51 protein-coding genes and 1 pseudogene are annotated in these 54,035 nt (G+C 73.5%); 27 read left to right on the forward strand and 25 right to left on the reverse strand.

Features of this window, described 5'->3' with window-relative positions:
- Positions 1–133: 133 nt before the first annotated feature.
- Positions 134–1,042: a GNAT family N-acetyltransferase gene (locus tag AB0947_RS38535; protein ID WP_366755049.1), complete on the reverse strand. Its 909-nt coding sequence runs from the start codon at positions 1,040–1,042 to the stop codon at positions 134–136.
- Between the two features lie 261 nt (positions 1,043–1,303).
- On the opposite strand from AB0947_RS38535, the gene AB0947_RS38540 reads away from it, so the two are divergent.
- Positions 1,304–2,410: a PP2C family protein-serine/threonine phosphatase gene (locus AB0947_RS38540; protein WP_366755050.1), complete on the forward strand. Its 1,107-nt coding sequence runs from the start codon at positions 1,304–1,306 to the stop codon at positions 2,408–2,410.
- Positions 2,411–2,428: 18 nt separating this feature from the next.
- On the opposite strand, the gene AB0947_RS38545 is transcribed toward AB0947_RS38540, so the two are convergent.
- Positions 2,429–2,869: an Lrp/AsnC family transcriptional regulator gene (locus AB0947_RS38545; protein WP_171160272.1), complete on the reverse strand. Its 441-nt coding sequence runs from the start codon at positions 2,867–2,869 to the stop codon at positions 2,429–2,431.
- A 27-nt stretch (positions 2,870–2,896) separates the two neighbouring features.
- Positions 2,897–4,246: a transaminase gene (locus AB0947_RS38550; protein WP_366755051.1), complete on the reverse strand. Its 1,350-nt coding sequence runs from the start codon at positions 4,244–4,246 to the stop codon at positions 2,897–2,899.
- Positions 4,247–4,587: 341 nt separating this feature from the next.
- On the opposite strand from AB0947_RS38550, the gene AB0947_RS38555 reads away from it, so the two are divergent.
- Positions 4,588–5,061 (forward strand): hypothetical protein, encoded by a 474-nt coding sequence (locus AB0947_RS38555; protein ID WP_366755052.1) that lies wholly within the window; start codon positions 4,588–4,590, stop codon positions 5,059–5,061.
- Positions 5,062–5,065: 4 nt separating this feature from the next.
- Here the strand turns inward: AB0947_RS38555 and AB0947_RS38560 are convergent, their stop codons facing one another.
- The 3 genes from AB0947_RS38560 to AB0947_RS38570 form a co-directional block, all read right to left on the reverse strand.
- Positions 5,066–5,275 carry a hypothetical protein gene (locus tag AB0947_RS38560; protein ID WP_366755053.1) on the reverse strand — a complete coding sequence of 70 codons (210 nt, stop codon included), beginning with the start codon at positions 5,273–5,275 and terminating at the stop codon, positions 5,066–5,068.
- A gap of 1,617 nt (positions 5,276–6,892) precedes the next feature.
- Positions 6,893–8,503 carry an MFS transporter gene (locus tag AB0947_RS38565; protein WP_366755054.1) on the reverse strand — a complete coding sequence of 537 codons (1,611 nt, stop codon included), beginning with the start codon at positions 8,501–8,503 and terminating at the stop codon, positions 6,893–6,895.
- 146 nt (positions 8,504–8,649) lie between these two features.
- Complete coding sequence (locus AB0947_RS38570) at positions 8,650–9,132, reverse strand: MarR family winged helix-turn-helix transcriptional regulator (protein WP_366755055.1); 483 nt, start codon at positions 9,130–9,132, stop codon at positions 8,650–8,652.
- Positions 9,133–9,226: 94 nt separating this feature from the next.
- Here AB0947_RS38570 and AB0947_RS38575 point away from each other — a divergent pair, with 94 nt between their 5' ends.
- The 3 genes from AB0947_RS38575 to AB0947_RS38585 all read left to right on the forward strand — a co-directional run bounded on the left by AB0947_RS38575 (position 9,227) and on the right by AB0947_RS38585 (position 12,332).
- The gene (locus AB0947_RS38575; RefSeq protein ID WP_366755056.1) at positions 9,227–9,847 is read left to right on the forward strand and encodes an L-threonylcarbamoyladenylate synthase; all 621 of its coding nucleotides are present in this window, start codon (positions 9,227–9,229) and stop codon (positions 9,845–9,847) included.
- Between the two features lie 344 nt (positions 9,848–10,191).
- A complete protein-coding gene (locus AB0947_RS38580; protein ID WP_366755057.1) occupies positions 10,192–10,947 on the forward strand; it encodes a dienelactone hydrolase family protein in 756 nt (251 codons plus the stop codon).
- 170 nt (positions 10,948–11,117) lie between these two features.
- Positions 11,118–12,332: a glycoside hydrolase family 64 protein gene (locus tag AB0947_RS38585; protein WP_366755058.1), complete on the forward strand. Its 1,215-nt coding sequence runs from the start codon at positions 11,118–11,120 to the stop codon at positions 12,330–12,332.
- Positions 12,333–12,391: 59 nt separating this feature from the next.
- Here the strand turns inward: AB0947_RS38585 and AB0947_RS38590 are convergent, their stop codons facing one another.
- Positions 12,392–14,794, reverse strand: coding sequence for a M4 family metallopeptidase (locus AB0947_RS38590; RefSeq protein ID WP_366755059.1), 2,403 nt, complete (start codon positions 14,792–14,794; stop codon positions 12,392–12,394).
- A 155-nt stretch (positions 14,795–14,949) separates the two neighbouring features.
- On the opposite strand from AB0947_RS38590, the gene AB0947_RS38595 reads away from it, so the two are divergent.
- The 3 genes from AB0947_RS38595 (at position 14,950) to AB0947_RS38605 (ending at position 18,033) form a co-directional block, all read left to right on the forward strand.
- Positions 14,950–15,096, forward strand: coding sequence for a hypothetical protein (locus AB0947_RS38595; RefSeq protein WP_366755060.1), 147 nt, complete (start codon positions 14,950–14,952; stop codon positions 15,094–15,096).
- A gap of 309 nt (positions 15,097–15,405) precedes the next feature.
- Positions 15,406–16,917 carry a metallophosphoesterase gene (locus tag AB0947_RS38600; protein WP_366755061.1) on the forward strand — a complete coding sequence of 504 codons (1,512 nt, stop codon included), beginning with the start codon at positions 15,406–15,408 and terminating at the stop codon, positions 16,915–16,917.
- 87 nt (positions 16,918–17,004) lie between these two features.
- Positions 17,005–18,033 carry an LLM class flavin-dependent oxidoreductase gene (locus AB0947_RS38605; protein ID WP_366755062.1) on the forward strand — a complete coding sequence of 343 codons (1,029 nt, stop codon included), beginning with the start codon at positions 17,005–17,007 and terminating at the stop codon, positions 18,031–18,033.
- A gap of 165 nt (positions 18,034–18,198) precedes the next feature.
- On the opposite strand, the gene AB0947_RS38610 is transcribed toward AB0947_RS38605, so the two are convergent.
- Entirely contained in the window at positions 18,199–19,173 is a 975-nt protein-coding gene (locus AB0947_RS38610; RefSeq protein ID WP_366755063.1) for a TauD/TfdA family dioxygenase, read from the reverse strand.
- Positions 19,174–19,200: 27 nt separating this feature from the next.
- Positions 19,201–20,781: a GH32 C-terminal domain-containing protein gene (locus AB0947_RS38615; RefSeq protein WP_366755064.1), complete on the reverse strand. Its 1,581-nt coding sequence runs from the start codon at positions 20,779–20,781 to the stop codon at positions 19,201–19,203.
- Positions 20,782–20,935: 154 nt separating this feature from the next.
- On the opposite strand from AB0947_RS38615, the gene AB0947_RS38620 reads away from it, so the two are divergent.
- From AB0947_RS38620 to AB0947_RS38635, 4 genes are read left to right on the forward strand one after another with little or no spacing between them, the layout of a single operon-like run.
- Complete coding sequence (locus AB0947_RS38620) at positions 20,936–22,345, forward strand: extracellular solute-binding protein (RefSeq protein ID WP_366755065.1); 1,410 nt, start codon at positions 20,936–20,938, stop codon at positions 22,343–22,345.
- The gene (locus AB0947_RS38625; RefSeq protein WP_366755066.1) at positions 22,342–23,292 is read left to right on the forward strand and encodes a sugar ABC transporter permease; all 951 of its coding nucleotides are present in this window, start codon (positions 22,342–22,344) and stop codon (positions 23,290–23,292) included. The genes AB0947_RS38620 and AB0947_RS38625 overlap by 4 nt, the downstream gene beginning before the upstream one ends.
- Positions 23,293–23,306: 14 nt before the next feature.
- Positions 23,307–24,161 (forward strand): carbohydrate ABC transporter permease, encoded by an 855-nt coding sequence (locus AB0947_RS38630; protein WP_366755067.1) that lies wholly within the window; start codon positions 23,307–23,309, stop codon positions 24,159–24,161.
- Complete coding sequence (locus AB0947_RS38635; protein WP_366755068.1) at positions 24,158–25,555, forward strand: glycoside hydrolase family 32 protein; 1,398 nt, start codon at positions 24,158–24,160, stop codon at positions 25,553–25,555. Before AB0947_RS38630 ends, AB0947_RS38635 begins: the two co-directional genes overlap by 4 nt.
- Here the strand turns inward: AB0947_RS38635 and AB0947_RS38640 are convergent.
- A pseudogene (locus tag AB0947_RS38640) lies at positions 25,518–25,719 on the reverse strand (substrate-binding domain-containing protein); the annotation flags it as partial. The gene AB0947_RS38635 and the pseudogene AB0947_RS38640 sit on opposite strands and share 38 nt — an antisense overlap.
- Before the next feature lie 36 nt (positions 25,720–25,755).
- A complete protein-coding gene (locus AB0947_RS38645) occupies positions 25,756–26,820 on the reverse strand; it encodes a LacI family DNA-binding transcriptional regulator (protein ID WP_366755095.1) in 1,065 nt (354 codons plus the stop codon).
- Between the two features lie 102 nt (positions 26,821–26,922).
- Here AB0947_RS38645 and AB0947_RS38650 point away from each other — a divergent pair, with 102 nt between their 5' ends.
- A complete protein-coding gene (locus tag AB0947_RS38650) occupies positions 26,923–27,753 on the forward strand; it encodes an aldo/keto reductase (RefSeq protein ID WP_366755069.1) in 831 nt (276 codons plus the stop codon).
- Between the two features lie 19 nt (positions 27,754–27,772).
- Here the strand turns inward: AB0947_RS38650 and AB0947_RS38655 are convergent, their stop codons facing one another.
- The gene (locus tag AB0947_RS38655) at positions 27,773–28,651 is read right to left on the reverse strand and encodes a helix-turn-helix transcriptional regulator (protein ID WP_366755070.1); all 879 of its coding nucleotides are present in this window, start codon (positions 28,649–28,651) and stop codon (positions 27,773–27,775) included.
- Positions 28,652–28,801: 150 nt separating this feature from the next.
- Here AB0947_RS38655 and AB0947_RS38660 point away from each other — a divergent pair, with 150 nt between their 5' ends.
- The 3 genes from AB0947_RS38660 (at position 28,802) to AB0947_RS38670 (ending at position 30,921) form a co-directional block, all read left to right on the forward strand.
- Positions 28,802–29,665 (forward strand): oxidoreductase, encoded by an 864-nt coding sequence (locus AB0947_RS38660; RefSeq protein ID WP_366755071.1) that lies wholly within the window; start codon positions 28,802–28,804, stop codon positions 29,663–29,665.
- A 69-nt stretch (positions 29,666–29,734) separates the two neighbouring features.
- Complete coding sequence (locus AB0947_RS38665) at positions 29,735–30,343, forward strand: DNA polymerase ligase N-terminal domain-containing protein (protein WP_366755072.1); 609 nt, start codon at positions 29,735–29,737, stop codon at positions 30,341–30,343.
- A gap of 143 nt (positions 30,344–30,486) precedes the next feature.
- Positions 30,487–30,921, forward strand: a complete 435-nt coding sequence (locus AB0947_RS38670; protein ID WP_366755073.1) for a cupin domain-containing protein — start codon at positions 30,487–30,489, stop codon at positions 30,919–30,921.
- Here AB0947_RS38670 and AB0947_RS38675 read toward each other — a convergent pair whose 3' ends face one another.
- The 4 genes from AB0947_RS38675 to AB0947_RS38690 form a co-directional block, all read right to left on the reverse strand.
- A complete protein-coding gene (locus AB0947_RS38675) occupies positions 30,922–33,252 on the reverse strand; it encodes a SpoIIE family protein phosphatase (RefSeq protein WP_366755074.1) in 2,331 nt (776 codons plus the stop codon). It lies immediately after the preceding gene.
- 71 nt (positions 33,253–33,323) lie between these two features.
- Entirely contained in the window at positions 33,324–33,791 is a 468-nt protein-coding gene (locus tag AB0947_RS38680) for a peroxiredoxin (RefSeq protein ID WP_366755075.1), read from the reverse strand.
- Positions 33,788–34,168 carry a hypothetical protein gene (locus AB0947_RS38685; protein ID WP_366755076.1) on the reverse strand — a complete coding sequence of 127 codons (381 nt, stop codon included), beginning with the start codon at positions 34,166–34,168 and terminating at the stop codon, positions 33,788–33,790. Before AB0947_RS38685 ends, AB0947_RS38680 begins: the two co-directional genes overlap by 4 nt.
- Positions 34,169–34,360: 192 nt before the next feature.
- Positions 34,361–34,543, reverse strand: a complete 183-nt coding sequence (locus AB0947_RS38690; RefSeq protein WP_366755077.1) for a hypothetical protein — start codon at positions 34,541–34,543, stop codon at positions 34,361–34,363.
- A gap of 166 nt (positions 34,544–34,709) precedes the next feature.
- Between AB0947_RS38690 and AB0947_RS38695 the strand changes: the two genes are divergently transcribed.
- Both AB0947_RS38695 and AB0947_RS38700 read left to right on the forward strand, forming a co-directional pair.
- Positions 34,710–35,468, forward strand: coding sequence for an IclR family transcriptional regulator (locus AB0947_RS38695; RefSeq protein WP_366755078.1), 759 nt, complete (start codon positions 34,710–34,712; stop codon positions 35,466–35,468).
- Positions 35,469–35,695: 227 nt separating this feature from the next.
- Positions 35,696–36,757, forward strand: a complete 1,062-nt coding sequence (locus AB0947_RS38700) for a PP2C family protein-serine/threonine phosphatase (protein WP_366755096.1) — start codon at positions 35,696–35,698, stop codon at positions 36,755–36,757.
- Here the strand turns inward: AB0947_RS38700 and AB0947_RS38705 are convergent.
- Positions 36,732–37,154: an ATP-binding protein gene (locus AB0947_RS38705; protein ID WP_366755079.1), complete on the reverse strand. Its 423-nt coding sequence runs from the start codon at positions 37,152–37,154 to the stop codon at positions 36,732–36,734. The two genes, AB0947_RS38700 and AB0947_RS38705, sit on opposite strands and share 26 nt — an antisense overlap.
- Before the next feature lie 183 nt (positions 37,155–37,337).
- Between AB0947_RS38705 and AB0947_RS38710 the strand changes: the two genes are divergently transcribed.
- Together AB0947_RS38710 and glpK are read left to right on the forward strand one after the other, a co-directional pair.
- Positions 37,338–38,105 carry an IclR family transcriptional regulator gene (locus AB0947_RS38710; RefSeq protein WP_366755080.1) on the forward strand — a complete coding sequence of 256 codons (768 nt, stop codon included), beginning with the start codon at positions 37,338–37,340 and terminating at the stop codon, positions 38,103–38,105.
- A 44-nt stretch (positions 38,106–38,149) separates the two neighbouring features.
- On the forward strand, positions 38,150–39,664 hold the full coding sequence (gene glpK / locus AB0947_RS38715; RefSeq protein ID WP_366755081.1) for a glycerol kinase GlpK: 1,515 nt from the start codon (positions 38,150–38,152) through the stop codon (positions 39,662–39,664).
- A gap of 32 nt (positions 39,665–39,696) precedes the next feature.
- Here the strand turns inward: glpK and AB0947_RS38720 are convergent, their stop codons facing one another.
- Positions 39,697–40,362, reverse strand: coding sequence for a TetR family transcriptional regulator (locus AB0947_RS38720; protein ID WP_366755082.1), 666 nt, complete (start codon positions 40,360–40,362; stop codon positions 39,697–39,699).
- Between the two features lie 239 nt (positions 40,363–40,601).
- Here AB0947_RS38720 and AB0947_RS38725 point away from each other — a divergent pair, with 239 nt between their 5' ends.
- The 3 genes from AB0947_RS38725 (at position 40,602) to hemC (ending at position 44,654) form a co-directional block, all read left to right on the forward strand.
- Positions 40,602–42,071, forward strand: coding sequence for an MFS transporter (locus tag AB0947_RS38725; RefSeq protein WP_366755083.1), 1,470 nt, complete (start codon positions 40,602–40,604; stop codon positions 42,069–42,071).
- Positions 42,072–42,712: 641 nt separating this feature from the next.
- A complete protein-coding gene (locus AB0947_RS38730) occupies positions 42,713–43,693 on the forward strand; it encodes an ATP-dependent DNA ligase (protein WP_366755097.1) in 981 nt (326 codons plus the stop codon).
- Between the two features lie 25 nt (positions 43,694–43,718).
- Positions 43,719–44,654 carry a hydroxymethylbilane synthase gene (gene hemC, locus AB0947_RS38735; protein WP_366755084.1) on the forward strand — a complete coding sequence of 312 codons (936 nt, stop codon included), beginning with the start codon at positions 43,719–43,721 and terminating at the stop codon, positions 44,652–44,654.
- Between the two features lie 30 nt (positions 44,655–44,684).
- Here hemC and AB0947_RS38740 read toward each other — a convergent pair whose 3' ends face one another.
- From AB0947_RS38740 to AB0947_RS38755, 4 genes are all read right to left on the reverse strand, one after another.
- Complete coding sequence (locus tag AB0947_RS38740; RefSeq protein ID WP_366755085.1) at positions 44,685–45,209, reverse strand: hypothetical protein; 525 nt, start codon at positions 45,207–45,209, stop codon at positions 44,685–44,687.
- A gap of 190 nt (positions 45,210–45,399) precedes the next feature.
- On the reverse strand, positions 45,400–46,260 hold the full coding sequence (locus tag AB0947_RS38745) for an ABC transporter permease (protein WP_366755086.1): 861 nt from the start codon (positions 46,258–46,260) through the stop codon (positions 45,400–45,402).
- Positions 46,220–47,215, reverse strand: coding sequence for an ATP-binding cassette domain-containing protein (locus AB0947_RS38750; protein ID WP_366755087.1), 996 nt, complete (start codon positions 47,213–47,215; stop codon positions 46,220–46,222). Before AB0947_RS38750 ends, AB0947_RS38745 begins: the two co-directional genes overlap by 41 nt.
- On the reverse strand, positions 47,212–47,667 hold the full coding sequence (locus AB0947_RS38755) for a MarR family transcriptional regulator (RefSeq protein WP_366755088.1): 456 nt from the start codon (positions 47,665–47,667) through the stop codon (positions 47,212–47,214). The genes AB0947_RS38750 and AB0947_RS38755 overlap by 4 nt, the downstream gene beginning before the upstream one ends.
- Before the next feature lie 250 nt (positions 47,668–47,917).
- On the opposite strand from AB0947_RS38755, the gene AB0947_RS38760 reads away from it, so the two are divergent.
- Positions 47,918–48,715, forward strand: coding sequence for an RNA polymerase sigma factor SigF (locus AB0947_RS38760; protein ID WP_366755089.1), 798 nt, complete (start codon positions 47,918–47,920; stop codon positions 48,713–48,715).
- Between the two features lie 46 nt (positions 48,716–48,761).
- On the opposite strand, the gene AB0947_RS38765 is transcribed toward AB0947_RS38760, so the two are convergent.
- Positions 48,762–49,076, reverse strand: coding sequence for an ANTAR domain-containing protein (locus tag AB0947_RS38765; protein WP_366755090.1), 315 nt, complete (start codon positions 49,074–49,076; stop codon positions 48,762–48,764).
- A 128-nt stretch (positions 49,077–49,204) separates the two neighbouring features.
- On the opposite strand from AB0947_RS38765, the gene AB0947_RS38770 reads away from it, so the two are divergent.
- Positions 49,205–50,014 (forward strand): VOC family protein, encoded by an 810-nt coding sequence (locus tag AB0947_RS38770; RefSeq protein WP_366755091.1) that lies wholly within the window; start codon positions 49,205–49,207, stop codon positions 50,012–50,014.
- A 67-nt stretch (positions 50,015–50,081) separates the two neighbouring features.
- Here the strand turns inward: AB0947_RS38770 and glgX are convergent, their stop codons facing one another.
- Complete coding sequence (glgX, locus tag AB0947_RS38775; protein ID WP_366755092.1) at positions 50,082–52,229, reverse strand: glycogen debranching protein GlgX; 2,148 nt, start codon at positions 52,227–52,229, stop codon at positions 50,082–50,084.
- A complete protein-coding gene (locus tag AB0947_RS38780; protein WP_366755093.1) occupies positions 52,226–52,738 on the reverse strand; it encodes a pep a2 in 513 nt (170 codons plus the stop codon). Before AB0947_RS38780 ends, glgX begins: the two co-directional genes overlap by 4 nt.
- Before the next feature lie 304 nt (positions 52,739–53,042).
- Here AB0947_RS38780 and AB0947_RS38785 point away from each other — a divergent pair, with 304 nt between their 5' ends.
- Together AB0947_RS38785 and AB0947_RS38790 are read left to right on the forward strand one after the other, a co-directional pair.
- On the forward strand, positions 53,043–53,342 hold the full coding sequence (locus AB0947_RS38785; protein WP_030641557.1) for a DUF5133 domain-containing protein: 300 nt from the start codon (positions 53,043–53,045) through the stop codon (positions 53,340–53,342).
- A gap of 109 nt (positions 53,343–53,451) precedes the next feature.
- On the forward strand, positions 53,452–54,035 hold a 584-nt coding region (locus AB0947_RS38790; RefSeq protein WP_366755094.1), incomplete at its 3' end, for a maltotransferase domain-containing protein.

Genomic DNA, 54,035 nt, shown 5'->3' on the forward strand with positions numbered 1-54,035 from the left:
CTGCGGACCGTGCCGATGCCGCCTGTGCCCTTGATGAGGGTTTGGGTACGGGCGAGGGGCCCCGCCGCCCCGGGGGGGGGGGGCGGGGCCGGCCCCCGCCCCCGGCGCCGCGGGTCACCGCGCGCTCAGCGCGTCACCCGGCCGCCGCCTCGTGGTCGGTCCAGTAGTTGACGCGTTCCCGTACGACGGGATAGCCGGCCTTGGTGAAGTGCGCGGCCATCGGGACGTTGCCCTGGTCGGTGGCGGCCGCGATGAACTCGGCGCCCTGTCCGACCAGGAAGTGGGTGCACTCGGCGAGCAGGTCGTAGGCGTAGCCGTGGCCCCGGTGCTCCGGTACGACGCCGACGAAGGCGACGCACGGCCCGCCGGGGTTGCGCGCCGGGATGTGGATGCCGACCGGGTCGCCCTCCGGGGTGCGCGCGATCTGCCACCACTCGCGCGGTGACGGGAACCAGCGCAGGATCTCCAGGTCCTCCCGCGCCGCCTGGTCCACGCCTCCCTGCTCGATGGCCCGGCGGGCGTGGGCGTCGAGCGTGCCGGAGGCGATGCGGCGCAGCAGGCCGAGGAACACGTCGTCGTCCGGTTCGGCGGTGAACAGCAGCCGGCCGGGCCGCTCGGGCAGTCCCCGGTCCGGGGTCCAGCGGTACAGGAAGCGCTGCACCAGGGGGGTGTAGCCGGCCTGGCGGGCGGCATCCTCCCGGACGGCCACCGCGTCCCGGCGCAGCGGGTCGTCGCGCCAGCCGGTGGGCAGGTCGAGTTCGAGTTCGGGTGTCTGCCAGGGTGCCGTCCGCAGCAGCTCGGCGCCCGCCTCCTCCTCGCCCTCGGCGACGTCGAACCAGTTGATCACGAGCGGCTCGGGGTCCTCGGGGCGGCCCCACCAGGCGGCGCGCGCCACGGTGCGGCCGTCACGCAGGGCGATGCGCTGCCAGTCGGGGCGGTAGCGGGTGTCGCGGTGCTTGTCGCTCAGCGCGAGCGGGTCGGGCATGGTGCGGAAAAGGTGCGCGCTGCTCTCGTCGAGCGTGCGTATGACCAGGTCGGTCAAGGAATCCTCCGGGATGCGTACGGTGTGCGCGCTCCCGGTCTGCTCAGACGTGACACGCCCGCGGCACGGGGAGGGGGGAGCGCTGGATGGTGGTGATCCACATGACACTCGCCTCCTTCGTCCGTCCGTCCCGGGCGTGGTGATCACAGGTTAGGGGTTCGGCCGACCGGGGTCCACCGTTTTCCCGAGGGCTGTTTCCGCACCGCGTCCGGCGGGTCTCCCGTGCCGCGCGGTACGCCGGGAGCGGCGTAACTTGGGGATGTGGATTCGGTGCGCGGCCGGTCGTCGCGCGGGGACCGGGAGGACCGCGGGTGGCTGCGGGGCGCGCCGCCGCCGTGGTGGATCCGGGTGCTGCCCGTGCTGCTGCTCGCGGCCGTCGGCTCGGCCACGATGGTCACGTCGCACGCGCGCGACCTCGGCTTCCTGCTGGGCGCCATCCCGCCGCTTGCGGTCCTGTCCTACGGCCCGCTGATGACCGGTCTGCTCGGTGTGGGCGCGATCGTGGTGCTGAACCTCCCCGCCACCCATCTGAACCTCCCCGGCAACACGGACGTGCTCACCATCGCGTTCGTGGCCGCGCTGAGCGTGTTCGTGTCCTATGTGCGCAGCCACCGGGACGCCCAGCTCGACACCGAGCGGGCGATCGGCGAGGCGGTGCAGCGGGCCGTGCTGCCGCCGCTGCCGGACCGGGTCGGGCGGGTGGGGTGCGCGTCCTTCTACCGGGCCGCGCAGGACGGGACGCTGGTGGGCGGCGACTTCTTCGACGTGCGCGAGGGGCCGTACGGCGTGCGCGCGGTGATGGGTGACGTGCGGGGGCACGGGCTGGCGGCGGTCGCGACGGTGGTGTCGCTGCTCGGGGCCTTCCGGGAGGCCGCCCTGGACCAGCCGGACCTGGAGTCGGTGGCCGCCCGGCTGGACCGCCGGCTCGCGGTGGACTCGGCGGGCGTCCGGGACGGGGAGCTGTTCGCGACGGCCCTGCTGCTGGAGTTCGCGGCGGACACGGCCGCGGTCCGGCTGGTGGCCTGCGGTCATCCGGTGCCGGTACTGCTGCACGAGGGACAGGCCCGGGAGGTGACCGCCGCGCCCGGTCCGCCGCTCGGCATCGGGCTGATGGGGGTCGATCCGCCGAAGGAGACCACCGTGGCGCTCGGACCGGGCGACCGGCTGTTCCTGGCCTCCGACGGCGTGGGGGAGGCACGGGACGGCAACGGCGCCTTCTACCCGCTGCCGGAGCGGCTGGCCGCCCTGTCCGGCGTCCCGTCCGCCGAGCTGCCCGGCGCGGTGTGGGCGGACCTGGCCCGGCGGCGCTACGCGGTCCGCGACGACGTCACCATGCTGGTGCTGACGCCCGGGCCGTCCGCCGACTGACCCCGTCGTCCCCGCCGGTCAGCCCACGTCCCACAGGAAGCGGTGGGTGTGGATGCCGAAGTACGGGAAGGACCGGACCTCGCGGACCCCCTCGATGGGGCGCACCACGTCGTTGACGAAGTCGAGCAGCGCCTTCGGGCCGGGTGCGACCACCTCGGCGAAGAGGTCGAAGCCACCCGAGGTGAGCACCGAGTAGACGACCTCGGGGCGCTCGGCGAGGGTGTCGGCGACGGTCCGGGGGTCGCCGTCGACGCCGATGCCGAGCAGGGCCATGGCCTGTCCGCCCATGGCCATGGGGTCGGTGACGCCGACCACCTGGACCGCCTTGGAGTCCAGCAGCCGCTGGAGCCGCTGCCGGGCCGCCGACGCGGACAGCCCGACCTTGGGGCCGAGGTCGGCGTAGGCGATACGGCCGTCGGTCTGCAGCTCGCGCAGGATGGCCCGGTCGATCTCGTCCATGTCCTTCATCCCGTCCGGCTCCCCGCCTCAGCCGGCCAGTTCGGCGAGCGCGGCGGCGAACACCTCGGTGTGGGTGTCGACGTCCTGTTCGGTGGTGTCCGGGCACATCAGCGCCATGTTGTGGAACGGGGTCAGCAGGATGCCCCGGTTGGCGAGGTAGAGGTGCAGGTAGTCCTCCAGCTCCGGGTCGGAGGCCGCCGCGGACTCGGTGCCGGTGCGCGGGGCCGGGGAGGTGAAGCGGTACTCGGTACGGGCGCCCAGCCGGCTGACCGACCAGGGCAGCCGGTGGGCCTCGATGCCCGCCCGGACGCCCGCCTCGAAGCGCTCGGCGAGGCTCGCCATCCGGGCGAACGCCTCGTCGGTCAGCACGTGCTCCAGGGTGGCGCGGGTGGCCGCGACCGACAGCGCGTTGCCCGCGAGGGTGCCGCCGACGCCGCCCATGTCGACGAGATCGAGGTCGGTGCGGCCGAGCAGCCGGTCGGCGAGCTCGGCGGAGAGGCCGTAGGCGCCGGCCGGGATGCCGCCGCCGATCGCCTTGCCGATGGTGAGCAGGTCGGGCTCCAGGTCCCAGGCGGCCGTGCAGCCGCCGGGCCCGGCGGAGAAGGTGTGCGTCTCGTCGTTGATGAGCAGGGCGCCGTAGCGCCGGGTCAGCTCGCGGACGCCGGTGAGGTAGCCGGGTTCGGGCAGCACGATGCCGATGTTGGTGAGGGCGGGCTCCATCAGTACGGCGGCGACGTCGCCGTGCGCCAGCTCCCGCTCCAGCCCGGCGAGGTCGTTGAACTCGGCGACCCTGCTGGTCAGCGTCACGTCGCAGGGCGCGCCGACGTTGCCGGGGCGGGCGGTGCCGGTGCCGTCCGGGCCGGTGACGATCAGCGACTCGTCCACGCTGCCGTGGTAGCAGTAGCTGTTGACGAGGATCTTCGGCCGGCCGGTGACGGCACGGGCGAGCCGGATCGCCCAGCGGTTGGCGTCGGTGGCGGTGAGCGAGAAGCTCCAGCGGGCCAGGCCGAAGCGGCGGGTCAGTTCTGCCCCGACCCACTCGGCGTCCTCGGTGGGCAGCATGGCGGTGGCCCCGCCCAGTTCGGCGTACCGGCGGTGCATCGCCTCGGTGACGGGGGCGGGTGAGTGGCCGGCCATCGCGCCGGTGTCACCGAGGCAGAAGTCGATGTACGCGTGACCGTCGACGTCGGTGACCCGGGCGCCGCGCGCCCCCGCCAGGTAGCGCGGGAAGGCACCGGCGGTCTTGTTCATCCAGGTCATCGGCACCCGGCCGAAGAGGTGGTCGGCGCGCGCGTACGCCGCCCGGGAGCGCGGGTTGCGGCGTTCGGCCTCGGCGCTCTCGCGGGCCATAAGGGCGGGCAGACGCGTGCGGTCCATGGGACACCTCGACAGAGACGGGAAGGGAATGCCGTGAGCGTACGACGGAAACGATGCGTAGCTCAAGGTCTGACGCTCGAATCGATTGTCATCACACTCGAAACAAGCGTTCCGAGCGTGCTCCCTCCCTCGGACGAGTGACGCATCCCCGTGCTCCGACTGACGAACCAGCGCACGGAGTTCGAACGTCCCGCCTCAAACGCCAGGGCACGCCACCCCTTCCGCCACATAGAAATATCTACAACCATGCATATGCCGGGTTGGCGTGCGGACGCGCGAACTGCCCGGAAACGGCCGTTCCCTGCGCCCGGGCAGGCGAGCGAGGACACCCGGAGCAGTGCATGACGAACACGATGTGGACGCGGGGCGTGGAGTGGCTGGCGGCGGCGTCGGCCGACCCGCGCGCCTGCAAATGGAAATGGGACCACGGCGAGGGCGTCGCACTGCTGGAGGCGGGCCGTTTCTGGGACGTGCTGAGCGTCCCCGACCGGCTGGGACTGCTCGCCCTGGACCTGCTGTGGCGGCCCGGCCTGCCGGTGCCGGGCCCGACGCTGGTGGACACGACGGCGGGCAGGGTGGGGTTCTTCCTGCCGCCGGACCCGGCCGGCGGCTGGATCGGCGCCGGGCTGCGGTACGCGACCAGGGGCTCCTGGGTCACCGTGCCGCCGCCCTACCGGCCGGCGCGCTCCCTGGAGTGGCTCGTGCCGCCCGACGGCACCGGCACGCTGCACGCGCCCGGCGCCCTGGAGGAGGCGCTGCGACAGGCCAACGGCACGCTGGCGGTGCTCGCCCCGCTGTGCGCGCCGTACCGGTGACGGTTCACAGGTGCCTGGCCTCGCGCCGGGCGCCGCGGGTGCGGCCGGAGAGGGCGGCCCACAGCGCGTCCGGCTCGGCGGGGACGGTCCGCCCCTGCGCCCGCCACTCCGCGACGAGCCCGGCGTAGATCGGCTCCCCGGTACGGTCCATCTGGCGCAGCCGGCGGATCCGGTCCATGCGCTCCATCCGGTCCATCCAGTCCAAGCGGTCCATGCCGGGGCAACGCCCGGGACCCGCCACCGGTACGCCCCGGACCGCGCGCTCACCGGGTCGGGTGACTCCATCGCCCGAACGAGACGTTCCACCCGTCGGACAAGCATTACGTCGGGTCGGGAGCCTCCCGGGCTCGGGCCGGGGGGCGTGCCGGGCGCTCCTGTGCTGGGCCGGTCCGGGCTCCGACGTCCGCCCCGCGCACGGTCGCCTCCCACGTGCCGAGGCGGGAACGCTGTACGTGCCCCTCACGGCGGGACCCGCCCCGGCCGCCGTACCGGCCGCGTCCGTCGCCGTCCGGTACGGCCCGTCCGGCCCATCGATCCCGTCGGCCCCGGAGCCGGACCTCCGCACCCTCTCCCCCGCCGTGACGCGCCGGCTGGACGTGACCGTACGGTCAGTTCCCCGCGAGCCGAGGCCCCTGAGGCCCCGGAGGTCGACGGTCCGCGGGCCGGTGCCGGCGGGCATGGCTCCGCCGGCGGCCTGGGGGGGGTGGCCGCCGGCGGAGACGCCGCGCCCCGGGCGGGGGGAAGGCCCTGGGCGACTAAGAAGCCGGTTGCCCTGGAACCCGGGACGTACGCACACGAGTTCCGGCTCATTCCCAACGGGAACCGGAAACGGGGGGGACGGCTGGCGGTGCCGCCCGGCGCCGGTCCTCCGCGACCTGCGCGCTTACGGCCCACACGCCCGGCTCTTCGCCCCTGCGCTGCGCCCGAGGCGGGAGAGCCCCGGGCGGACAGCCGCCGCCGGGGCGGGTGGAGTGCCGACCGGGCCCATCGTGCCGGGCAGGCCGGCCGGCCAGGCCGACAGAACGACAAATCGGGGCCGCCAGTGGGTGCGGTCGGCCTGGCCGGCCGGTCGGGGGTTGGGCTGGTTGGGCTGGCCTGGCCGGTGGGCTCGTCTGGCTGGTCGGCCGGTCGGGCCCGGCGGGCCGGTCAGGGCGGTCGAGCCGGGCGGGCTGATCGGGCCGGGCGGACCGGTCGGGCTGGTCGAGCCGGTTGGGCCAGGCGGGTCAGTCAGGCCGGTCTAGCCGGTCTAGCCGGTCTAGCCAATCGATCCAATGAGCCGGTCGGACCAAGCGGATCAGGCGAGCCGGTCGCCTGGTCGGACCGGGCGAACCGGTCAGGCCCTGGTCGAGCCGGTCAGGCCAATCGAGCCAATGAGCCGGTCGGACCGGGCGGACCGGGCGGACCGGGCGAGCTGGTCGGCCGGTCAGACGGATCGGGCCGGTCGAGCCTGTCGGCCGGTCGGACTGATCGGGCCGGTCGAGCCTGTCGGCCGGTCGGACTGATCGGGCCGGGCGGACCGGGCAGACTGATCGGCTGCTCAAGCCGGTCGGGTCGGTCAGACCAGTCGAGCCAGTCGAGCCAATCGAGCCAATCGGACCGGTCAGGCCCGGCAGGCCGATCCGGCTGGTCGGGCCAGTCGGCCGAGCAGACCGGTCGGGCCCAGCGGACCGATCGGGCCCAGCGGACCGGTCAGGCCCAGCGGGCCGATCAGGGGCTGCGGGCCGATCAGGGGCTGCGGCGGCGGGGGCGCGTCCGCCGGGCAAGCGGTGCTCGTGAGCAGGCGCCGCGCGCCGTCGCGTTCGCGGCCCCTCGTCGCCGTACCGTCCGTCCCTCACTCCGCCTCGGCGGTCCTCCCGCGGCTCATCGCGGCCGCCGCCAGGAGTGCGCCCAGGACGCAGAGGGTGCCGGTGAGGGCCGCGGCGGTGTGCAGGCCGTTCAGGAAGGCCCGTGCGCTGGCCTCGGTCACGGCCGCCCGGAGGGGCTTCGGCATGGTGCCGGAGACGGGGGCGACCCCCATCGCCACCGCGTCCTTGGCCTCGGCCAGCTTCCCGGCCAGGGTCTGCGGCACGCCCGCGCCGGTCAGCTCGGTCCGCAGCGTGGTGCCGACGCGGGCGCTGATGACGGAGACCAGCACGGACGTGCCGAGGGCGCCGCCGATCTGCAGGGTGGTGGCCTGGAGTCCGCCGGCCACACCGCCGTCCCGTACGGGCGCGTTGCCGACGATCGCGTCGGAGGAGGCGGACAGCACCATGCCGACGCCGAGGCCGAGCGCGACGAACGGCGGCCACATGGTGGCGTACGGGGAGTCGCCGGACCAGCTGAGCATGGTGAAGCAGGCCGCCGCCTGGAGCACCATGCCGAGCGGCATGCAGAAGCGGGCGCCGAAGCGCCCGGTCAGGGCGGCGCCGAGCGGGGAGGCGACGAGCGAGGCGAGGCTCAGCGGCAGGGTGCGGACCCCTGCCTGGACGGGCGTCAGGCCACGCACGTTCTGCAGGTGGAGCATGACGAAGAAGATCACGCCCAGCATGACGAAGAAGTTCAGGGCGGTGATGACCGTGCCCACCGTCAGGTCGCGGCTGCGGAAGAGCCGCATCGGCAGCAGCGGGTGCTCGACACGCGTCTCGTGGCGGCCGAAGACGACGAGGAGGAGCAGGCCGGCGAGGATCGCGCCCCACGTCCCGGCGGACGCCCAGCCCCACGTCTCGCCCTTGACGACACCGAAGACGACGCTCAGCAGGCCGAGCGTGAGCAGGACGACCCCGGTGACGTCGAAGCGGTGGTGTCCGGTCGCGTTCCTCGACTGCGGAAGCACGAACGCGCTGAAGGCACAGGCGAGTACGCCGATGGGCAGGTTGATGTAGAACACCGACTCCCAGCTGACGTGCTCCACCAGCAGGCCGCCCACGATCGGGCCGAGCGCCGTGGAGACGGCGGAGACCATCGCCCAGATGCCCACCGCCATACCGAACCTGCGCGGCGGGAACACCGCCCGCAGCAGGCCGAGGGTGTTGGGCATGAGCAGGCCGCCGAAGACTCCCTGGAGCGCGCGGAAGGCGACGACCCCGGTGATGGAGCCGGACAGGCCGATGGCGACGGAGGAGAGCGCGAATCCGGCGACGCCGGCGAGGTAGAAGGTGCGCCGGCCGAACCGGTCGCCGAGCTTGCCGCCGAGGATCAGGGTGGCGGCGAGGGCGAGCAGGTAGGCGTTGGTCACCCACTGCAACTGGGCGGTGGACGCGTGCAGTTCGCGGCCGATCTCGGGGTTGGCGATCGCGACGACGGATCCGTCGAGCTGGACCATGAACAGGCCGAACGCGACCGCGCAGAGGGTGAGCCAGGGGTTGGCGCGCCGCCGGGCGGCGGCGGTGACCGGCGCCGTGGGCGATCCGGAGGAGGCCGGCGACGCGGGCACGGCGGAGTGATCCACGGAGGTGGACGGCATGGAGAAGCCTCGTCTGGTACGGGGATGCGGAAAGGGATGCGTGACGGAGGGGAACGCCCGCGCCGGCCCGCGCCCCCGGCCGGCGACGGCACGCACGGGCGCCGGCCGGACAGGGGGCTACAGCGGCCGGACAAGGGGGCTGCGGCTCAGTGGGCGGCGGAGCGGAGCCCGCGCGTCAGCGACTGCAGGGCGCCGAGGGCCGAGCCGAGGGCGTCCATCTCGCCCTCGGTCAGCGACAGCAGGGCCTCCGTGAGGTGGGAGACCTGCAGGGCGCGCACCTCACCGAGGCGCCGCCGGGCCACCGCCGTCGGATGCAGACGGACGACGCGCTTGTCGGCGCTGTCCTGCCGGCGCTCCAACAGCCCCTGCTCGGTCAGCTGGGAGACCAGCGCGCTGACGTTGTTGGGCTTCATCAGCAGGGCGTCGGCGGCCTCGCGGACCGTGGCGCCCTCGTGCTCGGCGACGTGGCGGAGCAGATTGAGGTGGCCCTCGGGCGGCTTGGGGAGGGCGTAGTCGCGGGCGACCAGCCGGTCCAGGGCCCGGTGCAGCGCGGGCAGGGCGTCGGCGAGCGCCGGGGCGACGCTGTCGACGTCCCGCTGGGGGGCGCTGGATCCGGGCGGGGAGGACACGACCGCAACGATAGGTATGAGGTCATACCCATGTCAAACAGGTATGAGATCATAGGTATCCGTCCGGCGCCCCGGGACGGCATAAGCTCAGCAGATGGCGAAGTACTTCGACGTGCACCCCGAGAACCCGCAGCCGCGCAGCATCGGCCAGGTCGCCGACGCGGTCCGTTCGGGGGCGCTCATCGCATACCCGACCGACTCCTGTTACGCGCTCGGCTGCCGGCTGGGCAGCCGGGACGGCACGGACCGGATCCGTTCCATCCGCCGGCTGGACCACCGGCACCACTTCACCCTGATGTGCCGGGACTTCGCGCAGCTCGGCCAGTTCGTCCGGGTCGACAACGACGTGTTCCGGGCCGTGAAGGCGTCGACACCGGGCAGCTACACGTTCATCCTGCCGGCCACCCGCGAGGTGCCGCGCATGCTTCAGCACCCGAAGAAGAAGACCGTGGGCGTGCGCATCCCCGACCATGTGGTCACCCAGGCGCTGCTGGCGGAGCTGGGTGAGCCGCTGCTGTCCAGCACGCTGCTGCTGCCGGACGAGGAGGAGCCGCTGACCCAGGGCTGGGAGATCAAGGACCGGCTCGACCACGTGGTGGACGCCGTGGTGGACTCCGGCGACTGCGGCACCGAACCGACGACGGTGGTCGACTTCTCCAGCGGAGAGGCGGAGATCGTCCGACGGGGCGCCGGGGACACCAGCCGCTTCGAGTGAGCGCCCGGGACACCGGGTCCCGCCGGGCGAGCACCCCGGCCGCTCAGCGCGAACGGCACGGAGGCCGCACGGAGGCGGGCGCACACCGACCGCGCACACAGCGCCACCGGTGCCGACCAGCACCGGTACCAGCACCAGCACCAGCACCAGCACCAGCACCAGGCGAGCCCCCCGAGCACCACCCACCGCGCGCAAGTGCCACCGGCCGCGTTTCACCGCCCCGCGCGTGAGCGCCAGGGCACCGGGTGCGCCGGACTGGATCTTGCGTGGCAGCATGGCCGTAGCCGCGGCGCCGGGCGGGCACCCGCCGCCCGCGCCCATCCCCGAGGGAGGGCCTTCTCACCATGACCGATGTCCAGGCGACCGCCGTCGACATCCCCACCGAGGACGGCGTCGCCGACGCCTACCTCGTCCATCCGGCCGACGGCCGGCCCCGTCCGGCCGTCCTCTTCTACCAGGACGCCTACGGTCTGCGGCCGTACCTGCGGTCGATGGCCGACCGGCTCGCCGGTGCCGGATACACGGTGCTGGTGCCGAACGTGTTCTACCGCCTGGGCCGGGCACCGGTCCTTCAGCTGCCCGAGTTCATCGACCCCAGCGCCGACCCGACCCTCTGGGAGCGGCTCGGTCCGATCGTGACCGGACTGACGCCGGACCAGGTCAGGCGGGACGCGGACGCCTACCTGGGGTGGCTGGCCGACAGCCCGGTCGCGGCCGGCGGCCCGGTCGCGCTGACCGGCTACTGCATGGGCGCCCGGCTCGTGCTGTGGACCGCGGGCGCTCACCCGGACCGGGTCGCCGCGGGGGCCGGCTTCCACGGCGGGCGCCTCGCCACCGACGACCCGGACAGCCCCCACCTCCAGGCTCCGGCCATCACCGCCGAGCTCTACTTCGGGCACGCCGACGAGGACCCGTCGCTGCCCCCGGAGCAGGTGGCGCGCTTCGAGGAGGCGCTGACCGCCGCCGGGGTGCGGCACACCTGCGAGGTGTACACCGGCGCCCACCACGGCTACACCCAGGCGGACACCCCGGCCTACGACCGGGAGGCCGACGAGCGGCACTGGGCGGCGCTGCTCGGTCTGCTCGAGCGCACGTTCTGACCTCGTCCCAGGCACGTCCCGACGCCGGACCCGGCGCCCTCCCGACGGCGGGCGCCGGGCCGATCTTGTCCATGTCATTGACATGCACTCGTCTCGGCATGAATCTGAGAGCGCTCTCAAGCAGGTACGGACCAATTCCGTACGACCCCGACCCCACACGGAGGTGGAGAGTGCTCCACAGGTCCATCCGCCGCGCGCTTCCCCGTCGCGCGCTCCCCCTGGCCGCCGCCGCGGCGCTGCTCGGCGGACTGCTCGGCCTCGGCGCACCGCAGCGCGCCGGTGCCGCCGTCCCCGACACCATCCCGCTGAAGATCACGAACAACTCGGGCCGTTCCGAGCCGGTGTACATCTACGACCTCGGCACCCAGCTGTCCTCGGGACGGCAGGGCTGGGCCGACGCGAGCGGCGCCTTCCACGCCTGGCCGGCGGGCGGCAATCCGCCGACCCCCGCACCGGACGCGGCGATACCCGGCCCGGCCGCCGGGCAGTCCACGACCATCCGCATCCCCAAGTTCTCCGGCCGCGTCTACTTCTCGTACGGCCAGAAGCTCGACTTCCGGCTCACCACCGGCGGACTGGTGCAGCCGGCCGTCCAGAACCCGTCCGACCCCAACCGGAACATCCTGTTCAACTGGTCGGAGTACACGCTCGACGACTCCGGGCTGTGGCTCAACAGCACCCAGGTGGACATGTTCTCGGCGCCGTACGCGGTCGGGGTGCAGCGGGCCGACGGCAGCGTCAACAGCACCGGGCACCTGAAGTCCGGCGGCTGGAACGGCTTCTTCAGCACGCTCCGCGCGCAGCCGGGCGGCTGGGCGGGCCTGATCCAGGCCCGTCCCGACGGCACCGTGCTGCGCGCGCTGTCCCCGCTGTACGGGGTGGAGACCGGCGCGCTGCCGGCGAACGCGATGGACGACTACGTGAACCGGGTCTGGCAGAAGTACACGACGTCGACGCTGACCGTCACGCCGTTCGCGGACCAGCCGAACACCAAGTACTACGGCCGTGTCTCCGGGAACGTCATGAACTTCACCAACTCCTCCGGCGCGGTCGTCACCAGCTTCCAGAAGCCCGACGCGGCCAGCATCTTCGGCTGCCACAAGCTGCTGGACGCGCCCAACGACAACGTCCGCGGGCCCATCTCCCGCACGCTGTGCGCCGGTTTCAACCGGTCGACCCTGCTGGTGAACCCCAGCCAGCCGGACACCACGACCGCGAACTTCTACCGGGACGCGGTGACCAACCACTACGCGCGCGCGATCCACGCGCAGACGGCCGACGGGAAGGCGTACGCGTTCGCCTTCGACGACGTCGGCAACCAGGAGTCCCTGGTGCACGACGGCAGCCCGCAGCAGGCGTATCTGACGCTTGATCCGCTGAGCTGACACGCGAGCGGTCCCGCACCCGGACGGCCGGGTGCGGGACCGCTGTCGTCAGTGCGGGATCAGCCGGTCGTCAGGGCCGTGTCGTCCACGACGAAGCTGGTCTGCAGCGAGGAGTCCTCCACGCCGTTGAACTTCAGCGTGACCGTCTGGCCCGCCAGCGAGGACAGGTCGAAGGTCTTCTGGGTGTAGCCGGAGGCCGCGTTGAGGTTCGAGTAGGTCGCGAGTGTCGTCGAACCCGCGGTCACCGTCAGCTTGTCGTACTGGGTGCTGGTGGTGGTCTCGGCGGTGTCGACGTGCAGGTAGAAGGTCAGGGTGGCCTTGCAGCCCGCCGGGATCGTCACCGACTGGGAGACGCTGTCGGTGTGCGAGGAGCCGTACCCGTCCAGCCAGGCCTTGTAGGACCCGCTGTGGGCCGCCTGCCCGCTGTCCGTGGTGATGACGCCGCTGGTCGCGGTCCAGCCGGTGCTGCCCGACTCGAAACCGGGGTTGCTCAGCAGCTGGGTGGAGCTGCAGCCGCCGCCGGTCGCGCTGACCGTCCAGCCGAAGGTGGCGGTGCCGGTCGCGCCGGTGGAGTCCTTCACTGTGACCGTGGTGCTGGAGGTGCCCGCCGTGGTGGGCGTACCCGAGATCAGACCGGTCGAGCTGTTGATCGACAGGCCGGCCGGCAGACCGGAGGCGCTGTACGTCAGGGCGCCGCTGTTGGTGCTGCTCGCCTGGATCTGCAGGCTCACGGCGGTGCCGACGGTGGAGGACTGGCTGCCCGGGTTGGTGACGGTCACCCCGCTGCTCGGCGGGTTGATGTGGCTGCCCACGTTGATGCCGGCGAAGGCGTTGCCCACTCCCGCGTACTGCGTGGAGTTGGTGCCGTACAGCGCGGCGGCGGCGTTGAGGGCGGCGGTGCGGGCGCCGGCGTAGTTGGTGCTGGACGTCATGTACGTCGTCAGCGCCTTGTACCAGATCTTCAGCGCGGCGTCGCGGCCGATGCCGGTGACGGCGACGCCGTCGGAGGTCGGGCTGTTGTAGGTCACGCCGTTGATGACCTTGGTGCCGCTGCCCTCGGACAGCAGGTAGAACATGTGGTTCGCCGGACCGGAGGAGTAGTGCACGTCGAGGTTGCCGACCCCGGAGTACCAGCTGTCCGCCGAACCGCCGTCCTTGCTCGGCTTGTCCATGTAGCGCAGCGGGGTGCCGTTGCCGTTGATGTCTATCTTCTCGCCGATGAGGTAGTCACCGGGGTCGGAGCTGTTGTTGGCGTAGAACTCCACGCCGGTGCCGAAGATGTCGGAGGTCGCCTCGTTCAGGCCGCCGGACTCGCCGCTGTAGTCGAGGCCCGCGGTGTTGGAGGTGACGCCGTGGCTCATCTCGTGGCCGGCCACGTCCAGCGAGGTCAGGGCGTGGGTGTTGCCCGAGCCGTCGCCGTAGGTCATGCAGAAGCAGCTGTCGTCCCAGAACGCGTTGACGTAGCCGCTGCTGTAGTGGACGCGGCTGTAGGCGGCGACGCCGTCGTTGCGGATGCCGCTGCGTCCGAAGGTGTTCTTGTAGAAGTCCCAGGTCTCCTGCGCGCCGTAGGCGGCGTCGGCGCCCGCGGTCTGGGTGTTGGAGCCGGTCCCGTCGCCCCAGACGTCGTCGGCGTCGGTCATCAGGGTGCCGGTGCCGGAGGTGGCCCGGTTGAGGTTGTACGTCTTGTGGCCGCCGCGCGTGGTGTCGTTGAGCTGGTACGTCGATCCCGACAGCGTGGTGTTCAGGGTGACGGTGCCGCTGTACTGGGTGTTGCCGGTGCCGGTCTTGACGGCCTGGTACCGGTACAGCTCCTTGCCGGTGCCGGCGTCGGTGATGACGTGCAGCTGGCTGGGCGTGCCGTCGTCCTGGAAGCCGCCGACCACCGTCTCCCAGGCGAGCTTCGGGGTGCCGCTGCCGGCCCAGATCACCTTGCGGGCGCTGTCGGTGGTGGGCTTCTCGGCGCGCAGGGTCTTCGCGGCCTTCAGGGCCGTGGTCGCGGCGGCGGCCTTGCTGACGGTCGCGGTGGTGGAACGCACCTTGATCGTGCGCTTGTTGTTGAAGGTGGCGCTCACCGTGCCCTTGGCCAGCGAGGCGGGCGGGGTGTGCACGACGAGGTCGCCGCCGAGGACGGGCAGTCCGGCGTACGTGCGCTCGTACCGCGTGTGCAGGGTGCCGTCGTTGTCCTTGACGACGTCCTTGACGACCAGCTTCTCCTGGGCGCCGAGGCCGAGGGTGCGGGCGGTCGTGGAGGTCTGCTGCCGGGCGCTCTTGATCAGCGCCTGGTGCTGGGCCGGGCTGAGCTTCGCCTCCAGGCCGCCGGTGCGCAGCGGGCCGGGGTGGGCGGCGGTCGGTGCGGCGGTGGCCGGGACCGCCTGGAGGCCGACGGCGAGGAAGGCCGCGGTGGAGACCAGGGCGGCTCCTAGCGTGGCCCGCTTGTGGGGAAGGGGTCTGTGGGGACTCACTCGTACTCCTCCTGCTGCGGCCGCGGGTCGGCGGCCGGTGACAGACGGGCAGACGGGTCTGCTGCCCGGGGTGAGCTGAGCTGTGCGGGACCGTGATCCAGGAACGGGTGGGGTGGATCAGCGTGCTGAGGGAGAATGACAGCATTGACCGAGCCATGTCACCCAACGGCGAGTCAATCGAGGGTTTTCCCTATCGCCCCGCGCGCGCGAACCCCATCGCCCGCGGCAGCCGCGCCTCCCCGCGCCGCGTCGTCACCCACCTGGTCCGTGGGGCGGGCAGCCGGCAGTTCCTGGAGGTCTGACGACGACCCGATGGTCCCGGCACACGCCCGGACGCCGCTCTCCTCCTCCCCCGCGAGGGCGGCCGCCTACGTCGACGCCGGCGTCGTACCGGTCACCCGGTGGCACCCGGAACCCGGTCCCCGGCCCGCAGGCCGTCGCGGAACACGCGGGGCACGCGGTCGGACCCACGGTCACCGCGTCGCCCACCGCGAGCAAGGTGCGCGCCGTCCCGCGGAGGGTGGCGTGCCCCGAACCGGCCGAGCATGCAGGCGCGTTGGGCGTGACCCCGGCGTTCCGCCGCTGACCGGCGCGTTGTTACCGTGCACCGCGTGTCTGACTCCTCACGCGATACCGCACAGGGCGCCGGCTGGGGCGCGGCCGAACCCGGCACCTACGGACGGCTGATGCCGGACCACGTCGAGAAGCTGTCGTGGCTGAACCCGCGCGTCCTGTGGGCCGCCCGCAACGGCGTGCTGGCGTCCTGGTTCGGCGACCCGACCGGCCGTACGCGCAGCCGCTGGGTGGCCTCCCGGGCGGCCGCGGGAGCGCCCGCGGACAAGGTGATCCGCCGGGACGTACCGGAACGGTTCTCCTTCATGGTCATCGGGGACACGGGTGAGGGGGGCGACTCCCAGTACGCCGTCGTGCCCGGGTTCCTCCAGGTGGGCCGGGACACCGACTTCGCGGTCATCGCCAGCGACGTGATCTATCCCGTCGGCAGCGCCGACGACTACGGCGACAAGTTCTTCAGGCCGTACCAGGACTATCCCGCGCCGATCTACGCGATCCCCGGCAACCACGACTGGTACGAGGACCTCGGCGCCTTCATGCGCGTCTTCTGCGCCGACCCCCCGCCGCCCGCCCCGGAGCCCCGGCCCCGCCCGCTCACCGGCGCCTGGTGGCGCTCCCTGCTGTGGCACCGGGCGCGTCCCGCCGACGAGCAACGGCTGGCCATGGCACGGGAGTTGCGCGCCGGGCCCGGTCAACAGGCGGCACAGCCGGGCCCGTACTGGGCGATCGACGCGGGACCGGTGCGGATCGTCGGCATCGACACCGGTCTGCTGGGCACGGTCGACGCCGAACAGGGCGCCTGGCTGCGGGAGATATCGAAAGGACCCCGGCCGAAGATCCTCGTCACCGGATCACCGTTGTACGTCGACGGGGAGCACCACCCCAGCCCCATCGAGGGCGGCGGCACGGTGGACGAGATCGTCCGGGCCCCCGAGCACCGCTACGTGGCCGCGATCGGCGGCGACATCCACAACTACCAGCGGTACCCGGTCGACGTGGACGGCCGCACGATCCAGTACGTCGTCGCGGGCGGCGGCGGGGCGTTCATGCACGCCACGCACACCATCCCCCCGGTCGCGGTCGGCGGGGTCACCGAGGAAGCGTTCCGCTGCTACCCGCTGCGCGGCGACTCGCTCGCGTTCTACAGCCGCCTGTACGGCCGCAGGCTCCGGCTGCGCCGCTTCTTCACCCTCACCGAGGCGGAGGCGACGGCCGTGATCGCCGAACGGCTCGGCATCGAGCCGGCCCGCGCACCCGGCCCGGACGTCCGGGTCACCCGCCGCGCCCGCCTGGTCGCGAGCCTCCTCGGTGCCGGCCGCCGCCCCGGCCGGCCCGCCCGGTTCCGGCTGCCCGTCCGCAAGATCTACACCCAGTTGTTCTCGCCGTCCTCCGCCACCTACAGCCCGCCCTTCTTCAAGTGCTTCCTGCGGCTGGACGTCGGTCCCGACGCGGTCCGGCTGCGCTGCTTCGCCGCGACCGGCAACCGCGCGCAGGAACTCGACCCGCCGGTGGAGGACGAGGTGGTGATCCCGCTGCCCCGGACCGCGTGATCACGGGCCGGCCGAACTGATCACACGGTTGTCACACTCGCCTGCGAGAATCGGTGCGGAGCCGACGTACCACCGCTGGAGGAGCCCGTGCCGTCCACCCGTCGCCCGCTGCGCAAGCTGGGCTTCCTCACCATCGGCCTGTTCGACCCCGCGGACCCGGGCCGTGGCCACGAGTCCACCCTGGAGATCATCGAGCTGGGCGAGCGGCTCGGCTTCGACAGCGCCTGGGTCCGCCACCGGCACCTCCAGTACGGCATATCGTCCCCGGTCGCCGTGCTGGCCGCCGCCTCGCAGCGCACCCGCCGGATCGCGCTGGGCACCGCGGTGACACCGCTCGGCTGGGAGAACCCGCTGCGGCTCGCCGAGGACCTGGCGACGGTGGACATACTGTCCGGCGGCCGGCTGAACCCGGGCGTCAGCGTGGGCCCGCCCCTGCACTACGACCAGGTCAAGGACGCTCTCTACCCGGACACCGCCGACGCGGAGGACTTCTCCTACGAGCGCGTGCGGCGGCTGCTGGACCTGGTGCGCGGCAAGCCCGCCACCGACTTCAGCGGGGTGGAGGGCATCGAGGTCTTCAGCGACGTCGTCCAGCCGCACTCCCCCGGGCTCGGCCGGCGGCTGTGGTACGGCGGCGGCAGCCTCGGCTCGGCGCGCTGGGCCGGCGAGCACGGCATGCACTACCTGACGAGCAGCGTCGTCAAGGCGGAGGACCCCGAGGCGCCCCTGGACTTCGCGGAGATCCAGCTGTCCCACATCCGCGCGTTCCGCGCCCATCACCCGGACGGGGAGGCGGCCCGCGTCTCCCAAGGGCTGGTGGTGATCCCCACCGACTCGGCGACACCGGAGCAGCGCGCCAAGTACGCGGCCTACGCCGCCGGGCGCCTGCCCCGGACGGCCTCTCCGCAGGGCCCGGCGCGGCTGCTGTTCGCACCGGACCTGGTCGGCACCTCCGCGGAACTGGCCGAACGGCTGCACGCGCACGCCGCGTTCCGCGAGGTCGACGAGGTGGCGTTCGCGCTGCCGTTCACGTTCGAGCACGAGGACTACGTGCAGATCCTGACCGACATGGCGACGCGGCTGGGCCCGGCGCTGGGATGGCGGCCCGCCGGCTGAGTCACCGGCGACCCGCCCCGATGCCCGTCACCGGCTCGGAGCACCGCCCGTCCACCCCGGCCGGCACCCCACCACGAAGCATCACCCGGTGCGCGCCGACCGGCTCGGCGTCGGCTCCCAGCCCCGGCCCGGCGACGACGCTGGGCCGGCGGCCCACCCGCCGAGTCACCAGCGACCCGCCTCCGTGCCCGTCACCGGCTCGGAGCACCGCCCGTCCACCCCGACCGGCACCTCACCGCGGAGCATCACCCGGTGCATGACCCGCCGGGAACCCACGTGCGCGTGGTCGCTCGGCGCCAGGTGCATCGTGGCCCGGTTGTCCCAGAAGGCGACGCTGCCGGGCTCCCAGCGGAAGCGGACCGTGTACTCGGGGCGCACGGCCTGCTCCAGCAGCATCTCCAGCAGTGCCGCGCTCTCCGGCCGGGAGACGTCCACGATCTGCTCGACGTAGTAGCCGTTCACGAACAGCACCCGTTCCCCGGTCTCCGGGTGCACCCGGACCAGCGGGTGCACGGAGGCGACCTGGTGGTCCAGCAGATGGCGGAGGTAGGCGTCGTCGCCGGGCCGGGGCTGGTAGCCGACGCCGAGCCGGTGCTCGGCGCGCAGGCCGTCGGCGAAGGCGCGGACCGGCGCGGACAGTCCGGCGTAGGCGGCGGCCAGGTTGGCCCAGGTGGTGTCGCCGCCGTAGGGCGGGACGGTCTCGGCGCGCAGGATGGTCGCGGCCGGCGGGTCGACGCGGGCCCCGTGGTCGCAGTGCCAGCCGCGCAGCAGGGTGTGCCGACGCCGGCTCAGCCACTCGTCGTGGTCCATGCCGTACCGTCCGCCCAGTTCCAGCCGGTCGGCGGTGGTCTCGATCTCGGGGAAGCCGGGCGGCGAGTGCGGTCCGCGGCGCGGGAGCACCACCGGTTCGCCGAAGCGGCGCGCGAAGGCGATGTGCCCGGCGTGATCGAGCCGCTGGCCGCGGAAGAACACCACCTTCCAGCGCAGCACCGCGTCCCTGATGAGCGCGGTCACCGCGTCGTCCAGTGGCCCGGCGAGGTCGACGCCGGTGATCTCGGCGCCGATGTGCCCGGCGACCGGCCGCACCTCCACGCCCGTGACGTGACCCGTTCCGTCCGCGGTCGCCCTGTCCGCCGTCATGCGCCCTCCGGTGCTCGTCCGTGTCCGCTACCGGGGAGATCGTGACACCCTCTGCCCCGGCACGGCGAACTCCCGTATCACCGTGTTCCGGAACACGGCCGTGCCGCCGGCGCTGAACAGGGCCAGGCGGTCGTCGACCAGGTAGGGGAACACCTCGGCGGAGTGCACGTACCGGCCGTCGTCCACGAACATCTCGACGGACGTGCGGTCCACGAGGATCCGCAGCCGCACCCGGCCGGCGGACCGGTCGAACGGGGTGCGGCTCTCCTGCCGGGTGCCGCCGGTGTCGGGGTTGACCGTGCCGCGGCGGTTGAGGAAGGCGTAGTCGCCGTACACCCCGGCGTCGATGTGCCGTACGCCGTCCGGGGAGCGGCGCAACTGGACGCCCGCGCCGGTGAGTTCGGACCAGGTGATCTCGGTGCTCAGTTCGTAGGAGATGCCCGTGTGGTCGAGCGTGCGGGTGCCGTCGACCGTCAGGTCGCCGAGGCGCACGGTCCGGGAGACGTAGGCGTCGAGCGCGGGGACCGGGCGGGAGGCGAGGTGGTAGCCGCCGGAGGCGGTCCTCCTCAGGGTGATCTCGCGGACGATCGAGTCGGTGCCGTTGAAGCCGTCGCCGTCGATGGTGGGGGTGGTGTGCGCGTAGGCCCAGTTGTTCAGCCAGCCGAGGGCGTGGCGGGTGGCCGGGTCGACCCTGCCGTCCGGGTTCCGCTTCTCGAAGGTGACGGCCGCGTACCAGTCCCAGCCGTGGTCGAGCCACTGCGGGTCGGCGGAGTCGGCGGTGAACCCTCGGCCGTCGAACGAGCCCGTCCAGTAGGCGTAGGTGCCGGGCTGCCCCGAGCCGGTGCCGTCCGCGCTCACGCCCAGCACCCACTTCACGGCGCCGTCGTCGGCGGTGATGCGGAACAGGTCGGGGCATTCGAGGACACCGAGGCCGTCCTTGACGAAAGCGCCGGCGTACGTCCAGGAGCTGAGGTCCGCCGAGTGGTAGAAGCCGACCTTGTTCCGTTCGGCGAGGGCCATCACCCAGCGGTCGTGGTCGTCGTCTCGGATGATCTTGGGGTCGCGGAAGTCGAGGACGCCCGGGTTGGCGAGAACGGGGTCGGTGCCGTGGTTCGTGAACGTGCGGCCGCCGTCCGTCGAGTAGTACAGGAACTGCTCCTGGTGGTCGGTGCCGCCGCCGGGTGACATGGTGACGACGGCGACGACCGCGCCCGCGCCGAAGCCGGCCGTGCCGGTGGTGTCGACCACCGCCGAGCCCGACCACACGTCGCCGTTGACGGTCGTGTCCTTGGGGACGGCGATGCCCCGGTCGGTGAAGGAGACGAGGTCGGTGCTGGTGGCCAGCCGCCACGCGGTGCCCTCGCGGCCGTCCAGGTAGTCGGCGTTGTAGAGGTAGTAGCAGTGGTACTCACCGTCGATCCAGACCGGGCGCTGCGGGTCGTTCTTCCACTGGTCGGGCACGGTGAAGTGGTAGTCGGCGCGGTACCGCGCGCATCCGGCCGGCGCCCCGGGCCGCGGCCTCGCCCCGGCGGGCGCCGCGGGCAGCAGCGCCGCGCCGGCTCCGGCGGCCGTGGAGGCGAACAGGGCCCTTCTGCTCAGACCACGCATCGTTCGGTGTCCCCTTCCTGACGGGTCATCGGCTCAAGGGACTGTAGACCTAACTCGTTAAAGGTCAAGTGTTCGCGCGCCTTGACACCGCTGTGGCGCGCTTCTCATCATCTGGGGCATCACCCCTCGACTAACACGAGTTAGGCACGCTTGGATGACCGACTCGCTCTACTCCCGCCGCGCCCTGCTGCGCTACGGCGCCTACGGCGCGGGGGCCGCCGCGCTCGCCGGCACCGCCGCGAGCTGGGACCGGCTCACCGGAGCCGACATCCCGGGCCGCGACGACGGCTCGCTGGTCGTCGCCACCCTGGGGTCCGCGTTCGCCCCGGCCGGGGTCCGCGCCCTGGTCGACGGCTTCCGCCGGCTGCACCCCGACATCAAGGTCCGGATCAACGCGGTGCAGGCCGTGGACTGGTCGGACTTCTTCGCCAAGATCCTCACGCAGATCGCGGCGGGCACCGCGCCCGACCTGGTCTACGTGGCCACCGAGGGGGTGCAGCTGTTCGCCCGCCACCTGGGGGTGCCCCTGGACCGCTGGGTGCGGCGGGACGCGGCCGAACTGCGGGAGTACTTCGCCGACGTCCACCCCTCACTGGTGGAGTCGATGATGTACGAGGGCAGCCTGTACCAGCTCCCGATCGAGTTCAACGCCGCCGACATGTACCTCAACACCCGGGTGCTGCGGCGCGCCGGCGCCGAGTTCCCGGCCGGGGACTGGACGCGGGACGACTTCACCGCGCTGCTGCGCCGGATGAAGAGGGCGAGCGACTCGCACTTCACGCCGTACTTCTGGACCAACCGGCTGTGGGGCGGGGTGGTCCCCTGGCTGTTCGCGAACGGCACCAACCTGCTCGCCGAGTCCAAGGCGCCGGGCGGCTCCTGGCTGTGGGACGCCTTCTACCCGGCGGACCGGCGGCGGGGCCGCGGGGGCGGCTTCCGCTGGACGACGCCGCAGGCCACGGACGACCTGGTGGTGGAGGCGTACGACTACCTCGCCGGCCTGGTCCACGACGGACTGTGCACCCGGCCCGAGGGCGGCAACGGCCAGAACCTCATCGGGGTGTTCTCCACGGGCCGGGTCGGGGTCACCCCGGCCGGCGGCTTCTGGGCGGGCGGCCTGCATCTGGCCGGGATGCGCGCCGACGGCTTCGACGTGCAGTACTTCCCGCGCCGGCACACCCAGCGCCACCAGTTCGGCGCGGCCGGCTACGCGCTGCTGCGCACCTCGAAGCAGCAGGACGCGGCCTGGGAGTTCATCAAGTACTCGGCCCGCCGCGACACCCTGCGCACGCTGTTCACCACCAACCAGACCACCCCGGCCCGCCGTTCGATGCTGACGGCGAACCGCTACCGGGAGACCGGCCCGGCGCACTGGCGGGTCTTCTACGACACCCTCGACCGGTTCCCCGACACCGGCCCCGTCCCGGCCCCGCCGCAGGTCGCCGAGGTGACCCAGGTGCTGCTGAAGCACACCGGGACGGCGCTGTCGAGCCCAGGTTCGGTCGGACCGGCGCTGCGCCGGATGCAGGGCGACTTGGAGAAGGCCATGGAGCGTGACGTATGACGGACACCCGGATCTCCGCCGTGCGGCCGCGCGCCGCGAGCCCGGCCGTGCGGGCCGTGCGCCCGGGACCGCGTGAGCGGGGGGCGCGGCTGCTGGCGGCGGTGTTCCTGGCGCCGACGGTGGTCGGGATCGTGGTCTTCACGGTCGTACCGATCGCCGGTTCGGTCGTGCTGAGCCTCTTCCACTGGAACGTGATCGACCCGCCCGCTTTCGCCGGTGCGGCCAACTACCGGGAGGTGTACGGCGATACGACCGTTCTGGTGTCCTTCCGCAACACGCTGGTGTTCATGGTCTTCGCGGTCGCCGCGCAGCTGCTGATCGCCCTCGCGCTCGCCCTCACGCTGAACGGCCGGATGCCCGCATGGCTGCGGTCGGTGTTCCGGTCGGCGTTCTTCTTCCCGCTCGTGCTGTCCGCCGCGTCCATCTCGGTCGTGATGAAGTACCTGTTCAACCAGGACTTCGGCGTGGTCAACTGGCTGATCGGCCTGTTCGGGATCGCCCCCGTGCCCTGGCTGACCTCCGAGCACGGCGCGATGGCCACGGTGGTCATCGTGTACGTGTGGCAGCAGTTCGGCTTCTCGTTCCTGCTGTTCGTGGGCGGACTGAACAACATCCCCAAGGAGATCCACGAGGCCGCCGCGCTCGACGGCGCGACCGGCCCGCGCAAGCACCTCGCCATCACGCTGCCGCTGCTCTCCCCCACCCTGCTGGTGGCCTCGGTGGTCGGCATCATCAACGCGCTCCAGGTCTTCGAGCAGCCGTACGTCCTCACCGACGGCGGCCCCGGCGACTCCACCCGCACGGTCGTGATGGTCATCTACGAGAAGGCCTTCGAGCAGCTGCGGTTCGGCGAGGCGTCCGCGGTGGGCGTGCTGCTGTTCGTGCTGATCATGGCGGTCACCGCCCTCCAGTTCCGGCTCAGCCGGCGTTTCGTCCACTACCAGTGAGCCGGGTGAGTCCCATGAGCCAAGCAACCCCGACCCTCAGCCGCGCCCGGTACGCGCTCGGACCGTGGGCGCGGATCGCCGGGCTGGCGGTGTGCGCGCTGCTGACCCTCGGGCCGGTCGTGTGGACCGTGTCCACCTCGCTGCGCACTCCGGCGGAGTCGTTCGACCTGCCGCCGCGGATCATACCCGCGCATCCCAGTGCCGCCGCCTACCACGGTGTGTTCGAGCAGATCGACGTGTGGCTGCTCGCGCTGAACTCGACCCTCGTGACGGCGTTGGTCGCGGCCGGCCAGATGGTCACCGCGGGGCTCGCCGGTTACGCGTTCGCCCGGCTCGACTTCCGTTTCAAGAAGCCGCTGTTCGGTCTGGTCCTGGCGACCATGATGGTCCCCTTGCAGGTCACGATCGTCCCGGTGTTCCTGGTGCTGAAGTCGATGGGCCTGACCGACACCCTGCTCGGTCTGATCGTTCCGGCGTTCCCGACCGCGTTCGGCACCTTCCTGATGCGCCAGTACTTCCTCGGCATGCCGAAGGACCTGGGCGAGGCGGCGATGCTGGACGGCGCCGGGCCCTGGCGGACCTTCCGGTCCGTGTACGCCCCGCTGGCCCGGCCGGGCCTCGCCATCGTCGGCGTGCTCGCCTTCAACTACCACTGGAACGAGTTCTTCCGCCCGCTGATCCTGGAGACCTCCGGCCAGAACTACACCCTGCCGCTGGGACTGGTCTCCCTCCAGGGCAACCTCGGCACCGGTTCCGTCTCGGTGGTCCTCGCGGGTGTCGTCCTCTCCATGATCCCCGCCGTCGCCGTGTTCGTCGTCGGCCAGCGCCCTCTCCGCGAGGGCATCACCTCCGCAGGAGACAACCGTTGAGCCCCGCCGCTCCCGCCCAGGACCCGGACGCCCCCCGCTTCCGGGTCCGCCCGCCCGCCCACTGGATCAACGACCCCAACGGCCCCTTCCGCTGGCGTGGCCGCCACCACCTCTTCTACCAGCACAACCCGGCCGCCCCGGTGCACGCCGACGTCCACTGGGGCCATGTCTCCAGCCCGGACCTGGTCCGCTGGGAGCACCATCCGATCGCCCTCGCCCCGACCCCCGGCGGTCCCGACGAGGCGGGCTGCTGGTCGGGCTGCGTGGTGGACGACGGCGGTGTGCCCACGGCGGTGTACACCGGCGTCGACCACGCCCACACCGGGCTCGGCACCATCTGCCTGGCCCGCGCGGCCGACCCGGCCGACGACCGGCTGCTGGCCTGGCGGCCCCGGCCCGTCCCGGTGATCCCGGGGCCGCCTCCGGGGCTCGACGTGGTGATGTTCCGCGACCCGTTCGTCTTCCGGCACGCCGGCCACCGCTGGGCCCTGGTCGGAGCGGGCCACGCCGACGGCACCCCGTCGGTGCTGCTGTACGGCTGCGACGAGCTGACCGACTGGCGGTTCGCGGGTGTCCTGCTGGACGGCCACGACCCCGTCGCGGCCGGCGCGTTCGGTGACGAGGCGGTCGGCTGGGAGTGCCCGCAGCTGTTCGGGACGTCCGGCGGCGACCACGTCCTGGTGGTGTCCCTTTGGGACGGCAGCCCCCGGAGCACCGGCTATCTGACGGGCCGGCTGGCACCGGGCACGCGGCCCCGGTTCGTGCCCCGCGCCGGCGGCCGGCTCGACCACGGACGGGACTTCTACGCCCCCGCCGTCCTCCAGGAGCCGGGCCGGGCCCTGATGTGGGGCTGGTCCTGGGAGGCGCGGGACGAGGCGGCGGTGCTGGCGGCCGGCTGGGCGGGCACGCTCACCGCGCCCCGGGCCGTCGACGCCGGTGCCGACGGCACCCTGCGCGTCGCACCGGCCCCGGAGCTGGAACTCCTGCGCGCCGGCGCGCCGTTCGCGACCGGTCCGGGCCGGTCGGTGCCGCTTCCGCCGGCGTACGACCTGACGGTGACGGCGCACGGCACCACCACCGTCACCCTGCTGCGGTCGGCGGACCGGGCGCTGACGCTCCGGCTGGACCCGGACGCCGGCACCGTCGTCCTGGACCGCTCCGGGTGGCCCCGCGCGGGCGTCGGGGGGTCGGAACCGGTGACGGTGGCGGTGCCGCCGGGGCCGGACCTCTCCGTGCGCGTCCTCGCCGACGGTTCGCTGCTCGAACTGTTCGTGGCGGACCGGGCGACGGTGACCGAGCGGGTCTACCGCCGGCCGGGCGATACCGCCGAGCTGCTGGTCGAGGGCGACGCCGGGGTCAGCGCGTGGGAGCAGGCCCCACCGAGGCACGGCTGACCACCGGACAGACCAGCCGCCGCACGGTCGCGGGCGGGGCCCGGCCGGTGCCGATGGCGTCCAGCAACAGCCGGGCCGCGGCCTCGCCCATCGCCCGGTGCGGCAGCGCCACGGTGGTGAGAGCCGGCGCGAGGAAAGCGGCTGTGCTCCTGATCGTCACCGAGCGCGTCTACCGCGCCGACGGAGCGATACCTCCGGGGTCAGCGCGTGGGAGCAGGCCCCACCGAGGCACGGCTGACCACCGGACAGGCCAGCCGCCGCACGGTCGCGGGCGGGGTCCGGCCGGTGTCAATGGCGTCCAGCAACAGCCGGGCCGCGGCCTCGCCCATCGCCCGGTGCGGCAGCGCCACGGTGGTGAGAGCCGGCGCGAGGAAGGCGGCCATGTGCTCCTGATCGTCGTAGCCGACCACCGACAGCTCGCCGGGCACGGCGATCCCGAGCCGGGTCGCGGCGTGCAGCACGCCCGCCGCGACCCGGTCGTTGTAGCAGAAGATGCCGGTGGGCCGGTGGTGCGGGGCGGTGCCCGCGAGCAGCCGGGTGGCTCCCTCGTGGCCACCGCTGATCTCGCCGCCGGTGCGCACGACCCACTCCCTGGGCACGGTGACGCCCTCGGCGCGCAGCGCGTCCCGGAAGCCGCGCAGCCGTTCCACCGAGGCGATGTCGTCCTGCCCGCCGACCAGGGCCACCCTGCGGTGCCCGGCCTCCAGCAGCAGGCGGGCGGCGGTCCGGCCGCCGGCCCGTTCGGCGGGGATGACGGCGGGCAGCGAGCCGTCCTCGGGCAGGCAGTTGGCGAGCACTGAGTGGGTGCGGTGCAGGCCCTCGGGGACCCGGACCCGGCGCAGGGACATCGCGGCGTAGATGATGCCGTCCACGCGCCGGTCGAGGAGTTCGGCGACGGCCGCGTCCTCCTTGGCCCGGTCGCCGCCGGAGTCCACGGTGAGGACGAGGTGGTCGCTGTCCCAGGCGGTCTCCATGGCGCCGCGCAGCAGCCGCCCGGCGAACGGGGACGTGGCGATCTCGTCGGTGACCAGGCCGATGACGGCGGTACGGCGGCGGCGCAGACCGCGGGCGACCGGGTCGGGCCGGTAGCCGAGCCGGGCGGCGGCCTGCCGGATGCGTTCCTGGGTGGCCGGTGAGAGGTTGCCCTCGGCACGGCCGTTGAAGACGAAGGAGACGGCGGTGTGCGAGACGCCGGCGAGCCGGGCGACGTCCCGTGAGGTGGGCCGCCCGCCGCCCACGCCGTTGCTGTCCGCGCCGCCGCCCATGCCGTCCGCCGCCCTCTTCCCACCCGCCCGGTTGATCACCGCTCACCCTATCCGTGAGGCTGGAGACAGACACAGAGCAGATGATCGAGGGAAGGTCTCATCGTGAACGGTGTTCCGCTGTACACGCTCAACGACGGTACGACGATCCCCGCCGTCGGCCTCGGCACCTGGCCCCTGGACGACACGCAGGCCGAGCGGGCCGTGCGCACCGCGCTGGAGGCGGGCTACCGGCTGGTCGACACCGCGACGAACTACCGCAACGAGACCGGTGTCGGCCGGGGCGTGGCCGGCAGCGGGGTGCCCCGCGAGGAGGTGGTGGTGACGACCAAGCTGCCGGGCCGGCACCACGGGTACGAGGAGACCCTCGCGTCCTTCGAGGAGTCGCGGCGGCGGCTCGGCCTGGAGTACGTGGACCTGTATCTCATCCACTGGCCGAACCCGCGGGTGGACAAGTACGTCGACGCCTGGAAGGCGATGATCCGGCTGCGCGAGGACGGACTGGTCCGCTCGATCGGCGTCTCCAACTTCACGCCGGAGCACATCACCCGGCTGGAGAAGGAGACCGGGGTGCTGCCGTCGGTGAACCAGATCGAGCTGCACCCGCTGTTTCCGCAGGAGGAGCTGCGCGCCTTCCACGCGCAGAAGGGGATCGTCACCGAGAGCTGGAGCCCGCTGGGCCGGGGCAGCGATCTGCTGGACGACCCGGCGGTCGCCGGGGTCGCGCGGGCGCACGGGGTCACGCCCGCGCAGGTGCTGCTGCGCTGGCACGTACAGCTGGGCGCGCTGCCGCTCCCGAAGTCGGCGGACCCGGCACGCCAGCGCGCCAACCTGGACGTGTTCGGCTTCGAGCTGGACGAGGACCAGATGGCGGCCGTCGCCCGCCGCTCCCCGCGCCGGCTCGGCGGCGATCCCGAGACGCACGAGGAGTTCTGAGCGCACGGGGGGTCCGGGGCTACGGCTCCTCGATCTGCTCCTTGTCGCGTTCCGCGCTGTGCGCGCTGGTCCGTCCCGGGGCGGCGAGGCTGCCGAGGATGTCCAGCAGCTCGGCGCTGCGGCTGCCGGGTTCGGCGTGGAAGACGACCAGGGTGAGTCCGTCGGTGCCGTCCACGGACAGCTTGTGGGAGTGCAGGTCGAGGTCGCCGGCCTGGGGATGGCTGAGGCGGCTGACCCGGCCGCGCCGGGGACGGACCTCGTGGCGGGCCCACAGGGTGCGGAAGCGTTCGCTGCGCAGGGACAGCTCGCCGACCAGGTCGCGCAGCCGGGGGTCGTCCGGATCGGTCCCGGCCTCGGACCGCAGGGCGGCCACGCCTTCCGCGGTGAGGTCCGTCCAGTCCCGGCGCAGGGCGCGCTCGGCGGGGTCGAGGAACACGGCCCTCAGCAGGTTGACGCCGGGCGCGTAGTTCGGGGTGAGCGCGGTGGCCAGGGCGTTGGCGGCCAGGCAGTCGGTGTAGCGGTTCTGGAGGTAGGCGGGGTTGCGCGGCCAGCCGTCGATGAGCTGGAGCAGGCTCGCCGGGACCTGCTGCGCCCGCCGCCCGGGGCGCGGGCCGGGCCCGGGCCGCTCCTGGGCGAGCCCGACGAGGTGGGCGGTGGCGTCCGTGTCCAGCCGCAGCACCCGGGCGATGGCCTCCAGCACCTGCACGGAGGGGTTGCGGTCGCGGCCCTGCTCCAGCCGCAGGTAGTAGTCGGAGCTGATGCCGGCCAGCATCGCGACCTCCTCGCGGCGCAGCCCCGGCACCCGGCGCAGGCCGCCACCGGGCAGCCCCACGTCCTGGGGCCGTACCAGCGCCCTGCGGGCGCGCAGGAACTCACCGAGCGCGTTCGATCCGTCCACGTCCCCACCGTACGGCCGGCCGGGCGGCGGTGACTGGCCCTGTCACTCCCAGGATCGCGGGGGCACTGCCGTGGCGCGCGGACCGGGCGGAGGGTGGAGCGCGAGGCCACCGGGAACGTCCGGTGGCCGGAACACCTGGAGAGGCACGACATGACTGCACAGCTCGGTGGCACCGTCACCCCGGCCGACGGCCTGACCCTGACCCGCGTCGGGTACGGCGCCATGCAGCTGGCCGGACCGCACGTCTTCGGCCCGCCCCGGGACCGTGACCGGGCGGTGGCGGTGCTGCGCGCCGTGGTGGAGGCGGGCATCACCCACATCGACACGGCCGACTTCTACGGGCCCGTCGTCGTCAACCGGATCATCAAGGAGGCCCTGCACCCCTACCCGGACGATCTGCGCATCGTCACCAAGGTCGGGGCCCGGCGGGGAGCCGACGGCAGCTGGATCATGTCCCGGCACCCCGAGGACCTGAAGGCGCAGGTGTACGACAACCTGCGGAACCTCGGCGTGGACACGCTGGACGTGGTCAACCTACGGCTCGGCGACATGGACACCCCGAACGAGGACCCGGTCGCCGAGCAGTTCGGCGCCCTGGCCGAACTGCGCGAGCGCGGTCTGATCCGGCACCTGGGGCTGAGCGCCGCGTCCGCCGCGCAGCTGGACGAGGCCCGGGCGATCGCGCCCGTGGTGACGGTGCAGAACCTGTACAACCTGGCGAACCGGCAGGACGACGCGCTGCTGGAGCGTACGGCGGCGGAGAACATCGCCTTCGTCCCGTACTTCCCGCTCGGCGGGTTCACCCCGCTCCAGTCGGACGCGCTCGCGAAGGTGGCCGCCCGGCTGGGGGCGTCGCCGCAGCAGGTGGCGCTGGCCTGGCTGCTGCGCCGCTCGCCGAACATCGTGCTCATCCCCGGCACCTCCTCCCCCGGTCACCTGCGGGAGAACATCGCCGCGGCGGGCCTGGTGCTGCCGGACGACGCGATGGCCGAGCTGAACGGCATCGCGGGCTGACCGCGCGGGGGCGGGGTACCCGGGGGTACGTGGGGCGGCGGTAGCGGGCGTGGTGGGAAGGAGCCGGAGGTGGCGGCACAGGACCGGCTGCGGACGTACCGCGGCAAGCGCGACTTCGAGCGGACCCGCGAGCCGTCGGGACGGCCGGACCGGACGCGGGGCGGGGAGCCCCGGTTCGTGGTGCAGATCCACGACGCGCGGCGGATGCACTTCGACTTCCGGCTCCAGGTCGACGGCGTCCTGAAGTCCTGGTCCGTGCCCAGGGGCCCGTCCACCGACCCCGGGGACAAGCGGCTGGCGGTGCCGACCGAGGACCATCCGCTGGAGTACGAGGACTTCGAGGGTGTGATCCCGAAGGGCGAGTACGGCGGCGGCACCGTGATCGTGTGGGACCGCGGGACGTACGAGCCGCTCAGCCACGACCGGCGGGGGCGCCCGGTGGACTTCGCCGAGTCCCTGGAGCGCGGGCACGCCACCTTCCGGCTGCACGGCGCGAAGCTGCGCGGCGAGTACGCCCTCACCCGCTTCCGCGGCGGCGCGGACGGGGAGGATGCCTGGCTGCTGGTGCGCAAGGGGCCGGCACGGTCGGACGGGCACGGCACCCCCGATCCCCGGCGGGCCCGCTCGGTGCGCAGCGGGCGCACCCTGGCCCAGGTCGCCGCCGCCGGCCGGGAGTGACTTCGGCGGAGCCGCGCCGTCCGGGCTGACGGTGCGGGCGCGGCCCGCGGGCGCCGGAATCCGGATCACCGGGTTCCGGCCCCAGCCCGCCTTCGGGGCCTCTATGTTCGGGCGGTGTCCGCTCGCGCCCCTGGAGGCCCCGCATGCGCACCGCACTCCGTACCGCCGTCACCGGCGCGCTGACCGCCGCCGCCCTCGCCCTGTGCGGCCCCGCCGGGGCGACCCCGGCCGGACCCGGTGTGACGGCCCGGATCCTCGCGCAGACCACCGTCGGCGGCACCGACTACACCCTGCGGGAGATCACGGTCCCGCCCGGCCAGAGCACCGGCTGGCACTACCACGACGGCCCGCTGTACGGCGTCGTCGAGCAGGGCACCCTCAGTCACTTCGACGCCGGCTGCGGCTCGGACGGCGTGTACCGGACGGGCGCGACGATCCGGGAGCCGTCCGGGAGCGACCACGTCCACATCGGCCGCAACCTGGGGGACACGCCGCTCGTCCTGGAGGTGCTGTACGTGCTGCCGCACGGCTCCCCGTTCTCCGAGGACGCGCCGAACCCTGGCTGCGCGTTCCAGTGATCAGTCCCCGGGCAGCGGTTGTTCGGCCCAGATGGTCTTGCCCGCGACGGTCTGCCGGCTGCCCCAGCGCCGGCTGAGCTGGGCGACGAGCAGCAGTCCCCGGCCGCCCTCGTCGTAGGCGTGCGCCCGGCGCAGGTGCGGGGAGGTGGAACTGGCGTCGGAGACCTCGCAGATGAGGGCGCGGTCACGGATCAGACGGAGCCGGATGGGCGGTTCGCCGTAGCGGATGGCGTTGGTGACGAGTTCGCTGACGACCAGTTCGGTGACGAAGGCGGTCTCCGCGAGTCCCCAGGCGGTCAGTCGCTCGGTGGCCGCCTGCCGCAGGACGGCGACCTGGGCGGGGTCGGGCGGCACGTCCCAGGTGGCGACCCGGTCGGTGCCCAGGGCCCGGGTGCGCACGAGGAGCAGGGCGACGTCGTCGCCGGGCTGGTCGGGCAGGACGGCTTTCAGGACGTCGTCGGCGAGGGCTTCGAGAGAGGCGGCGGGTGCGGTGAGGGCGCGGCGCAGTTCCTCGGTGGCGCCGTCCAGGTCCCGGTCGCGGTCCTCGATCAGGCCGTCGGTGTAGAGGGCGACGACCGAGCCCTCGGGCAGTTCCCGTTCCGTCGCCTCGAACGGCAGTCCGCCGACGCCGAGCGGTGGCCCGGCGGCGACGGGGAGGAAGTGCGCGGTGCCGCCGGGCAGGACGACGGCCGGGGCGGGGTGGCCGGCGGCGGCCAGGGAGAGACAGCGGGAGACCGGGTCGTAGACGGCGTACAGGCAGGTCGCGCCGAGTTCGGCGACCTCCTCCCCGCTGCCGTCGGCGGCGAGGTGGGTGACCAGGTCGTCGAGGTGGGTGAGGAGTTCGTCGGGCGGCAGGTCGACGTCGGCGAGGGTGCGGACGGCCGTGCGCAGCCGGCCCATGGTGGCGGAGGACTGGATGCCGTGGCCGACCACGTCGCCCACGACCAGGCCGACCCTTCCTCCGGAGAGCGGGATGACGTCGAACCAGTCGCCGCCGATGCCGGCCAGGGATCCGCTCGGCAGGTAGCGGTGGGCGACGTCGACCGCGACCTGTCCGGGCAGGCCGCGCGGGAGCAGGCTGTGCTGGAGGGTGAGGGCCGTGGCCCGTTCGCGGGTGAAGCGGCGGGCGTTGTCGATGCAGACGGCGGCTCGGCTGGCGAGTTCCTCCGCGAAGACGGCGTCGTCGGGGCCGTAGTCGTCGGGGTGGCGCATGCGGACGAAGACCGCGACGCCCAGGGTGGTGCCGCGGGCCCGCAGCGGCACCGCGATCATGGAGTGGGCGCCCTGCCGGAAGGGGCGGCCCCCGGGTGAGCGTGCGTTGCGTTCGGCCAGCCAGTGCACGAATTCGGGCTCGCCGGCCTGGCTGAGCACCGCGCGCCCCTGGTACAGCGCGCGGGCGGGCGGGGAGGCCGGCTGGTAGACGTCGGTCTCACCGAGGTGCAGGGCCGCCGCGGGGTTGCCGGGGCGGGCGGAGCCGTGGGCGACGCGGCGCAGGACGACCCCGCCGTCCGGCAGCGTCGGCGGTTCGTCTGCGCCGAGCACCCAGTCGAGCAGGTCGACGCTGGCGAAGTCCGCGTACTGCGGGACCAGCAGGGCGATCATCTCCTCGGCGGTGCCGATCACGTCCAGGGTGGTGCCGACGCGGGTCGCGGCCTCGTTCAGCAGGGCGAGGCGGCGCCGGGCCCAGTACTGCTCGCTGCTGTCGGACGCGGCGAGCGCGACCGCCGCGGGTTCGCCGGAGGCGTCGCGCAGCGGCCACATCTCGATGCTCCAGGCATGTTCCTGGTCGAGGGCGGGGGCGCCGGTGTAGCTCTCGTAGCGCACCGGGCGGCCGGTCTCGGCGACCTCGCGCAGACGGGCCACGAAGGCGCGGCTGTGCTCGGTGTCCGCGACGGTGTCCGGGAAGGACCGGCCGAGCAGCGCTTCCTCGGGGACGCCCATGACGTGGCAGGCGGCGGCGTTGACGCGCAGGTAGCGCTGGCGGAGGTCGAAGACCGACATCGACATGGACGCCTGCTCGAAGGCCCGCGCGGCCAGCGTGGTGCCGGGGGGCAGGGCCGTGACGACGTAGCCGGCGGGCTGTCCGGCGGCGCCGGCGAGCGGGCAGACGGTGAGGGGCAGCACGAGGCGGTGGCCGTCGCGGTGGCGCACGGCGACCGGGGCGGCGCGGGCGGTGAGGATGCCGCCGGGGACGTCCTCGGCCAGCAGGTCCGTGGCCTGCCGGCCCACGACCTCGTCGGCCGGGTGGCCGGTGAGCAGCCGCGCGCCCTCGGTCCACCCGGTCACCGTGCCGTGCGCGTCGATGACCGCCACGGCGGCGACATCTTTCATATGCCCCAGGATGATCCGATTGTCGCGGTCCATCAAGCGGCGGGCTGTCCGCTGCGGTCCCGGTGTCCGCTTCAGCCGCGGTGGGCGCGGAGGGCGGCGAGGGCCCGGTCGGCGTGGGTGCTCATGCGCAGTTCGCTGCGGATGATCTCCAGGACGGTACGGTCCTGGGCGATCACGAAGGTGACCCGCTTGGTCGGCGCCAGGGAGAAGCCGCGTCGGACGCCGAACCGCTCGCGGACCGTGCCGTCGGCGTCGGAGAGCAGCGGCATGCCGAGACCGTGCCGGCCGGTGAACTCCCGCTGCTTGTCTACGGTGTCCCCGCTGATCCCGACTGCCTGGGCGCCGACGGCGGCGAACTCGGCGGCGAGGTCGCGGAAGTGGCAGGCCTCGGCGGTGCAGGCGGGGGTGAGGGCGGCGGGGTAGAAGAAGAGGACGACCGGTCCGGCCGCCAGCAGCCCGGTGAGCCGGCGGGTGGTGCCGGTCTCGTCCGGCAGGGCGAAGTCCTCGGCCTTGGCTCCGGTCTCGACGCGCCCGGTCATGAGCGTCCCTTCCCGTCCCGGGCGACCCCGCGCGCCCACAGCACCAGCGGCACCTGGAGGGGCAGCCGGGCGAGGGCCGCCGCCCTGAGCGGCGCCGGCCGGCCGCGCCAGTCGACGGCCATCTGGACGTTGGCCGGGAACACGCCGACGAAGAAGGCGGCCGCCGCCTTCCCGGCGAGCGCGCGGGTGCGGGGCGCCGCGACCCCGGCCGCGAGGGCCAGCTCGACGGCCCCGCTCCCGTACGTCCAGGCCCTGGGCGGGCCCGGCAGCGCACGGGGCACGATCGCGTCGAACTGCCGCGGAACGGCGAAATGGGCCACTCCGGCGGTCGCCAGCAGACCGGCGAGCAGCAGGGGTGAACGTGGGGACCGGGGCACGGTACCTCCTCAGGTGTCCTGCCGCCGGATATTACTGGACGGTAGGCGCGGGGGTGGCCGTTCCCGGCGGTCGGACACGGATGGTGCCGGGCGGACGCCGAGGACCAGACGGGCCGGCCTGCGCGTACGGGGTGACGTGCGTCCGGCGCCGCGCCTGTGGACGGGGGGGGCGGCGCCGGGCGCGGGGAAGCGTCAGCCGGCGGTGACCAGTTTCCGTCCGGCCTCGCCGCCTCGGGGCACAGGGCGGCGAGGCCGGATGAACACCAGGGAGAACACCCCGGCCGGGGCGAAGACCGTGAAGCCCCGGTCGCCGTTGCCCGTGGCGAGCGGCTGCCCGCCGGGCCAGGGGCCGAGGACGGCGCCGTATCGGCCCATGCAGGAGGTCCGGCCGACAGCGGTGGCGCGGTTCCGGCGTGGAGCGGATGGAGACGGGCGCGTGGATCATCGTCCGGGCGTCGTCGAGGAACACGCCGGCAGATGGGCGGCGGTCCCCCTGGCCCCGGCCTTGCCCGGATCGGGCGCCCGGGGCAGCCTGGTAGCTATGGGTGCTCAGGACGGTCCCACCCTGATCGGCTCCGTACAGCGGGCCTTCCGGCTGCTGGAGGCGGTGAGCGCGCACGAGAACGGCGCGCCCGCGAAGCAGCTGGCGCGCGAGACGGGGCTCCCCCTGGCCACCGCCTACCACCTGCTGCGCACCCTGGTGCACGACGGATACGTACGGAAACTGGACGACGGCGGGTTCGTCCTCGGCGACCGGCTGAACTCGCTGTACGCGGCGGGCGGCGCCCAGTCGCTGCTCAGCCGCGTGCGCCCGGCACTGGCGGCCCTGCGGGACGAGCTGTCCACACCCGCCTACCTCACGTTCTACGAGGACGGCGAGATCAGGGTGGCCGAGATCGTCGACGGTCCCCGTGCGCCCCGGGTGGATCTCTGGGTGGGGTTCGAGGACGCCGGACACGCCACCGCGCTGGGCAAGTCCGTACTGCGCGAGCTGGACGAGGAGGCCCGCCGCGACTACCTGTCCAGGCACCACCTGGCCGACCTCACGCCCCGCACGGTCACGAGCCTCGCGGAACTGCTCCGCAGGATCGAGTCGCCCCCGATGGCACCGGCCGTGACGGACCTGGAGGAGTACGCGCTCGGCACCGTCTGCGTCGCCGTACCCGTCTATCGCGGCACCACCCTCGGCTCACTCGGCGTCTCCCTGCCGGTGGAACGGCAGGACCGGCTCCGGGAGATCGGGGCCCGGCTCCTGCCGACCGCCGGCCGGGTGACCAGGGGCCTCTCGCTCACTATCTGAAAATCCCCTCCTTGCGGCCGCCCCCTCCTGTCCCGTTTGCTGGATGAAACGGACATTTCGGGTGTGCACCCCCTACAGGCGAGGACTGCGGACGAGACATGCGCCAAGCCCCACGCCGGCTGTGCGGGAGCCGGGCGGCCGGTGACCGGGGAGCGGTCCGCCGGCGTGCCGGCGGGCTGCCGGCCGCGGTCGCGCACGGGCTGCCGGCCCTGGTCGCCGCGCTCGTCATGGTCGTCGGCGCCGCCGGGGGCACGGGCACGGCCTGGCTGCCGCTGCTGGCCGCCGGACCGGCCCTGGCCGCCACCGTCAACGGCCCGCACGGCGTGCTCTGCGCCGGTCTCCTCGCCGCGGCGACGGGCACGGCGCTGGCCCTGGCGCACGGGGTTCCCGGACACGAGCTCGCGGCCGTCCTGTCCGCCCTGGTGGCCGTCACCGCGGCGAGCGGCCTGGCGGGGGCGCTGCGCGGTCGCCGGGAACGGGTCCTGGCGGACGTGCGCTCGGTCGCCGAGGCCACCCAGCAGGCGGTACTCCAGCCCGTGCCCGGGACCGTGGGCCCGTTCCAGGTGGCCGTCCGGTACAGCGCCGCCGCGGCGGAGGCCCGGATCGGCGGGGACCTCTACGCCGTGGTGCCCACCCCGCACGGTGTCCGGGTGATCGTCGGCGACGTGCGCGGCAAGGGGCTGCCCGCCGTGGGGACCGCCGCACTGGTGCTCGGAGTGTTCCGCGAGGCCGCCCACGACGAGCCCGACCTGCTCGCCGTCGTGAACCGGATCGAGCGGAGCCTGGCGCGCAACCTCGGCCCCGACGACTTCGTCACCGCCGTGGTCGTCGGCTGCCCCTCAGCGGGGCACCTGGAGGTGGTGAACTGCGGACACGCGCCTCCCCTGCTGATACCGGCCGCCGCGGAGGCGGGGGCGGTGGAGCCCGCCCGCCCCACGCCGCCCCTGGGGCTGCGCGCCCTGTCGGGCGAGGAGCCCCGCCTCCAGCGGCTGCCCTTCACGGCGGGCGACCAGCTGCTGCTCTACACCGACGGGGTCACCGAGGCCCGCGACGGCGCGGGCGCGTTCTATCCACTGGCCGAGGGGGTGGCCCGGCACCTGTCCGACGAGCCGGCCCGCACGCTCACCGCGCTCCACGGGGAACTGCTGGCCCACGTGGGCGGGCGGCTGCACGACGACGCCGCCCTCCTGCTGCTGCGCAGGACGGCCGCCCGGGAACCGGTCTCCGCGCCGTCCGGAGCGCGGGCGGCGCCGGGCGGACTCCTCAGACGAGTTCCGCCCAGCGGGTGACCCCGCCACGACGGACCCGTATGCCGTGACGTGTCGCCAGGGCGTGCACGATCGCCTCGCCCCGGCCGTGTTCGTCCGGGTCGAGCCAGCCGAGCGGCTGCCCCGCCGGACGCACGGGTCCCGCGTCGGTGACCTCCACGCGCAGCGTGCCGCCGCCGTCGCCCGCCTCCCAGGACAGCCGCAGCTCGGCCGGGGGGCTGGCGTGCAGGATCGCGTTGGTGACCAGCTCCGACACCACGAGCAACGCGTCCTCGGCGATCTCCGCGGACACGTCCCAGTCGGCGAGGGCCGCCGCCGCACCCCGGCGCACGGCCGAGACGGCGCCGGGGACGGGCGGCACCGGCCACACGTGTTCGTGTGCCGCCGCCCGTAGCAGCGTGTTGAGCTGTGCCGCCATGTTCTCTCCTGATGGTGTGTGCCGGCCGGGCGCTTGAGTCGACGCCTTTCCGGGCTTCCATGAAAACTATGGAGACAAATCGGGCTGGTCAATGAACAGCGGTCGGCATTACCGAACGAGCGGTCCCGGGACCCGTGTCTCGTCCGCGCGGCGAAGCGTCCGCAGCGGTAATAGGCTCGCCTCATGGCCGGCCCAGTCCAGTCGATCGAAAGGGCGGCGGCGATCCTGCGCCTGCTCGCCGGTGGCCCCCGCCGACTCGGACTCGGCGAGGTGGCGGCGTCGCTCGGGCTGGCGAAGGGCACCGCCCACGGCATCCTGCGCACGCTCCAGCACGTGGACTTCGTGGAGCAGGACGCGACCACCGGGAAGTACCAGCTGGGGGCCGCCCTGCTGCACCTCGGCACCAGCTACCTGGACGTCAACGAGCTGCGCTCGCGCTCCCTCAACTGGGCCGACGCCCTGGCCGCCCGCAGCGGGGAGGCGGTGCGCCTGGGGACCCCGCTGGAGGGCAGCGTCCTCATCGTCCACCACGTGTTCCGGCCGGACGACACCTTCCAGACCCTGGACGTGGGCGCGCTGCTGCCCCTGCACGCCTCCTCGCTCGGCAAGGTCCTGCTGGCCTTCGGGACGGCGACCGTCGAACCGGTCCGGCCGCCGGGGCTGGAGGCGTACACGCGGCACACGCTGGTCGACCCCGAGCGGCTCGCCCGGGCGCTCGCCGAGGTCAGGGAGCTCGGCTGGGCCGCCGAGATCCAGGAGATGAGCATGGGCGAGGCGGGGCTCTCGGCGCCGATCCGGGGGCACGGCGGGCTCGTCGTCGGCGCCATCGGGCTGTCCGGGCCACTCGAGCGGATCTGCGACAGCCAGGGCCGGCCCCGCCCGCATCTGGTCAGTCTGATCCGGGAAGCCGCGCGGGCGGTCTCCAGGGATCTCGGAGCCACCCGCTGGTAGGCCAGGACAGCCGCCCCTCGATCCCTCGGAAGGCAGACCCGATCATGGCTGAACGGTACGTAATGTCCATCGATCAGGGCACCAACTCGACCCGCTGCATCCTGTTCGACCACCGTGGGCGGCTCGTCTCGGTCGCGCAGAAGGAGCACCAGCAGCACTTCCCGAGGCCCGGATGGGTCGAGCACGACGCCGTCGAGATCTGGCAGAACCTGCGGCGCGTGGTGCCCGAGGCCCTGGCGGACGCCGGCGTGGACCAGGGACAGATCGCGGCGATCGGCCTGGCCAACCAGCGGGAGACGACGGTGCTCTGGGACCGGCGGACCGGCGCGCCGATCGGCCGGGCGCTCGTCTGGCAGGACACCCGTACGGCACCCCTCGTCGACGCCCTCGCGGAAGACCCCGGGGAGGCGTTCTTCCTCGACCGGTGCGGCCTGCCGCCGTCGACCTATTTCTCCGCGCTGCGCATCCGGTGGCTGTTCGACCACGTCAAGGGGGTCGAGCAGCGCGCCCGGGACGGCGAGGTGCTGTTCGGCACGATGGAGAGCTGGCTGGTCTGGAACCTCACCGGCGGACCCGACGGCGGTCTGCACATCACGGACGCCACCAACGCCAGCCGCACGATGCTGATGAACATCCGCAAGCTCGCCTGGGACGACGAACTGCTGGACTTCTTCGGGGTGCCCCGCTCGATGCTGCCCGAGATCAGGCCGTCCGCGGAGCCGTACGGCGAGGCCCGCGCGCTGCTGCCGGGCGTCTCCATCGCGGCCGCGCTCGGCGACCAGCAGGCCGCCCTGTTCGGCCAGACCTGCTTCTCCCCGGGCGAGGCCAAGTGCACCTACGGAACGGGCAGCTTCCTGCTGCTCAACACCGGGACCGACCTGGTGCGGTCCCGGCACGGACTCCTCACGACGGTCGCCTACAAGATCGGCGACCAGCAGCCGGCCTACGCCCTGGAAGGGTCGATCGCCGTCACCGGCGCGCTCGTCCAGTGGTTCCGTGACCGCCTGGGGCTGATCAGCAGCGCGCCGGAGATCGAGACCCTCGCCCGGACGGTCGAGGACAACGGCGGCTGCTACATCGTGCCCGCCTTCTCGGGCCTGTTCGCGCCGCGCTGGCGCAGCGACGCGCGGGGGGTCATCGTCGGGCTCACCTCGTACATCACCAAGGGGCACCTGGCGCGGGCCGTCCTGGAGGCGACCGGGTGGCAGACCCGGGAGGTCGTCGACGCCATGAACGCCGACTCCTCGGTCGCCCTCCGGCAGCTCAAGGTGGACGGGGGCATGACCTCGGACAACCTGCTCATGCAGTTCGTGGCCGACGTGCTCGACGTGCCGGTGGTCCGGCCGATGGTCGCCGAGACGGTCTCCCTCGGCGCCGCCTACGCGGCCGGGCTCGCCGCCGGCTACTGGTCCGACCTGGAGGTGCTGCGCCGCAACTGGCACAAGGCCGGCCAGTGGCTGCCCGCCATGGACCCCGGGCGGCGGGAGGAGGAGTACGGCAACTGGCAGCGGGCCGTCGAACGCTCGCTGGGCTGGGTCGGACCGCCGCGGTCCTCCTGACCCCGGGCGGTGGCCCCGGCCCGCCGCCCGGTTCAGCCGCCCGCGGCCCGGCGGGCGGCGCCGACGGGAGCCAGCCACAGGCCCACGATCGCGTCCGCGAGGCCCGTGGCCACCTCGTCCCAGGTGGCGCGCGGGGTCGGCGTGCCCTCCGCCAGGGCCCGCTCCCGCTCGGCGCAGGTGTGCAGGATCAGCAGCCGGACCATCTGGCCGCGTTCGGCGCGCACCTCGGGCGGCAGCTCCGGCAGGGTGCGGTTCAGGCCCTCGACCGCCTCGCGCAGCGCCGGTGAGGCCAGGGACTCCTCGACCATGATCTCGTGCAGGGCCGGGTCGGTCATGGCCTGGGCGCAGAACCGGGCGTACCAGGTGGGGCTGCCGAGGCTCGCCAGGTGCCCGGTCACCGGCCGGACCAGGCAGTCGACCCAGTCGCGTACGTCCGTGGAGTCACCGGTCGCCGCCAGCGCCCGCTTCCGCAGGGTCTCGATGTGCTCGGCGTGCCGCCGGGCGACCGCGCGGACCAGGTCGGCCTTGGTGCCGAAGTGGTAGCCGACCGCGGCGTTGTTGCCCTGCCCCGCGGCCTCGCTGACCTGACGGTTGGAGACGGCGTACACGCCGTGCTCGGCGAACAGCCGCTCCGCCGCGGTCAGGATCGCCTCCCGGGTCGCGCTCACCTGCTCGGCCCGCGCCGTCCTGCGCGCCATGCTCACCACCGCTCCGGGACTGCCGACCGCCTGGGCCGGCCCGTCCCGCGCTCCGTCCCAGGTCCTCGACCGGGGCGGCGAGGTCCAGCCAGGGCAGCCTACGGTCCCGCCCGCGCCGGCGGGGACAGGCCCCCGCGTGCCGCCGCCCCGTACCGCTACAGTAAGTCAAGCAGTTGACTTAAAAGCAGCCGGTCACCCGTCCGGCTCCCGTGCCCTGCCTTGTCCCGGAAGGTTCTCCCATGTCCGACGCCCCCGCCCGGCCCGCCGAGGCCGGCCGCTCCGCCCCGGCCCGGCCGGGCGCCGTGGTCTCGGTGCTGGCCCTGGCCGGCATCACCGTGTCGCTGATGCAGACCCTGGTGATCCCGATCGTCCCGGAGCTGCCCGGCTATCTGCACGCCTCGGCGTCCGACGCCGCCTGGGCGGTCACGGCCACGCTGCTGGCCGCCGCCGTCGCCACCCCGGTGGCCGGCCGGCTCGGCGACATGTTCGGCAAGCGGCTCCTGCTGATGGCCAGCCTGGTGCTGCTGGTGGCCGGCTCGGTGGTGTGCGCGCTCAGCGACGCGCTCGTCCCGATGATCGTCGGCCGTACGCTTCAGGGGCTCGCCGCCGCCGTGGTGCCGCTGGGCATCAGCATCATGCGCGACGAGCTGCCGCCGGAGAAGCTGGCGGGCTCGACCGCGCTGATGAGCGCCTCGCTGGGCGTCGGCGGGGCGCTCGGGCTGCCCGCCGCGGCCTTCATCGCCGACCACTTCGACTGGCACGTGCTGTTCTGGACCTCCGGGAGCCTCGGCGTCGTCGCGTTCGTGTGCGTCCTGAGCCTGGTGCCGGAATCCAGCGTGCGCACGGGCGGGCGCTTCGACGTCGCCGGCGCGCTGGGCATGGCCGTCGGTCTGGTCTCCCTGCTGCTGGCCGTCTCCAAGGGCGCCGACTGGGGCTGGACCAGCGGCACCACCCTGGGTCTGTTCGCGCTCGCCGTCGTCGTCCTGCTGGGCTGGGGCCTGTTCGAGCTGCGCACCGCGCAGCCGCTGGTCGACCTGCGCACCACCGCCCGCCGTCAGGTGCTGTTCACCAACCTGGCCTCCATCGCGTTCGGCTTCTCGATGTTCGCGATGTCCCTGGTGCTGCCGCAGCTTCTCCAGCTGCCGACCCAGACCGGGTACGGCCTCGGCAGGTCGATGCTCACCGTCGGCCTGGTGATGGCGCCGCAGGGCCTGGTGATGATGGCCATGGCGCCGGTCTCCGCCATGATCACGAAGTCCCGGGGGCCGAAGATCACGCTCATGATCGGAGCGGTCGTCGTCGCCGCCGGGTACGCGCTGAACATCGTGCTGATGAGCGAGGTCTGGCACCTGGTCCTGGTCTCCTGCGTCATCGGCGCGGGCGTCGGCTTCGCCTACGGCGCCATGCCCGCGCTGATCATGGGCGCGGTCCCGGCGTCGGAGACCGCCGCCGCGAACAGCCTCAACACGCTGATGCGGTCCATCGGCACGTCGGTGGCCAGCGCGGTCGCGGGCGTGCTCCTGGCCCAGCTGACGATCAGCCTCGGCGGTCACGCGCTGCCGTCCGAGAACGGCTTCAAGGCGGTCATGGCACTCGGCGCGGGCGCGGCGGCCCTCGCCTTCGTCCTCGCCTCCTTCCTCCCCCGCCACCGCCCCGGCACGCCGGCCCCGGCCCCGGCCCCGGAACCGACGACCGAACGGGTGGCCTGAGCGGACACGGCCGTGCGGGCTCACCGGTGCGCGGGGTGGCGCACCGGTGAGCGGGCCGGCGGAGGCCGGCGGGGCAAACCCGTCCGGACCGGCCCTGGCCGGCTCCTCCCGGCGGGCCGGCCGGCCCGGTGCCGCACCCGCCCACCCGGCCCGCACCAGGGCCCGTGTCATGCGGGCCTCGGGACGGCACACCGGCTCGGCCCGGCCCAGCGGCGCATGGCGGACCCCGGCCCGTCGCCCGATTCCCCGCCGACCGCCGGTCAGCCGGCGGTCGGCGGGCCTGGCGGCACTGCCGGCCGGCCCGCCTCACCCGGCCGAGCCGGCCCGCCCGCGCCGCCAGGTCCCCTCCGCACCGGCGCGGCGTCCACGCCCCGGGCGACACCGGCACCCCGTAACCGCCCCGCCCCACGACATCGCACCCCCGCGAGCCCGGCCACCACGCCCTCTGCCGCCCCGCACCGAGCCCCACCCAGACACCGCGCCTCTTCACCTCCCCGCACCAGCCCACCCCTGTGCCGCTCCCCGCGCAGCCCGGTCGGCGGGACCGAGTGCCGCCTCCCGGCGCGGGACCGTTCAGGGGAACCCGGTGGGAAAGGCGCGTGAGGGGGCCGGGGGCGGTCGAGATCTCTGCCGTGACCGCCGTGACCCTGCCGCTGATTCCGCCCATGCTCGCGACGCCCGGCAGTCTGCCGCCCGCCGCACAGGACGCGCGGTGGGCGTACGAGACCAAGCAGGACGGACAGCGGGTGATGGCGTACCTGCCCGGCGACGGCAGTGTGCTGCTGCGCGCCCGCTCGGGCGAGGACATCACCGGCGCCTACCCGGAGCTCCGGCGGCTCGGCGGGGCCCTGGGCACCACCCCCGCCGTGCTGGACGGCGAGGTGCTGGCCCTGGACGAGCGGGGCCGGGCCGACTTCCAGCTCCTCCAGAGCCGGATGGGCCTCGCGCACGCCCCCGCGCGGGCGGCGCGCCGGGCCGCGCAGGTCCCGGTGCACCTGGTGCTGTTCGACGTGCCCTATCTGGCGGAGTCCCTGGTACGGCTGCCGTACCGCCGGCGGCGGGCGCGGCTGGAGGAGCTGGGGCTGGCGGGCCCGTACTGGTCGACGCCCGGGGCGGTGACCGGGCACGGCGCCGAGGCGCTCGCGGCGACCAGGGAACACGGCCTGGAGGGCCTGGTGTGCAAGCGGCTGGACTCGGTGTACGAGCCCGGCGTGCGCTCCCGCGCCTGGATCAAGATCCGCAACATGCGGGCCGAGGACGTGATCGTCGGCGGCTGGCTGCCCGGAAAGGGCCGGCTGACCGGACTGCCCGGCGCGGTGCTGGTCGGCCAGCGCGACCCGGAGGGCCGGCTGCGGTACGTCGGCGGGGTGGGCACCGGCTGGAGCGAGGCCGAGCGCGCCCGGCTGGCGGACCTGCTGCGGGACACGGCGAGCGACCGGTGCCCCTTCGACCCCGTGCCGCGCGTCCCCGGCGCCCGCTGGGTGCTGCCCCGGCTGGTGGGCGAGGTCGGCTACAGCACCCGTACCCGGCACGGCATGCTGCGCCAGCCCTCCTGGCTGCGGCTGCGCCCGGATCTCGCCCCGGAGGAGTCGGCGGCGGACCTGCCCGGGGAGCCCGGTTGAGGCCGGTGGGTCTATCGTGTCCCGCATGCCGGTTCCCGAACTGATCCGAATCGTCTCCCGCGACTCGCCCATGGCCCTGGCCCAAGTCGAACGGGTCCGCGCCGAGTTGGCGGTGCTGCACCCGGGCGTGCGCACCGAGGTCGTCCCGGTGAAGACCACCGGCGACAAGTGGCTCGGCGATCTCTCCCAGGTCGAGGGCAAGGGGGCGTTCACCAAGGAGGTGGACGCCGCCCTGCTGGCCGGGGAGGCGGATCTCGCCGTGCACTGCGTCAAGGACGTGCCCGCCGACCGGCCGCTGCCGGCCGGGACGGTGTTCGCCGCGTTCCTGAAGCGGGACGACATCCGGGACGCGCTGGTGCACCCGGACGGGCTCACCCTGGACGAGCTTCCGGCCGGCACCCGGATCGGCACCTCCGCGGTGCGCCGCATCGCCCAGCTGGCCGCCACCCACCCGCACCTGGAGTGCGTGCCCTTCCGGGGCAACGCCAACCGCAGGCTGGAGAAGCTGGCCGCCGGTGAGGCGGACGCGCTGCTGCTGGCGGTGTCCGGCCTGGAGCGCATCGGCCGGACGGACGTGATCAGCGAGGTGCTGTCCCCGGAGGCGATGATGCCGCCGATCGGCGCGGGCATCCTCGCGTTGCAGTGCCGGGAGGACGACAGCGAGCTGATCGACGCGGTCAGCGGGCTCAGCGACCCGGACACCCACCGGGAGGCGACGGCGGAGCGGATGTTCCTGCACGTGCTGCAGGGACACTGCAACAGCCCCATCGCCGGGTACGCGCGGGTGGACCGGAGCGGCGAACTCTCCCTGCGGGCGTGTGTCTTCACCCCGGACGGCAAGACCCGGCTGAACGCCCACGAGTGGGCGGGCCGGCTCGATCCGGCCACGCTCGGCACCTCGGTCGCGGTGGCGCTGCTGCGGCAGGGCGCGCGCGAGATCATCGACGGCATTCCGCACTGAGCGCCGTACGACGCCCCGCGCGGGCGCCCGTCAGGCGGAACCGGGCTCGGCCTGGTCCTTCAGGAACGCGCTGACCTGGTGGGCCAGGCTGCCCTGGCCGGTGCCGGTGGACGCGGCCGGCGCCGCCGGTTCCCCGACGCCGATGCCGCCCGCCCACAGCCGGCGGTCGGTCCACTCGTCCTCCACCCGCAGCTGGACCTGTACGTCCACGTGCGTGAGGGCGGCCTCGGGCGCGGCGGCGTAGACGACGGCGGTGGCCCGGCGCAGCGGGTAGACGTCGAAGCCCTCGATGAACTGGGAGTTGCGCCAGTCGATGAAGGCGCCCTCGCCGTCCTGGCCGACGCGGACGTCGATCTGACCGTCCTCCAGATGGATGCCGTAGTGCCGTGCGCCGCGGTTCTCCACGGTCACCCGGACGCTGAAGTACGTCAGCCCGGCGGCGGCGTCGTCCCGTCCGCGCGGCGGTTCGGCCTGCTCCAGACGGTGGACGCGGACCCGCAGACCGGCATGCTCCTCGTACTCCTGCCAGTCCCCGACCACGTTCGGCTCGTACACAGTGCCCCTCTCGACCTTCGAGAGGTGCTGTCTATCTGTGCGCTCAGCGCACTGTCAAATGAGCGGAATGCGCCGTGGCCAGGGGATTCACCCGCTTTGATCAGTGATCAAGCGCTGCGCAGGAAGAATCCGTGTCCGGCCCCTCGCGGCCGGGTACGCGCGCGTGCCGCACATCACGTCCGCGGCAAGATCAGCGGGCCAGCCGGCCGAGCAGCGCGGAGGCCGCGGTGATGCCGGCCGCCGCGGCCACCGCCAGCACCCCGAAGTCGGCGGCGAGATGCGCGGGCGTACCGAGCAGCAGGCCCCGCAGGGCGTCCACTTGATAGCTCAGCGGGTTGACCTTGCTGACCGCCTGCAGCCAGCCCGGCATCACCGACACGGGATAGAGGGCGTCGGAGCCGAAGAACAGCGGCATCGTGATCGCCTGCCCGAAGCCCATCAGCCGGTCGCGGCTGAGCACGATCCCCGCGATGGTCATCGACAGGCAGGAGAAGAACACGGAGGCGAGGACCACCGCGAGGGCGACGCCGAGCAGCCGGAGCGGGTTCCAGGTGAGGGCGACGCCGAGCAGTGCGGCGATCACGATCACGACGACCGCCTGGACCAGGGACTTCACCCCGGCCGCGAAGGCCTTGCCGGTGATCAGGGCCGAGCGCGGGGTCGGGGTGACGAGCAGCTTGTTCAGGATGCCCGCGTCCCGCTCCCAGATGATCTGGATGCCGTAGAAGATCGCGATGAACATCGCCGACTGGGCGATGATGCCGGGTGCCAGGTAGTCGAGGTACGGGACCCCGCCGGTGGGGATCGCCCGGATCCGGGTGAAGGTCTGGCCGAAGATCAGCAGCCACAGGGCGGGCTGGACCGCGCGGGTGTACAGCTCGGTGCGGTCGTGGCGCAGCTTCTGGAGCTCGACGGCGCACAGGGCGGCCACCCGGGCGGGCAGGACGCGCCAGCCCGCGCGCGGTACGGGCGGGGTGAGCAGCAGGGCGGTGCCGTCTCCGGGAGTGCCGTCAGCCGACGCGGTGCGCGGTGCGGCGGGTGCTTCGGACATCGCGGAAACCTCCAGCGGGGTGGTCTTCGAGGCCGCTGCCGGCGACGTCGCGGAAGACGTCCTCCAGGGTGGGCAGGCGGTCGGCGCCCCGCCGCTCGGCGAGGCCGCGGCGCAGGGCGGCCGGGGTGCCGAGGGCGCGGACCCGGCCGCGGTGCATGAGGCCGACCCGGTCGCAGTACTGGTCGGCCTCGTCCATGTAGTGGGTGGTGACCAGGACGGTCATGCCGGTGGCGGCGCGTACGGCGTTGATGTGCTCCCAGACGCCGGTGCGGGCGATCGGGTCCAGGCCGATCGTCGGCTCGTCCAGGATGAGCAGCCGGGGTGCGCTGACCAGGGCCTGGGCGAGTTCCAGGCGACGGACCATGCCACCGGAGTAGGTGCCGGCCAGCCGGTCGGCGGCGTCGGCGAGGCCGACGGCGGCGAGGGCCTGGGCGACACGCGCCGCGCGCTCGCGGCGCGGCACGTCGAAGACCCGGGCGAACAGGGCGACGTTCTCCCGGCCGGTGAGCCCGCTGTCGGCGGACAGCTGCTGCGGGACGTAGCCGAGCAGCCGGCGCACCGCCATCCGCTCCTTGGCGGCGTCGTGCCCGAAGACGCGGACCATGCCGGCGGGGACGGGCAGCAGGGTGGTGATGCACCGGATGGCGGTGGTCTTGCCGGCCCCGTTGGGCCCCAGCAGTCCGAAGACCTCGCCCTCCCGGACGGCCAGGTCGAGCCCGTCGACGGCACGGGTCTCGCCGAAGGCATGGGCGAGCCCGGTACAGGACACGGCTTCGACGCCGCCCCGGGCCGTGGCCGCGCGGGGAGCACCGGGGGCGGCCGTGGCGCCGGAGGGGCTCTCCGGCGCGCCGGAGACCCGGGACGCGCCGGCCCCGGAGGAGCCCGCCACGTCAGAGGTACCGGTGACCTCGGAGGCGTCCCTGCTCCCGGATCCGTCGGGCATGTCGCTCGTCATGTTTCCTCGGCCTCCTCGTGCAGCGTGACGGCCAGTCGGCGCAGGGCCGGGAGGGCCGCGCGCAGGGCCTCGCGGTCGGCCTCGCCGAGCCGGGAGACGTGCCGGCCGACCAGTTGGGCCCGGCGGCGCCGCCAGTCCGCGAGCCGCTGCTCGGCGGCCCCGGTCAGCAGCAGCCGGGCGGCACGCCGGTCGGCCGGGTCGGTCTCGCGGAGCAGATGGCCGTCCCGGACGAGCCGGTTGACCAGCGTCGACACGGAGTTGCCGGCCAGGTGCAGTTCGCGCGCCGCGTCCGAGACGCCGATGCCGGGCCGGGACTCGACCAGCCGCAGTAGTTCGACCTCGGCGCCGCGCAGCCGGGGCCCGGTGAGCCCGCCGCGCAGCCGGCGCCGTACCAGCCGCTGGATGCGTACCAGCGCGTCGGCCAGTTCCTCCGGGAAGGCGTCGGCGTTCATGCTTCGGAGATTACCTCTGTTACAGAGGTATCGCCTCCCAAGGACCGGTCAAGACACCGCGTCCGACTACCCCGATATGTCCATGTTTGTTTTGAGATGCCCCTCAGCGGGAATGGGCACATCAGTGCTTCGGACAGGAGGCACGTCCGTGGGAGCCGGTCTTTTGCCGGACACCCCGGTGTCCTCTCCAGGTCCGAGCGCACCTCCCACGGTGTCTGTCATCCAGCACCTGCTGAGAGAGGTGCGCGCGATGCGTGTCACTGGCAGCACGAAACCCCATCCACACGACGACGCCCCGGACACCAGCGGCGCTTTCGAGCGGCTCGTCTGCCTGCCCGACGGTCCCGAGCGCCAGGCGCTGCGGGACGAGCTCGTCCAGCTGTGGCTGCCCATGGCCGAGCGGATCGCCGTACGGTTCCGCGGCCGTGGCGAGGCCCTGGAGGACCTGTACCAGGTGGCCGCGCTGGGCCTGGTCAAGGCCGTCGACCACTACGATCCCGACCGCGGCCGGGCCTTCGAGGCGTACGCGGTGCCCACCATCACCGGGGAGATCAAGCGCCACTTCCGCGACCACATGTGGACCCTGCACGTGCCGCGCCGGGTGCAGGATCTGCGCAACCGGGTCCGCGCCGCCACCAAGGAGCTGGCGCAGACCACGCCGGGCCGGGCCCCCACCGTCGCCGAGATCGCCGCGTTCACGCGGCTCAGCGAGGACGAGGTGCGCACCGGGATGGAGGCGCTGGAGTGCTTCTCCGCGCTGTCCCTGGACGCCGAGGTGGCCGGCACGGACGGGTACGCCCTGGGTGACTCGCTGGGCGGCCTGGACCCGGGGTTCGACCTCGTCGTGGACCGGGCCGCGGTCAAGCCGTGCCTGGAGGCGCTGCCCGAGCGCGAACGCACCATCCTCTACCTGCGGTTCTTCGGCGGTATGACACAGAGCCGGATCGCCCAGCAGCTGGGCATCTCGCAGATGCACGTCTCGCGGCTGCTGAGCGGCTGCTTCGACCGGCTGCGCGACGAACTGCTGGCGGAGGTCCGCGCCCGCTGATCCCCCGGTCCCCCGGCCCCCCCCTGTCTCCCGGCTCCGGGTGGGCCTACTGGCCCTCGGACCCCGGCACCTGGGTCGGGCCGTACCGGTCCAGCGCGTCCTCCAGTTCGGCCCTGATCTGGGCCGGGATGTCGCCGCGCCGCCCCCAGATCAGGATCAGCTCCGCGATGTTGCGCAGCTTGATGTTGGTGTGCTGGGAGACCTCCTTCAGCACCTGCCACCCCTGGTCCGGGGTCACCCGGCCGAGGGCCACGACCATCCCGATCGCCTGGTCGATCACCGCGTGAGAGGTCATGGCCTCCTTCAGCTGGTCGACCTCCGCCTGCAGCGCGGCGATCCGGTCCGGCTCGATGTCTCCCATCCCTCCATCCTGCGCAGGGGCCTGTACCCCCGCCACCCGGGGTACTCGACGGGCAGCCCACCCGCTTCCGGCCGGACACTGGTGTCAGACCGGTGGCCGCCCGGCCCCGAGAGCAGGACGCGACTGCCATGAACCACGACACCCGCACCGGCGGCGAGCCGCGCAGAAAAGACGTCGTCTCCACCCACTCCGTCTTCGGCGCACCGTGCTGGGTGAGCCTGACCAGCCGCGATCTGAAGACCACCCAGGACTTCTACGCCGCCGTCCTCGGCTGGCGCTGGCGCGGAGCCAAGCTCGGCGAGCACTTCCGGATCGCCCTGGCGGACGGGGTCCCGGTGGCCGGGATCGCCGCCGTGGCCTCCATGTGGCAGATGGCGGTGGCCTGGACACCGTACTTCGCCGTGGCGGACGCGGACGTGGCCGTGTCCCGGGTGCGGGAGCGCGGCGGCACGTCGGCGGTCGGGCCGCTGTCCTTCCCTCCGGGCCGGGCGGCGCTGCTCGCCGACCGGGACGGGGCCACGTTCGGGATCTGGCAGGGTGAACTGGTCACCAACTGGGAGGCGTGGCGGCAGGCGGCCCCGACCTTCGTCCGGCTGCACACCCGGGACGCCTTCGACGCCGCGATGTTCTACGGCGAGGTCCTGGGCTGGGCGACCGGGCTGCCGGGCTGCTGCGAGGTCCAGTACGAGGGCGGCGAGGTGGTGCTGCGCAGCCAGGGCGACATCGTGGCGCGCATCGACTCCGGAGCGGTGGAGGCGGCCCCGGACCCCTCGGTGCGACCGCACTGGCAGATCCACTTCGCGGTGGCCGACGTGCCCGGCTGCGCCCGCACGGCGGAGAAGCACGGTGGCAGCGTGCTGCGCGAGGAGGAGACGGAGGCGATCCTGCGCGACCCGGACGGCGCGCAGTTCACGGTGACGTCCCGCCGGAGCCGTTGAGGCCGGCACTCCAAACCGACGGCGCCGCACCCGCCCGGGGTGCGGCGCCGTCGGCTGGTTCCGTCACTCACGTGCCGGCGGCACGCGACGGGCGGGACAGCAGGACCAGGCCGCGTGCCTCCACGCGCAGCTTGGTGCCCGCCTTCCGTTCCCGTTCGTCGGGGACGCCCTCGGGGTCGGCGGTGTCGATCAGTGTGGTCCAGCGCTCCCCGAAGGAGTCGTCGGGCAGGCGGAAGACGACCGGCTCCCAGTAGCCGTTGACGAACAGCAGGAAGGAGTCGTCGACCATGCGGCGGCCGTAGGAGTCGCGCTCGGCGATGGCGTCCCCGTTGAGGAACACCCCGACCGTGTGCGCGTCCCCGCGCTGCCAGTCGCGGTCGGTCATCTCCCGCGCGTCGGGCCGCAGCCACATCAGGTCGGGCAGCGGCTGCCTGGCGTGGGTCGCGGTCTCGCCGCGGAAGAAGCGGCGCCGGCGCAGCACCGGGTGCGCGGCGCGCAGCGCGATCAGGCGCCGGGTGAAGTCGGCGAGGGCGCGCTGCTCGTCGGTCAGGTCCCAGTCGATCCAGGAGATCTCGTTGTCCTGGCAGTAGGCGTTGTTGTTGCCCCGCTGGGTGCGGCCGAGTTCGTCGCCGTGGCAGAGCATCGGGATGCCCTGCGAGAGCAGCAGCGTGGCCAGCAGGTTGCGCTGCTGGCGGCCCCGCAGTTCGAGCACGGCCGGGTCGTCGGTGTCGCCCTCGGCCCCGCAGTTCCAGGACCGGTTGTGGCTCTCGCCGTCCCGGTTGTCCTCGCCGTTGGCCTCGTTGTGCTTGTCGTTGTACGACACCAGGTCGCGCAGGGTGAAACCGTCGTGCGCGGTGACGAAGTTGACGCTCGCGCGCGGCCGGCGCCGGCTGTGCTGGTAGATGTCGGAGGAGCCGGTGAGCCGGGAGGCGAACTCGCCGAGCGAGCCGGGCTCGGCCCGCCAGAAGTCCCGTACGGCGTCGCGGTACTTGCCGTTCCACTCCGACCACAGCGGCGGGAAGTTCCCCACCTGGTAGCCGCCCTCGCCGACGTCCCAGGGCTCGGCGATCAGCTTGACCCGGCTGATGACGGGGTCCTGCTGGATCAGATCGAAGAACGCCGAGAGCCGGTCCACCTCGTGGAACTGCCGGGCGAGGGTGGCCGCGAGGTCGAAGCGGAAGCCGTCGACGTGCATCTCGGTGACCCAGTACCGCAGCGAGTCCATGATCAGCTGGAGTACGTAGGGGTGCCGCATCAGCAGGCTGTTGCCGGTGCCGGTGGTGTCGTAGTAGTGCGCCCAGTCGCCGTCGACCAGGCGGTAGTAGGAGGCGTTGTCGATGCCCCGGAAGGACAGCGTGGGGCCCCGTTCGTTGCCCTCGGCGGTGTGGTTGTAGACCACGTCGAGGATGACTTCGAGGCCGGCCGCGTGCAGCGCCTTCACCATGGCCTTGAACTCGTTGACCTGCTGGCCCCGGCTGCCGAACGCGGCGTAGGCGTTGTGCGGGGCGAAGAAGCCGATGGTGTTGTAGCCCCAGTAGTTGGACAGGCCGCGGTCCTGGAGCACGCCGTCCTGGACGAACTGGTGGACCGGCATCAGCTCGACGGCGGTCACCCCGAGCGAGGTGAGGTGCTCGGTCACCGCGGGATGGGCGAGGCCGGCGTAGGTGCCGCGCAGCCGCTGCGGGACGTCCGGGTGGGTCATGGTCAGGCCGCGCACATGGGCCTCGTAGATCACCGAGTCCGCGTACGCCGTCCGGGGCGGGCGGTCGTCGCCCCAGTCGAAGAACGGGTCGGTGACCACGCCCAGCATGGAGTGGCCGGCGCTGTCGGCCGGGGCGGGCCCGTCCGGGGCGCGCTCGTACAGGGAGGCGTGGTTGTCGATCTGGCCGTCCACGGCACGGGCGTACGGGTCGAGCAGCAGCTTGGCCGGGTTGCAGCGGTGGCCGAGCGAGGGCTGCCAGGGGCCGTGCACCCGGTAGCCGTAGCGCTGGCCGGGTCCGACGCCGGGCAGGTAGGCGTGCCACACGAAGCCGTCGACCTCTTGCAGCGGGACGGGGGTGGCGGTGCCGGAGTCGTCGACGAGGATCAGGTCGACGCGCTCGGCGACCTCGCTGAACAGGGCGAAGTTGGTGCCCTGTCCGTCGAACGCGGCACCCAACGGGTAGGGGTGCCCGCTCCACACGGGCACCCCTTTGCGGTTCTTCCGGGCGGTCACCGGCTGCCCTCCAGGGCGTCGTCACCGGCGGACGCCGGCGCGGCGAGCACGGCCACCGGCTCCTCGCGCGGCACATCGAGGCCCTCCCGCAGCGTCGGCGCGGGGGCGGTGGGCACCAGCGGGACGCGCTGGCCGGCGCGGGCGCGCTGCGAGAACCAGATGATCTTGCTGCCGGTGTCCGAGGCGCAGCAGCCCCAGCCGTCGCTCATCGCGGCGATGTCCGCGAGGCAGGACCGCAGGTCCAGGTCCGGGCGCAGATCCGGGTCGTCGTCACCGAAGGCGGTGATGAGGTGCTGGCCGTTCCACCACATCTCGATCGAGGTGTGCTTGTCCGTCGCGTGCTCGTCGATCGCGCGCAGCAGCAGTTCGGCGCCGCGGCGGACGGGGTCCACGAGGTTCTCGAGGTCCCAGTAGCGGAGGTGGGCGGCCAGGATGCGGCTGACCTGTCCCACCCGTTCCGGGCTGACTTCCACGTCGAGGTGGTAGTAGCAGGGCACTGCGGTCTTCATCGTCGCTTGCTCCTCACCGGCGAAGCTCTCGCTCCCCTTGCCCCGTCCGGGAGGGATCCCGGACACATAGCGTGAGCGCTGATCGCTTCTGAGTCACCTCCACGGTGCGCCCGCTACGCCATTCGTGCAACACGAGCACCCGGACCCCCGAATGGTTGAAGCTCCAACAAGACGCTGCGTCGTCGCGCGTGCACCATAAGTGAAAGCCTCGATCGCCGTAACGGTGCCGCGCCTTCCCCTGCGCGGACGCCACCCGACCGTCGGGAACGCGCCCAGTCGAGAGCGTGGAAGGTGGCTGAGGGCCATGCTGCTACCCGCCAAGGCCGAAGTGGCCCGGCAGTTGCGGCGTTACCGGGCGTGGGAGCGCGTGATGCTCGCCTCGCCCCACGACCGCACGGTCCGGGCCACCTTCGAGGACTCGGGATACACGCTGTGCGTGCTGATGGGCAAACGCTGCGCCCGCGAGGCCGCGGACGCCGCCGAGCGCTATCTCCGCACGAACCTGGTCACCTACCTGCGCGAGCAGGACGGACGGCCGCAGCCACGCCGGGCGGCCAGAAGGGCGCCGCCACCGGAGCGGCGTTCCACGGCGCCAAGCCCCTGACCTGGCACCGTACAAGGCGTTCCTCTCGGGACCGGCGCGCGCCGGCCCGACTTTCGGATCGCGGAGCCGGGCCGGGTGCCCGGCTCCGCGCACGGCGGAGGTGAGATAGATGCGCAGGACCCCGGCCATCGGCCGTGTCCCGGTACGTGACGTCCGGCCGGCCGTGGAGTGCGGCAGGCGCCCGGCGAAAGCGGTGACCGGGGAGACCTTCGAGGTCACGGCCACCGTGTTCCGCGAAGGGCACGACGCCGTGGGGGCGAACGTGGTCCTGCGTGATCCCCAGGGCCGCCGGGGCCCCTGGACACCGATGCGGGAACTGTCCCCGGGCAGCGACCGCTGGGGTGCGCGGGTCACCCCGGACGCGACGGGCCGTTGGACCTTCCGGGTGGAGGCCTGGAGCCATCCGCTGGCGACGTGGCGGCACACCGCGTCCGTGAAGGTGCCGGCCGGGATCGACACCGGCCTGGTCCTGGAGGAGGGCGCGGAGCTGTACGGGCGGGCCGCCGCCGGAGTGCCCAAGGGCCCCGAGCGCGCTCTGGTCCTGGCCGCCGCGCACGCCCTCGGCAACGACTCCCTGTCGGTGCACGACCGTCTGAAGGCGGCCCTGGCGCCGGAGGTGGAGTCGGTGCTCGCCCGGTACCCGCTGCGGGAGTTGGTCACCGCCTCGGACCCGATGCCGCTGCTGGTGGAGCG

This window comes from Streptomyces sp. NPDC047841 (genome assembly GCF_040704085.1).
GTDB classification, from domain to species: Bacteria; Actinomycetota; Actinomycetes; order Streptomycetales; family Streptomycetaceae; genus Streptomyces; species Streptomyces argyrophylli.

What these genes read in the sequence shown, in the direction of transcription:
- AB0947_RS38545 (WP_171160272.1), bottom strand. Translation starts at nt 2,869, where the DNA reads ATGGACGAGATCGACCGGGCCATCCTGCGCGAGCTGCAGACCGACGGC.
- AB0947_RS38550 (WP_366755051.1), bottom strand. Translation starts at nt 4,246, where the DNA reads ATGGACCGCACGCGTCTGCCCGCCCTTATGGCCCGCGAGAGCGCCGAG.
- AB0947_RS38555 (WP_366755052.1), top strand. Translation starts at nt 4,588, where the DNA reads ATGACGAACACGATGTGGACGCGGGGCGTGGAGTGGCTGGCGGCGGCG.
- AB0947_RS38560 (WP_366755053.1), bottom strand. Translation starts at nt 5,275, where the DNA reads ATGGACCGCTTGGACTGGATGGACCGGATGGAGCGCATGGACCGGATC.
- AB0947_RS38565 (WP_366755054.1), bottom strand. Translation starts at nt 8,503, where the DNA reads ATGCCGTCCACCTCCGTGGATCACTCCGCCGTGCCCGCGTCGCCGGCC.
- AB0947_RS38575 (WP_366755056.1), top strand. Translation starts at nt 9,227, where the DNA reads ATGGCGAAGTACTTCGACGTGCACCCCGAGAACCCGCAGCCGCGCAGC.
- AB0947_RS38580 (WP_366755057.1), top strand. Translation starts at nt 10,192, where the DNA reads ATGACCGATGTCCAGGCGACCGCCGTCGACATCCCCACCGAGGACGGC.
- AB0947_RS38595 (WP_366755060.1), top strand. Translation starts at nt 14,950, where the DNA reads ATGTCACCCAACGGCGAGTCAATCGAGGGTTTTCCCTATCGCCCCGCG.
- AB0947_RS38610 (WP_366755063.1), bottom strand. Translation starts at nt 19,173, where the DNA reads ATGACGGCGGACAGGGCGACCGCGGACGGAACGGGTCACGTCACGGGC.
- AB0947_RS38615 (WP_366755064.1), bottom strand. Translation starts at nt 20,781, where the DNA reads ATGCGTGGTCTGAGCAGAAGGGCCCTGTTCGCCTCCACGGCCGCCGGA.
- AB0947_RS38620 (WP_366755065.1), top strand. Translation starts at nt 20,936, where the DNA reads ATGACCGACTCGCTCTACTCCCGCCGCGCCCTGCTGCGCTACGGCGCC.
- AB0947_RS38625 (WP_366755066.1), top strand. Translation starts at nt 22,342, where the DNA reads ATGACGGACACCCGGATCTCCGCCGTGCGGCCGCGCGCCGCGAGCCCG.
- AB0947_RS38630 (WP_366755067.1), top strand. Translation starts at nt 23,307, where the DNA reads ATGAGCCAAGCAACCCCGACCCTCAGCCGCGCCCGGTACGCGCTCGGA.
- AB0947_RS38645 (WP_366755095.1), bottom strand. Translation starts at nt 26,820, where the DNA reads ATGGGCGGCGGCGCGGACAGCAACGGCGTGGGCGGCGGGCGGCCCACC.
- AB0947_RS38660 (WP_366755071.1), top strand. Translation starts at nt 28,802, where the DNA reads ATGACTGCACAGCTCGGTGGCACCGTCACCCCGGCCGACGGCCTGACC.
- AB0947_RS38670 (WP_366755073.1), top strand. Translation starts at nt 30,487, where the DNA reads ATGCGCACCGCACTCCGTACCGCCGTCACCGGCGCGCTGACCGCCGCC.
- AB0947_RS38675 (WP_366755074.1), bottom strand. Translation starts at nt 33,252, where the DNA reads ATGAAAGATGTCGCCGCCGTGGCGGTCATCGACGCGCACGGCACGGTG.
- AB0947_RS38680 (WP_366755075.1), bottom strand. Translation starts at nt 33,791, where the DNA reads ATGACCGGGCGCGTCGAGACCGGAGCCAAGGCCGAGGACTTCGCCCTG.
- AB0947_RS38690 (WP_366755077.1), bottom strand. Translation starts at nt 34,543, where the DNA reads ATGGGCCGATACGGCGCCGTCCTCGGCCCCTGGCCCGGCGGGCAGCCG.
- AB0947_RS38695 (WP_366755078.1), top strand. Translation starts at nt 34,710, where the DNA reads ATGGGTGCTCAGGACGGTCCCACCCTGATCGGCTCCGTACAGCGGGCC.
- AB0947_RS38700 (WP_366755096.1), top strand. Translation starts at nt 35,696, where the DNA reads ATGGTCGTCGGCGCCGCCGGGGGCACGGGCACGGCCTGGCTGCCGCTG.
- AB0947_RS38705 (WP_366755079.1), bottom strand. Translation starts at nt 37,154, where the DNA reads ATGGCGGCACAGCTCAACACGCTGCTACGGGCGGCGGCACACGAACAC.
- AB0947_RS38710 (WP_366755080.1), top strand. Translation starts at nt 37,338, where the DNA reads ATGGCCGGCCCAGTCCAGTCGATCGAAAGGGCGGCGGCGATCCTGCGC.
- glpK (WP_366755081.1), top strand. Translation starts at nt 38,150, where the DNA reads ATGGCTGAACGGTACGTAATGTCCATCGATCAGGGCACCAACTCGACC.
- AB0947_RS38720 (WP_366755082.1), bottom strand. Translation starts at nt 40,362, where the DNA reads ATGGCGCGCAGGACGGCGCGGGCCGAGCAGGTGAGCGCGACCCGGGAG.
- AB0947_RS38725 (WP_366755083.1), top strand. Translation starts at nt 40,602, where the DNA reads ATGTCCGACGCCCCCGCCCGGCCCGCCGAGGCCGGCCGCTCCGCCCCG.
- hemC (WP_366755084.1), top strand. Translation starts at nt 43,719, where the DNA reads ATGCCGGTTCCCGAACTGATCCGAATCGTCTCCCGCGACTCGCCCATG.
- AB0947_RS38745 (WP_366755086.1), bottom strand. Translation starts at nt 46,260, where the DNA reads ATGTCCGAAGCACCCGCCGCACCGCGCACCGCGTCGGCTGACGGCACT.
- AB0947_RS38750 (WP_366755087.1), bottom strand. Translation starts at nt 47,215, where the DNA reads ATGACGAGCGACATGCCCGACGGATCCGGGAGCAGGGACGCCTCCGAG.
- AB0947_RS38755 (WP_366755088.1), bottom strand. Translation starts at nt 47,667, where the DNA reads ATGAACGCCGACGCCTTCCCGGAGGAACTGGCCGACGCGCTGGTACGC.
- AB0947_RS38760 (WP_366755089.1), top strand. Translation starts at nt 47,918, where the DNA reads ATGCGTGTCACTGGCAGCACGAAACCCCATCCACACGACGACGCCCCG.
- AB0947_RS38765 (WP_366755090.1), bottom strand. Translation starts at nt 49,076, where the DNA reads ATGGGAGACATCGAGCCGGACCGGATCGCCGCGCTGCAGGCGGAGGTC.
- AB0947_RS38770 (WP_366755091.1), top strand. Translation starts at nt 49,205, where the DNA reads ATGAACCACGACACCCGCACCGGCGGCGAGCCGCGCAGAAAAGACGTC.
- AB0947_RS38780 (WP_366755093.1), bottom strand. Translation starts at nt 52,738, where the DNA reads ATGAAGACCGCAGTGCCCTGCTACTACCACCTCGACGTGGAAGTCAGC.
- AB0947_RS38785 (WP_030641557.1), top strand. Translation starts at nt 53,043, where the DNA reads ATGCTGCTACCCGCCAAGGCCGAAGTGGCCCGGCAGTTGCGGCGTTAC.